The 56280-nt window shown below is 64.5% G+C and carries 53 protein-coding genes (1 of these 53 cut by a window edge); 27 read left to right on the top strand and 26 right to left on the bottom strand.

Going from position 1 to position 56280, the window contains the following annotated elements; genetic code table 11:
* On the top strand, positions 1–564 hold the 3' portion of the coding sequence (locus tag SO180_RS09815) for a DUF47 domain-containing protein (protein WP_449378600.1). Its footprint begins 81 nt before the window's first position; the window shows 564 of its 645 coding nt (coding positions 82–645); its start codon lies off the left edge, out of view; its stop codon occupies positions 562–564.
* Between the two features lie 99 nt (positions 565–663).
* The gene (locus tag SO180_RS09810) at positions 664–1668 is read left to right on the top strand and encodes an inorganic phosphate transporter (protein WP_449378599.1); all 1005 of its coding nucleotides are present in this window, start codon (positions 664–666) and stop codon (positions 1666–1668) included.
* Here SO180_RS09810 and sugE read toward each other — a convergent pair.
* Positions 1661–1975, bottom strand: a complete 315-nt coding sequence (gene sugE / locus SO180_RS09805; RefSeq protein ID WP_449378598.1) for a quaternary ammonium compound efflux SMR transporter SugE — start codon at positions 1973–1975, stop codon at positions 1661–1663. The genes SO180_RS09810 and sugE overlap by 8 nt on opposite strands.
* A gap of 156 nt (positions 1976–2131) precedes the next feature.
* Here sugE and SO180_RS09800 point away from each other — a divergent pair, with 156 nt between their 5' ends.
* The 8 genes from SO180_RS09800 (at position 2132) to SO180_RS09765 (ending at position 10879) form a co-directional block, all read left to right on the top strand.
* Positions 2132–3751, top strand: a complete 1620-nt coding sequence (locus SO180_RS09800; protein ID WP_449378597.1) for a peptide chain release factor 3 — start codon at positions 2132–2134, stop codon at positions 3749–3751.
* A gap of 119 nt (positions 3752–3870) precedes the next feature.
* Complete coding sequence (locus SO180_RS09795; RefSeq protein WP_449378596.1) at positions 3871–4443, top strand: hypothetical protein; 573 nt, start codon at positions 3871–3873, stop codon at positions 4441–4443.
* 74 nt (positions 4444–4517) lie between these two features.
* Positions 4518–5102: an NnrU family protein gene (locus tag SO180_RS09790; RefSeq protein ID WP_449378595.1), complete on the top strand. Its 585-nt coding sequence runs from the start codon at positions 4518–4520 to the stop codon at positions 5100–5102.
* A 78-nt stretch (positions 5103–5180) separates the two neighbouring features.
* Complete coding sequence (locus SO180_RS09785; protein WP_449378594.1) at positions 5181–6776, top strand: class I adenylate-forming enzyme family protein; 1596 nt, start codon at positions 5181–5183, stop codon at positions 6774–6776.
* A 169-nt stretch (positions 6777–6945) separates the two neighbouring features.
* Positions 6946–7599: a tetratricopeptide repeat protein gene (locus SO180_RS09780; protein ID WP_449378593.1), complete on the top strand. Its 654-nt coding sequence runs from the start codon at positions 6946–6948 to the stop codon at positions 7597–7599.
* 42 nt (positions 7600–7641) lie between these two features.
* Complete coding sequence (locus SO180_RS09775; protein WP_449378592.1) at positions 7642–8193, top strand: hypothetical protein; 552 nt, start codon at positions 7642–7644, stop codon at positions 8191–8193.
* A gap of 50 nt (positions 8194–8243) precedes the next feature.
* Positions 8244–9626, top strand: coding sequence for a ribosome biogenesis GTPase Der (der, locus tag SO180_RS09770; RefSeq protein WP_449378591.1), 1383 nt, complete (start codon positions 8244–8246; stop codon positions 9624–9626).
* Positions 9623–10879 (top strand): TCR/Tet family MFS transporter, encoded by a 1257-nt coding sequence (locus SO180_RS09765; protein WP_449378590.1) that lies wholly within the window; start codon positions 9623–9625, stop codon positions 10877–10879. Before der ends, SO180_RS09765 begins: the two co-directional genes overlap by 4 nt.
* Positions 10880–11012: 133 nt before the next feature.
* On the opposite strand, the gene SO180_RS09760 is transcribed toward SO180_RS09765, so the two are convergent.
* From SO180_RS09760 to SO180_RS09735, 6 genes are all read right to left on the bottom strand, one after another.
* Entirely contained in the window at positions 11013–12239 is a 1227-nt protein-coding gene (locus tag SO180_RS09760; RefSeq protein ID WP_449378589.1) for an ABC transporter substrate-binding protein, read from the bottom strand.
* A gap of 223 nt (positions 12240–12462) precedes the next feature.
* Positions 12463–13203, bottom strand: a complete 741-nt coding sequence (locus SO180_RS09755; protein ID WP_449378588.1) for an SDR family NAD(P)-dependent oxidoreductase — start codon at positions 13201–13203, stop codon at positions 12463–12465.
* 157 nt (positions 13204–13360) lie between these two features.
* A complete protein-coding gene (gene purF, locus SO180_RS09750; protein WP_449378632.1) occupies positions 13361–14872 on the bottom strand; it encodes an amidophosphoribosyltransferase in 1512 nt (503 codons plus the stop codon).
* A 31-nt stretch (positions 14873–14903) separates the two neighbouring features.
* A complete protein-coding gene (locus SO180_RS09745) occupies positions 14904–15533 on the bottom strand; it encodes a CvpA family protein (RefSeq protein ID WP_449378587.1) in 630 nt (209 codons plus the stop codon).
* A gap of 165 nt (positions 15534–15698) precedes the next feature.
* Positions 15699–17144 carry a DNA repair protein RadA gene (gene radA, locus SO180_RS09740; RefSeq protein WP_449378586.1) on the bottom strand — a complete coding sequence of 482 codons (1446 nt, stop codon included), beginning with the start codon at positions 17142–17144 and terminating at the stop codon, positions 15699–15701.
* 19 nt (positions 17145–17163) lie between these two features.
* Entirely contained in the window at positions 17164–17892 is a 729-nt protein-coding gene (locus tag SO180_RS09735) for a sulfite exporter TauE/SafE family protein (protein ID WP_449378585.1), read from the bottom strand.
* Positions 17893–18165: 273 nt separating this feature from the next.
* Here SO180_RS09735 and SO180_RS09730 point away from each other — a divergent pair, with 273 nt between their 5' ends.
* Positions 18166–18534 (top strand): GFA family protein, encoded by a 369-nt coding sequence (locus SO180_RS09730; protein ID WP_449378584.1) that lies wholly within the window; start codon positions 18166–18168, stop codon positions 18532–18534.
* Between the two features lie 312 nt (positions 18535–18846).
* Here SO180_RS09730 and SO180_RS09725 read toward each other — a convergent pair whose 3' ends face one another.
* On the bottom strand, positions 18847–19089 hold the full coding sequence (locus SO180_RS09725) for a DUF1127 domain-containing protein (RefSeq protein ID WP_449378583.1): 243 nt from the start codon (positions 19087–19089) through the stop codon (positions 18847–18849).
* A gap of 154 nt (positions 19090–19243) precedes the next feature.
* On the opposite strand from SO180_RS09725, the gene SO180_RS09720 reads away from it, so the two are divergent.
* Complete coding sequence (locus SO180_RS09720) at positions 19244–20809, top strand: winged helix-turn-helix domain-containing protein (RefSeq protein WP_449378582.1); 1566 nt, start codon at positions 19244–19246, stop codon at positions 20807–20809.
* Positions 20810–20836: 27 nt separating this feature from the next.
* On the opposite strand, the gene SO180_RS09715 is transcribed toward SO180_RS09720, so the two are convergent.
* Positions 20837–21607, bottom strand: coding sequence for an exodeoxyribonuclease III (locus tag SO180_RS09715; RefSeq protein ID WP_449378581.1), 771 nt, complete (start codon positions 21605–21607; stop codon positions 20837–20839).
* A gap of 40 nt (positions 21608–21647) precedes the next feature.
* Between SO180_RS09715 and SO180_RS09710 the strand changes: the two genes are divergently transcribed.
* The gene (locus SO180_RS09710) at positions 21648–21866 is read left to right on the top strand and encodes a cysteine rich repeat-containing protein (RefSeq protein ID WP_449378580.1); all 219 of its coding nucleotides are present in this window, start codon (positions 21648–21650) and stop codon (positions 21864–21866) included.
* Between the two features lie 168 nt (positions 21867–22034).
* Here SO180_RS09710 and alr read toward each other — a convergent pair whose 3' ends face one another.
* From alr to SO180_RS09695, 3 genes are all read right to left on the bottom strand, one after another.
* Positions 22035–23318: an alanine racemase gene (gene alr / locus SO180_RS09705; protein ID WP_449378631.1), complete on the bottom strand. Its 1284-nt coding sequence runs from the start codon at positions 23316–23318 to the stop codon at positions 22035–22037.
* A gap of 46 nt (positions 23319–23364) precedes the next feature.
* A complete protein-coding gene (locus SO180_RS09700) occupies positions 23365–24876 on the bottom strand; it encodes a replicative DNA helicase (RefSeq protein ID WP_449378579.1) in 1512 nt (503 codons plus the stop codon).
* Positions 24877–25633: 757 nt separating this feature from the next.
* Complete coding sequence (locus SO180_RS09695) at positions 25634–26884, bottom strand: class I SAM-dependent methyltransferase (RefSeq protein ID WP_449378578.1); 1251 nt, start codon at positions 26882–26884, stop codon at positions 25634–25636.
* Positions 26885–27159: 275 nt separating this feature from the next.
* Here SO180_RS09695 and SO180_RS09690 point away from each other — a divergent pair, with 275 nt between their 5' ends.
* A complete protein-coding gene (locus SO180_RS09690; RefSeq protein WP_449378577.1) occupies positions 27160–28215 on the top strand; it encodes a hypothetical protein in 1056 nt (351 codons plus the stop codon).
* A gap of 185 nt (positions 28216–28400) precedes the next feature.
* On the opposite strand, the gene rplI is transcribed toward SO180_RS09690, so the two are convergent.
* The 4 genes from rplI to rpsF form a co-directional block, all read right to left on the bottom strand.
* Positions 28401–29006 carry a 50S ribosomal protein L9 gene (gene rplI / locus SO180_RS09685; protein WP_449378576.1) on the bottom strand — a complete coding sequence of 202 codons (606 nt, stop codon included), beginning with the start codon at positions 29004–29006 and terminating at the stop codon, positions 28401–28403.
* 47 nt (positions 29007–29053) lie between these two features.
* Positions 29054–30028, bottom strand: a complete 975-nt coding sequence (locus SO180_RS09680) for a YybS family protein (protein ID WP_449378575.1) — start codon at positions 30026–30028, stop codon at positions 29054–29056.
* A gap of 128 nt (positions 30029–30156) precedes the next feature.
* A complete protein-coding gene (gene rpsR, locus SO180_RS09675; RefSeq protein ID WP_007592020.1) occupies positions 30157–30396 on the bottom strand; it encodes a 30S ribosomal protein S18 in 240 nt (79 codons plus the stop codon).
* Between the two features lie 5 nt (positions 30397–30401).
* Positions 30402–30869, bottom strand: a complete 468-nt coding sequence (rpsF, locus tag SO180_RS09670) for a 30S ribosomal protein S6 (protein ID WP_449378574.1) — start codon at positions 30867–30869, stop codon at positions 30402–30404.
* A gap of 493 nt (positions 30870–31362) precedes the next feature.
* Between rpsF and SO180_RS09665 the strand changes: the two genes are divergently transcribed.
* Together SO180_RS09665 and SO180_RS09660 are read left to right on the top strand one after the other, a co-directional pair.
* A complete protein-coding gene (locus SO180_RS09665) occupies positions 31363–32067 on the top strand; it encodes a TetR/AcrR family transcriptional regulator C-terminal domain-containing protein (protein WP_449378573.1) in 705 nt (234 codons plus the stop codon).
* A 3-nt stretch (positions 32068–32070) separates the two neighbouring features.
* Positions 32071–33096, top strand: coding sequence for a fatty acid desaturase family protein (locus SO180_RS09660; RefSeq protein ID WP_449378572.1), 1026 nt, complete (start codon positions 32071–32073; stop codon positions 33094–33096).
* Here SO180_RS09660 and SO180_RS09655 read toward each other — a convergent pair.
* Positions 33093–34346 carry a diguanylate cyclase domain-containing protein gene (locus SO180_RS09655; protein WP_449378571.1) on the bottom strand — a complete coding sequence of 418 codons (1254 nt, stop codon included), beginning with the start codon at positions 34344–34346 and terminating at the stop codon, positions 33093–33095. The genes SO180_RS09660 and SO180_RS09655 overlap by 4 nt on opposite strands.
* 300 nt (positions 34347–34646) lie before the next feature.
* On the opposite strand from SO180_RS09655, the gene fabD reads away from it, so the two are divergent.
* The 7 genes from fabD (at position 34647) to gmk (ending at position 41463) form a co-directional block, all read left to right on the top strand.
* Positions 34647–35606 carry an ACP S-malonyltransferase gene (gene fabD, locus SO180_RS09650; protein ID WP_449378570.1) on the top strand — a complete coding sequence of 320 codons (960 nt, stop codon included), beginning with the start codon at positions 34647–34649 and terminating at the stop codon, positions 35604–35606.
* A gap of 10 nt (positions 35607–35616) precedes the next feature.
* A complete protein-coding gene (gene fabG, locus SO180_RS09645; RefSeq protein WP_027522575.1) occupies positions 35617–36354 on the top strand; it encodes a 3-oxoacyl-[acyl-carrier-protein] reductase in 738 nt (245 codons plus the stop codon).
* A gap of 310 nt (positions 36355–36664) precedes the next feature.
* On the top strand, positions 36665–36904 hold the full coding sequence (locus tag SO180_RS09640) for an acyl carrier protein (RefSeq protein WP_027522576.1): 240 nt from the start codon (positions 36665–36667) through the stop codon (positions 36902–36904).
* Between the two features lie 105 nt (positions 36905–37009).
* On the top strand, positions 37010–38275 hold the full coding sequence (gene fabF / locus SO180_RS09635; protein WP_449378569.1) for a beta-ketoacyl-ACP synthase II: 1266 nt from the start codon (positions 37010–37012) through the stop codon (positions 38273–38275).
* 124 nt (positions 38276–38399) lie between these two features.
* Entirely contained in the window at positions 38400–39677 is a 1278-nt protein-coding gene (mltG, locus tag SO180_RS09630; protein ID WP_449378568.1) for an endolytic transglycosylase MltG, read from the top strand.
* A 235-nt stretch (positions 39678–39912) separates the two neighbouring features.
* Positions 39913–40800: a YicC/YloC family endoribonuclease gene (locus SO180_RS09625; protein WP_449378567.1), complete on the top strand. Its 888-nt coding sequence runs from the start codon at positions 39913–39915 to the stop codon at positions 40798–40800.
* Between the two features lie 3 nt (positions 40801–40803).
* Positions 40804–41463 carry a guanylate kinase gene (gene gmk, locus SO180_RS09620; RefSeq protein WP_449378566.1) on the top strand — a complete coding sequence of 220 codons (660 nt, stop codon included), beginning with the start codon at positions 40804–40806 and terminating at the stop codon, positions 41461–41463.
* Here the strand turns inward: gmk and SO180_RS09615 are convergent.
* The gene (locus SO180_RS09615) at positions 41396–42691 is read right to left on the bottom strand and encodes a hypothetical protein (protein ID WP_449378565.1); all 1296 of its coding nucleotides are present in this window, start codon (positions 42689–42691) and stop codon (positions 41396–41398) included. The genes gmk and SO180_RS09615 overlap by 68 nt on opposite strands.
* Positions 42692–42993: 302 nt before the next feature.
* On the opposite strand from SO180_RS09615, the gene SO180_RS09610 reads away from it, so the two are divergent.
* Together SO180_RS09610 and SO180_RS09605 are read left to right on the top strand one after the other, a co-directional pair.
* Positions 42994–43482, top strand: coding sequence for a helix-turn-helix domain-containing protein (locus SO180_RS09610; RefSeq protein WP_449378564.1), 489 nt, complete (start codon positions 42994–42996; stop codon positions 43480–43482).
* A gap of 166 nt (positions 43483–43648) precedes the next feature.
* A complete protein-coding gene (locus tag SO180_RS09605) occupies positions 43649–44896 on the top strand; it encodes a sensor histidine kinase (protein WP_449378563.1) in 1248 nt (415 codons plus the stop codon).
* 16 nt (positions 44897–44912) lie between these two features.
* Here the strand turns inward: SO180_RS09605 and SO180_RS09600 are convergent, their stop codons facing one another.
* The gene (locus tag SO180_RS09600; RefSeq protein WP_449378562.1) at positions 44913–45818 is read right to left on the bottom strand and encodes a transglutaminase family protein; all 906 of its coding nucleotides are present in this window, start codon (positions 45816–45818) and stop codon (positions 44913–44915) included.
* Between the two features lie 153 nt (positions 45819–45971).
* On the opposite strand from SO180_RS09600, the gene SO180_RS09595 reads away from it, so the two are divergent.
* Entirely contained in the window at positions 45972–46235 is a 264-nt protein-coding gene (locus SO180_RS09595) for a GlsB/YeaQ/YmgE family stress response membrane protein (protein WP_449378561.1), read from the top strand.
* Positions 46236–46356: 121 nt separating this feature from the next.
* The gene (locus SO180_RS09590; protein WP_449378560.1) at positions 46357–47124 is read left to right on the top strand and encodes a hypothetical protein; all 768 of its coding nucleotides are present in this window, start codon (positions 46357–46359) and stop codon (positions 47122–47124) included.
* Positions 47125–47157: 33 nt separating this feature from the next.
* On the opposite strand, the gene SO180_RS09585 is transcribed toward SO180_RS09590, so the two are convergent.
* From SO180_RS09585 to lptF, 7 genes are all read right to left on the bottom strand, one after another.
* Positions 47158–48216 carry an alcohol dehydrogenase gene (locus SO180_RS09585; protein WP_449378559.1) on the bottom strand — a complete coding sequence of 353 codons (1059 nt, stop codon included), beginning with the start codon at positions 48214–48216 and terminating at the stop codon, positions 47158–47160.
* A gap of 148 nt (positions 48217–48364) precedes the next feature.
* Entirely contained in the window at positions 48365–49219 is an 855-nt protein-coding gene (rsmA, locus tag SO180_RS09580; protein ID WP_449378558.1) for a 16S rRNA (adenine(1518)-N(6)/adenine(1519)-N(6))-dimethyltransferase RsmA, read from the bottom strand.
* Positions 49216–50217: a 4-hydroxythreonine-4-phosphate dehydrogenase PdxA gene (gene pdxA / locus SO180_RS09575; RefSeq protein WP_449378557.1), complete on the bottom strand. Its 1002-nt coding sequence runs from the start codon at positions 50215–50217 to the stop codon at positions 49216–49218. Before pdxA ends, rsmA begins: the two co-directional genes overlap by 4 nt.
* The gene (locus tag SO180_RS09570) at positions 50217–51146 is read right to left on the bottom strand and encodes a SurA N-terminal domain-containing protein (RefSeq protein ID WP_449378556.1); all 930 of its coding nucleotides are present in this window, start codon (positions 51144–51146) and stop codon (positions 50217–50219) included. Before SO180_RS09570 ends, pdxA begins: the two co-directional genes overlap by 1 nt.
* A gap of 56 nt (positions 51147–51202) precedes the next feature.
* Entirely contained in the window at positions 51203–53689 is a 2487-nt protein-coding gene (locus SO180_RS09565) for an LPS-assembly protein LptD (RefSeq protein WP_449378555.1), read from the bottom strand.
* Positions 53689–54786: an LPS export ABC transporter permease LptG gene (gene lptG, locus SO180_RS09560; protein ID WP_449378630.1), complete on the bottom strand. Its 1098-nt coding sequence runs from the start codon at positions 54784–54786 to the stop codon at positions 53689–53691. Before lptG ends, SO180_RS09565 begins: the two co-directional genes overlap by 1 nt.
* Positions 54783–55952 (bottom strand): LPS export ABC transporter permease LptF, encoded by a 1170-nt coding sequence (gene lptF, locus SO180_RS09555; RefSeq protein WP_449378554.1) that lies wholly within the window; start codon positions 55950–55952, stop codon positions 54783–54785. Before lptF ends, lptG begins: the two co-directional genes overlap by 4 nt.
* Between the last annotated feature and the right edge of the window lie 328 nt (positions 55953–56280).

Raw genomic sequence — 56280 nt, 5'->3', positions numbered from 1 at the left:
CACGGCTCCATCGCGCTCCAGGGCATGCTGAACGGCGGCGAGGAGACGCCGGTCTATTGCCAGCGCGTCAACCAGTTCGAGAATGATGCCGACAACATCACGCGCGAAGTGCTGACCGCGGTGCGCCGCACCTTCATCACCCCGTTCGACCGCGGCGACATCAAGAACCTGATCACCTCGATGGACGACGCCATCGACCAGATGCAGCAGACCGCCAAGGCTGTGATGCTGTTCGAGGTCCGCGCCTTCGAGCCGCCGATGCGTGAGATCGGCGGGCTTTTGATCGAGTGCGCCAACCTGGTGGGCCGCGCGCTGCCGCTGCTTCAGGAGATCGGCAAGAACGTCGCCATGCTGACCGCCATTACGGAGGAACTGACCAAGCTGGAGGGGCGGGTCGACGATCTCCATGACATCGGGCTGAAGGAGCTGTTCTTGAAGCACCGCGACGGCAACGCGATGGATTTCATCGTGGGTGTCGAGATCTACGATCACCTCGAGAAAGTCGCGGACCGCTTCGACGACGTCGCGAACGAGATCAACAGCATCGTCATCGAACAGGTCTAGCGCATGATCCGGAAAAGTGTGCAGCGGTTTTCCCTCGCGACAAACGCGGAGCGCGTTTGCGCCGAGATCATGCGCAAATCTTAAAACAGGAACCGCGCCGTGGATGCCGTGTTGGGTCTTCCCATCCTGGTCGGACTGATCGCAGTCGCGCTGCTGTTCGATTTCCTGAACGGCCTGCACGACGCCGCCAATTCGATAGCCACCATCGTCTCGACCCGCGTGTTGCGGCCGCAATTCGCGGTGTTCTGGGCTGCGTTCTTCAATTTCGTCGCTTTCATGGTGTTCGGCCTGCACGTCGCCCAGACCATCGGCACGGGGATCATCGATCCCTCGATCGTCGACGCCCAGGTGATCTTTGCGGCTCTTGTCGGCGCTATCATCTGGAACATCGTCACGTGGGCGCTCGGCATTCCGTCGTCGTCGTCACATGCGTTGATCGGCGGCCTCGTCGGCGGCGGCATGGCCAAGGCCGGGATTTCGGCCGCGGTCTGGAGCGGGCTGACGAAGACCGTGCTGGCGATCGTGCTCTCGCCGCTGGTCGGCTTCCTTCTGGCGATGATGCTGGTTGCGATCGTCTCCTGGGCCTCGGTGCGCTCGACGCCGTTCGCCGTCGACCGCGCCTTCCGCATCCTGCAATTCGCCTCCGCCTCGCTCTATTCGCTCGGGCATGGCGGCAATGACGCCCAGAAGACCATGGGCATCATCGCCGTGCTGCTCTTCTCGCAGGGCCAACTGAGCGGTGAGTTTTACGTGCCGTTCTGGGTGGTGCTGTCGTGCCAGGCGGCGATGGCGATGGGCACCCTGATGGGCGGCTGGCGGATCGTGCGCACGATGGGCCTGCGCATCACCAAGCTCACGCCGATGCAGGGTTTTTGCGCCGAGACCGGCGGTGCGGCAACCCTGTTCATGGCGACCTTTCTCGGCGTGCCCGTGTCGACCACCCACACCATCACCGGCGCGATCGTCGGTGTCGGTGCCGCCCGCCGTGTCTCGGCGGTGCGCTGGAACGTGGCAAGCTCGATCGTCTATGCCTGGGTGATCACGATACCGGCGTCCGCGATCGTCGCGGGACTCTCCTGGTGGGCGGTGCAGTTTTTCAGGTAACGAGCTTCAACCCGACGATGCCGCCCACGATCAGCCCAATGCTGGCGAGGCGCAGCGCCGTGGCCGGCTCGCCGAACAGGATGATCCCCAGGGCTGCGGTGCCGACCGCGCCGATCCCGGTCCAGACCGCGTAAGCGGTTCCAATCGGCAGCCACTTCAGCGCCAATCCGAGCAGGATGACGCTGCCGGCCATGGCGGCGAGCGTGAGCACGGATGGAACGAGCCGCGAGAAACCATCTGTGTATTTGAGGCCGATCGCCCAGCCGACCTCCAAAAGACCGGCGACGAACAGGATAGTCCAGGCCATGACGCCCCTTCGTTCAAGGCAGGGTCGTCCCCGCGACTAATGTGCCGATTAAAGGAAGGTCGTCCTTCCCGGGGTGGATATGGGACTGGCCGAGGCGCCCCGCAATCACCAGATGACCCTTGATTAGGCCCGTTTTCCCTGCCAAACGCTCCCGCCATGTCCGACATCGCCATCACAGCCGAATCGCCGGCCCGTTCCCCGCTTGCTACCGAAGTGGCGCGGCGGCGGACCTTTGCGATCATCTCTCACCCGGACGCCGGCAAGACCACGCTGACGGAAAAGTTGCTGCTGTTCGGCGGCGCCATCAACCTTGCAGGCCAGGTCAAGGCCAAGGGCGAGCGGCGCAACACGCGCTCGGACTGGATGAAGATCGAGCGCGAGCGCGGCATCTCCGTCGTCACCTCGGTCATGACCTTCGAGTTCGAGGGCCTGGTGTTCAACCTCCTGGACACGCCCGGCCACGAGGACTTCTCGGAAGACACCTATCGCACGCTGACAGCCGTCGACTCCGCCGTCATGGTGATCGACGCTGCCAAGGGCATCGAGGCGCGAACCCGAAAGCTGTTCGAGGTGTGTCGTCTTCGAGATATCCCGATCATCACCTTCATCAACAAGATGGACCGCGAGAGCCGCGACGTTTTCGAGCTGCTCGACGAGATCGAGAAGACGCTGGCACTCGACACCACGCCGATGACCTGGCCGGTCGGCCGGGGCCGCGACTTCCTCGGCACCTATGACGTCGTCAATGGCGGCGTACGCCTGCTCGAGGGCGGCGGCGCCAAGACGGGTGCTGCGCAGCAGACCGAGATCGAGGAACTGACCAAGCTCAACGCCAATCTCGATGTTGCCGCCGTCAAGGACGAGCTCGAGCTCGTCACCGCGGCCTCCAAGCCATTCGATCTGGGGGCGTTTCGCGAAGGCCATCTGACGCCCGTTTACTTCGGCAGCGCGCTGCGCAATTTCGGCGTCGGCGACCTTCTGGAAGGCCTTGGCAAGTTCGCACCCGAGCCGCGCGCGCAGGAAAGCGACCAGCGCAAGGTCGAAGCAACCGACCCACGCATGAGCGCCTTCGTGTTCAAGATCCAGGCGAACATGGATCCGAACCATCGCGACCGCATCGCCTTCGCGCGGCTGTGCTCGGGCAAGCTCAGCCGCGGCATGAAGGCCAAGCTGGTTCGCACCGGCAAGAGCATGCCGCTGTCGAGCCCACAATTCTTTTTCGCGCAGGACCGCTCGGTCGCCGACGAAGCCTTCGCCGGCGACGTCGTCGGCATTCCCAATCACGGCACCTTGCGCATCGGTGACACGCTGACGGAAGGCGAGGATTTCACGTTCGTCGGCGTACCGAGTTTTGCTCCGGAAATCGTCCGCCGCGTCCGGCTTACCGATGCGATGAAGGCGAAGAAGCTGAAGGAAGCGCTTCAGCAGATGTCCGAAGAGGGCGTGGTGCAGGTGTTCCGCCCGCGCGACGGCGCGCCGGCGCTGGTGGGCGTCGTCGGCGCGCTGCAGCTCGACGTGCTGAAGGCGCGGCTCGAGGCGGAATATTCGTTGCCGGTTGAGTTCGAGGTGAGCGAGTTCCAGCTGGCCCGTTGGGTCTCCTCGGATGACCGCAAGAAGCTCGACACCTTCATCGCTGCCAACACGTCCAGCATCGCTGACGATGTCGATGGCGATCCCGTGTATCTGGCACGGAACGAATTCTATCTCGGCTATACCCGGGAGCGCGCCGAGGGTATCGAGTTCGCCAACGTCAAGGACGTGAAGAAGAAGGGGTAGGCGGAGCCCACTCTCCGCTGTCATGCCCGAACCGAACGCGCGCATGTGAACGCCGGTGGGCTTGACGCGTCGACGGCCGGTGCCACGTTTGAAGCATGTGGCATTGCGGTCTGGCGGTCATGTGGCGCTGCATCCTTATCCTGCTCTTGGTGACGGTAACACCGGTCTCTGCCGATGCACGGTACCGACACTTCCATTCGAGTCCCTACTTCAACGAGCCTTTCTCCTACGAGCCTTGCGGCGGTCCATTTCAGGGACCCTGTATCACCGAGATACCCTTTCCGTTCGGCGAGACGCTCCAGGTCACGGTCGAGACGGTTCCATCGCAGGCCGACAGCGCGAAGTACCAGAAGCCGGATCATGACCTCGACACGATCAGCGACCTGTTCGCGCAGTTGCGCTCGTGCTGGTCGCCTCCCTCGACCGACAATGCGCGGGAGGGCATGCAGATGTCGGTACGTTTCAGCCTCAACAGGTCGGGCAGGCTCATCGGCCCGCCGCACCTGACCTTTGCGACGGCGGGCGCGTCGGCGGACACGCGAACCACGTACCTAGATGCCATCAACGCGTCGTTGAATGCCTGCCTGCCGCTGAAGCTCACCGACGGTTTTGCCGGGGCGCTGGCCGGACGGCCGATCGCGATCCGCTATGTCGACAATCGCGAGTTGACGCCCCCCACGACAAAGCAATGACCGCGAATGACGCATTGCGGGCGATGGGCTTCAGGTGTTACCCGATAGACGGCGCTAGTTGAGGGGAGGACGTCATGGGTCTGCTGGTGATGATCCTGGGGCTCGCTTTGTTTTTCGCCGCCCACACGTTCACGACCAAGCGCGAGGCGCGCGCTCAGGCGATCGCGCGGCTGGGCGAGGGCACCTACAAGATCCTCTATGCGCTGGTCTCGCTGGCCGGCCTTGCGCTGATCGTCTGGGGTTTTTCCCATTATCGCGCGGCGGGCATGTGGAATGTTTGGGAGCCGCCAACTTTCCTGAAGCACATCACCGTCGCGCTGATGCTGCCGGCCGTGATCCTGGTGGTGGCGTCCTACATCCGCGGCCGCATCTATGCGACGCTGAAGCACCCGATGCTGGCCGGCATCAAGCTGTGGGCGGCGGCGCATCTCTTGGCCAATGGCGATCTCGGCTCCATCATCTTGTTCGGCTCGTTCCTCGGTTGGGCGGTGTATGACCGGATCTCGTTGAAGCATCGCAAGGATGCTGGCGGCCCGCCGATTCCGGTTGGCGGTGTCACCAACGATCTGATCGCCGTCGCCGTCGGTGTCGTCGCCTATCTGGCGCTCGCCTTTGCCTTCCATCCCGTCGTGATCGGCGTTCCCGTGATGGGAGGCTAGCGCCAGCCGATCAGCGCAAGACAAGAGCGGCTGTCCGTGCGGGAAAAGTGACGAGAATAGCAAGCCGGGAGCCGCCCGATGGACTGGTCGCAATCTCAGCTTCCCCCGATGCGGCTCGAGGCGCGCTTCGGAGATCGCATCGTGAGTACATTCTGCGAGCGGCCGGCAAGTCTCTGGGCGATGATCGCGGAAGCATCCGATCGCAATCCCGACGGTGAAGCGCTGATTTGCGGCAATGCCAGGCTGACCTGGCGGCAGGCCGTCGAGCAGTCGGCGCGGATCGCGGCCGGACTTCGCAGGCTCGGCCTGCAACGTGGCGACCGCGTCGCGCTCCTGCTCGGCAATCGCATCGAATTTCCATTGATCCTGTTTGCTGCTGCGCATGAGGGCCTCGTCACCGTACTGCTGAGCACGCGCCAGCAGAAACCCGAGATTGCCTATGTGCTCGCCGACTGCGGTGCCAAGGTCTTGATCCACGAGGCGGTGCTGGCCGACCGTCTCCCGGAGCCGCGCGATGTCCCCGATGTGGCGGATCGTATCGCGGTCGACGATGACGTGCGTTTGTCGCGCTTCTCCGATCTCAGCGATCACGCGCCTGCGGCTACGCCGGCGCACGTCGGCGAAGAGGATACCGCGATGATCCTCTACACCTCAGGCACCACCGGCAAGCCCAAGGGCGCGATGCTCGCCCATTGCAACATCATCCATTCCTCGATTGTCTTCGTATCTTGCCTAAAGCTCACGGCGGCGGATCGTTCGATCGCGGCGGTGCCGCTCGGCCACGTCACCGGCATCGTCGCCAACATCACGACGATGATCCGCTGCGCCGGTACGCTGATCATCATGCCGGAGTTCAGGGCGGCCGACTATCTCAAGCTCGCCGCGCGCGAGCGCGTCACCTACACGGTGATGGTGCCGGCAATGTATAATCTCTGTCTGCTCCAGCCGGACTTCGACAGCTATGATCTGTCGAGCTGGCGCATTGGCGGCTTCGGCGGTGCGCCGATGCCGATCGCGACCATCGAGAAGCTGGACGAAAAAATTCCCGGCCTGGAGCTGATGAACTGCTATGGCGCGACCGAGACCACGTCGCCGTCGACGATCATGCCGGGCGAGCTTACCGCACGCCACATCGACAGTGTCGGCTTGCCCTGTCCCGGCGCGCGGATCGTCGCGGTTGACGCAGAGGGGCGCGAACTGCCGCGCGGCGAGATCGGCGAGCTCTGGATCGGAAGCGCGTCCGTGATCAAGGGCTATTGGAATAATCCGAAGGCGACCGCCGAGAGCTTTACCGGCGGCTTCTGGCACTCCGGCGACCTCGGCTCGGTCAATGCCGACGGCTTCGTCCGCGTGTTCGACCGCCAGAAGGACATGATCAACCGCGGCGGCCTGAAGGTCTATTCCGCCGAGGTGGAATCAGTGCTGGCCGGACATCCGGCGGTGGTCGAGAGTGCGATCATCGCAAAACCGTGTCCGGTGCTCGGCGAGCGCGTCCATGCGGTGGTCGTCACGCGTGAAGCGGTCGCAGGCGAGGCGCTGCGTGCCTGGTGCGCCGAGCAGCTCTCCGACTACAAGGTGCCGGAGACGATCGTCCTCACGGCCGAGCCGCTGCCGCGCAACGCCAATGGTAAGGTGCTCAAGCGGAAGCTGCGAGAGGCTCTGGCCGGATCATGAACCGCGCCGGAACCCGGTAGGGGCCACGGCGGAGGGTTAACGCCTTGATCCGGCTCGCTTTGCCTTGCCACCGCCATATCGATAGCGTATCGCAGCCGCGACGCGGGGACGGGATTCCTCACGCGAACGCTATGGCGCGCGCTCCCGGCCGGGCATGGGATTAGCATAAGTGTCTGAATTATTTGACGAAGTCGACGAGGAAGTACGTCGCGAACAGCTCAAGAAGCTGTGGGACAAGTATTCGATCTACTTCATCGCCCTGATGGTGCTGGTCGTGGCCGCCGTCGGTGGCTGGCGCGGCTACCAGTACCTGGAGGCCAAGAAGGCCGCCGAGGCCGGTGCCGCCTTCGAGAAGGCCGTGGAGCTGTCCGAGCAGAACAAGCATGCCGAGGCCGAGGCGGCCTTCACCGAGCTCGCGGCCAAGGCTCCCCGGGGCTATCGCACGCTGGCGCGCTTGCGCGCCGCGGCTGAGGCAGCTGCACGCGACCCCAAGGCTGCCGTGAAGATGTATGACGATATCGCAGCCGACAGCACTGCTGGCGCCGAGCAGCAAGCGCTCGCAAAACTCCGCGCCGCAGGGCTTCTGATCGACACCGCGGCCTATGCCGACATCCAGCAACGGCTGGAGGCATCCGCCGCGGCCGGCTCCACCTTCCGCCATAGCGCACGTGAACTGCTGGCCCTGTCGGCCTGGCGCAATGGCGACGCAGCCGCCGCACGCAAATGGCTGGATGCAATCGCCGAGGATGGTGAAACCCCGCAGGGCCTGCGCTCGCGCGCCGAGGCCTTGCAGGCTCTGCTGCCGCCGGTCGCCAAGAGCTGACGGCCCAAGAATAGTTGCGAGAACAGTTGAACGAGACTTGAGATGCGCCGTACGCAACGTTTGATCGCAGCCGCTGTTCTGATCGCCTTCTCGGGCCTCCTTGGCGGCTGCTCGAGCGGCGGGTTCGATCCGAGCGACCTCATGGACTGGCTCGACACCAAGAAGAAGCTGCCGGGCGATCGCAAGCCGGTCTTCCCCGAGGGCGTGCCCGGCCTGGAGCAGGGCGTGCCGAGAGACCTCTACAAGGGCGCACAGCAGCCACAGGACCAGCAGAATGCGGACGCCGCGGCTGCTGCTGCCGCAGCCCCGCCGCCCGAGCCGCCGAAATCCGCCAAGGCCGCGAAGTCGAAGAAGACCAAGCAGCCGGCGGCAGCCGCCGCAGCGCCGGCCGGCGAAGTCGACGGCGAGGCCCAACCCGAAGCAGCGCCCGCAGCGGCACCGCCACCGAAGCAGAAGATCGTGCGCAAGCGCACCACCGCGCCGCCGCAGGATCAGGATCAGACCACCCAGCCCGCGCAAGCGACGCAGACCACACAGCAGCAGTCGCAGGGAGCTTTCCCGGCGCCGATGCCGAGCGGCAGCTTTACGCGCTGACATTTTTCACTGCATTGACAGGCGCAGCCCCGGCAGCGCACGAATGACCAATGTCTTTTACGATCGCCATCATCGGCCGGCCCAATGTCGGAAAGTCAACGCTGTTCAACCGCCTGGTTGGACAGAAGCTCGCGCTCGTCGATGACCTGCCCGGGGTGACCCGTGACCGCCGCGAGGGCGATGCAAAGCTTGGCGATCTCGCATTCACCATCATCGACACGGCCGGTCTCGACGAAGGCGCCAAGGGGTCGCTGACCGCGCGGATGCAGGAGCAGACCGAGGCCGCGATCGCGCAAGCCGACGCACTGTTCTTCGTCATCGACGCGCGCGTCGGCCTCACGCCGACCGATCGCGCCTTTGCCGATTTCGCCCGCCGTGCCAACAAGCCGGTGCTGCTGGTTGCCAACAAGAGCGAGGGCAAGCACGGCGACGCCGGCGCGATGGAAGCCTTTGCGCTGGGCCTCGGCGATCCCATCCAGATTTCCGCCGAGCACGGCGAGGGCATGGGCGAGCTCTACGATGCCTTGAGCAGGCTGATGCCGGAGCCGCTCGATGAGGATGAGGGCGAGGACGAGGAGGAACTGTCCGAGGAGGAGGCCGCCAGGCGTCCGATCCGGGTTGCGATCGTCGGCCGCCCCAATGCCGGCAAGTCGACGTTGATCAACCATCTGCTCGGCGAGGAGCGCCTCTTGACCAGTCCGGAGGCGGGCACCACGCGCGACTCGATCGCGGTCGAGATCAACTGGAAGGGGCGCGATTTCCGAGTGTTCGATACCGCGGGCCTGCGCCGCCGCTCGCGCATCGAGGAGAAGCTGGAGAAGCTCTCGGTCGCCGATGCCTTGCGCGCCGTGCGCTTTGCCGAAGTCGTCGTGCTGATGATGGACGCGCAGCACCGCTTCGAGGAGCAGGATCTGCGCATCGCCGACCTGATCGAGCGTGAGGGCCGTGCCGTCGTGCTGGCGGTCAACAAATGGGACCTGATGGAGAGCAGGGGCGGCGGCGCGATCTCCAACCTGCGCCGCGATGCCGATCACTGGCTGCCGCAGGTCAAGGGCGTGCCGATCGTCGCCGTCTCCGGCCTGATGGGCGAAGGCATCGACCGCCTGATGCAGGCGATCCAGGATGCCTATGCGGTCTGGAACAGGCGCGTGCCGACCTCGGCCCTGAACCGCTGGTTCGAGCAGGCGATCCAGGCCAACCCGCCGCCGGCGGTTTCGGGGCGCAGGCTGAAGCTCAACTACATCACCCAGACCAAGGCGCGCCCGCCGAGCTTCGTGCTGTTCTGCTCGCGCGCCGATGCCGTCCCGCAGGCCTATTTGCGCTACCTCACCAACTCCATGCGTGATGCCTTCGAGTTGCCGGGCACGCCGGTACGGATCACGTTGCGCGAGAAGGCCAACCCGTTTGCGCACAAGCGCAAGCGGTTGTCGTGAGCGGCGAGGCGGGTGAGGCGATAGGCTCGGATGCCGCGCCGATCCGGCGCGGTGCGGTCGCCTTCATCTTCGTCACCATTCTCCTCGACATGCTCGCGCTTGGTGTGATCATGCCGATCCTGCCAAAGCTCATCGAGAGTTTCGTCGGCAACGACACCGCGCACGCGGCCCGCATCTTCGGCCTATTCGGCACCGCATGGGCGTTGATGCAGTTCGTGTTCTCGCCGGTGCTGGGTGCGCTGTCCGATCGCTTCGGCCGGCGGCCGGTGGTGCTTTTGTCGAACTTCGGCCTCGCCGCCGACTACGTGCTGATGGCCCTTGCGCCGTCCCTGATCTGGCTGTTCATCGGGCGCATCATCTCAGGGATCACATCGGCGAGCATCTCGACCGCCTTTGCCTATATCGCCGACCTGACACCGCCGGAGCGCCGCGCTGCGGTCTTCGGCAGGATCGGTGCGGCATTCGGTGCGGGGTTCATCTTTGGGCCGGCGCTGGGCGGTCTGCTCGGCGATATCGATCCGCGGCTGCCGTTCTGGGCTGCGGCGGCGTTGAGCTTCGCCAACGCGGTTTATGGCCTCCTGATCCTGCCGGAATCACTATCTGCGGATAGGCGCGCGCCGTTCCGCTGGCGTAGGGCAAATCCGCTCGGCGCGCTGCATCTGTTGCGCTCGAACGCGGTGCTCGCGGGCCTTTCCGTCGTCAATTTCACCGCGCAGGTGGCGCACGTCGTGCTGCCCTCGACCTTCGTCCTGTATGCGACCTATCGTTATGGCTGGGATTCCAAGACCGTCGGCCTCACGCTCGCGATGGTCGGCATCTGCGCCATGGTGGTGCAGGGGCTCGGCGTCGGCCCAATCGTGCGCGCGCTCGGCGAGCGCAACGCGCTGCTCCTGGGTTTGAGCTGCGGTGCCATCGGCTTTCTGATCTTTGGGAGTGCGCCGACCGGCCCCCTATTCTGGCTCGGCATTCCCGTGATGTCGCTGTGGGGCGTATCAGGCGCGGCCGCGCAATCGCTGATGACGCGGCTCGTCGCACCTGATCAGCAGGGACAATTGCAGGGCGCAACCACGAGCGTACAGAGTGTGTCGCAGCTCGTAGGGCCCTTCCTGTTCACGCTGACGTTTTCCTATTTCATCGGCGGCAGCGCGCTCTGGCATTTGCCCGGCGCGCCGTTCTTGCTTGCTGCGGTGCTGATGATCATAGCGGTGATGATCGCGATGCGGACGCTGGTCGCGACGAAGGCGGCTTCGTAGGGTGGGCAGAGCGACTTGTCCGCCGTAGCTCGAAGAGCGATGGCGGAAGCGTGCCCACCGCTTCTATCACAGCGATGGAGGAACGGTGGGCACGGCGCTTTCGCGCCTTTGCCCACCCTACGACAGTGTCGCTTTACTTCTTCACCAGCGGACACTCGCTCGCCTCGAGCGGCTTGGCAGCGTCTTCCGGTGCGATGGTGGCGACCAGCTTGTAATAGTCCCACGGGCCCTTCGACTCTTCCGGCTTCTTCACCTCGAACAGATAGGCCGGGATGAGGCGGCGGCCGTCGGCGCGCAGCGGGCCCTTGCCGAACAGCGGATCATCCGTCGGCAGTTCCTTCATCTTGGCAACGACCTTGGCGCCGTCATGCGGGTTGCTGCCGAGCGCGTCCATCGCCTTCAGATAATGCAGGATGCCGGCATAGAGACCGGCGACCGTCATCGACGGCATCGAGCCCTTCGGCGAGACCTTCTGGAATCGCTTCGACCATTCGCGCGTCTGGTCGTTGAGATCCCAGTAGAAGGACTCGGTGAAGGTCAGCCCCTGCGCGGTCTTGAGGCCGAGCGAGTGCACGTCGTTGATGAACAGCAGCAGCGCTGCGAGCTTCTGGCCGCCCGCCACGATGCCGAATTCCGATGCCTGCTTGATCGCGTTGGTGGTGTCGCCGCCGGCATTGGCGAGGCCGATGATCTTGGCCTTCGACGACTGCGCCTGCAGCAGGAAGGAGGAGAAGTCGGACGAATTGAGCGGATGCTTGACGCCGCCGAGCACCTTGCCGCCATTGGCGGTGACGACCGCGCTGGTGTCGCGCTCCAGCGCGTGGCCGAAGGCGTAGTCGGCGGTCAGGAAGAACCAGCTGTCGCCGCCGGCCTTGGTCAATGCCTTGCCGGTGCCGTTCGCCAGCATGTAGGTGTCGTAGGTGTAGGAGATCGTGTTCGGCGTGCAGGCCTTGCCGGTGAGATCGGCGGTGGCCGCGCCCGAATTGAGCAGCACCGAGTTCTTTTCCTTGACGAGGTTGTTCACCGCGAGCGCAACGCCCGAGCTCGGCGTGTCGGAGATGACGTCGACCTTGTCGTTGTCAATCCACTGCCTTGCGATGTTGACGCCGACGTCGGGCTTGTTCTGGTGATCGCCCGAGACGACATCGATCGTCCAGCCCTTGGCCTTCAGGCCGGAATCCTCGACTGCCATCTTCACGGCGGCAACCGAGTTCGGCCCGCCGATGTCGGCATAGAGGCTCGACATGTCGTTGAGCACGCCGATCTTGACGGTCTTGTCTTGGGCGGAAGCCGAGGTGGCGAAGCCGAGGCCGGCACAGGTCAACAGCGCGGCGTAGCGCCACGCGCGCAAGTTTTTCATTGTATTCCCTCCAACTGTTGATGCCGGGACGGCCCTCTTGGATGGGGCTTTTGACCATCGGCGTGATCGGTCACGATCTTGATGTGTCCGATAGCGTGTCCTGATGCTTGCGGCAATGCGCTAATCGTAGCGGTCCGGGCGATCGGTTAATCCGATCGTCTCTTGCTGACTTAAATTTCATCAATCCGTCGCGTGGCCGCGCGTCGGCCAGCATGCGCGGGCCTCAGGCTGGCGGCCGGAAGCTCATCAGCGTGCGCAACTTGTAGTCGTAGAATTTGCCGGTTTCCGCCCAGTCAGGCGCGCACATCGGCACGATGAACTCGGCCGCCTGCTCGGGCGTGTCGAGCGTCAAGGGATCCTCGCCCGGCATCAGGGTCGCGCGCATGCGGGTGCGGATCGGCCCGGGATTGAACAGGTTGACGCGCAGTTTCGTGCTCGCGGTCTCCTGCGCCCAGGCGCGCGCCAGCGTTTCCAGCGCAGCCTTGGAGGCCGCGTAGGGGCCGACATAAGCGGTCGCCTTGTTGGCTGCGCCCGAGGTGATGAACACCGCGCGGCCGGCGTCGGACTGTTTCAGCAGTGGCTCCATGCAGCGGATGAGCTGGAAATTCGCCGACACGTTGATCGCCATCACATCGGTGAAGGTCTTCAGCTCGATATGGCCGAGCGGCGAGGAGGGGCCGAGCACGCCGGCATTGCCGACGAGAATGTCGAGCTTGCCGTGGCGCTCATGCAGCGCGGCGCCGAGCCGCGCGATACCGTCGAAGTCGGTGAGGTTGAGTGGCACCAGTGTGGCGTTGCCGCCTGATTTCCGGATCTCGTCGTCGAGCTCTTCCAGCCCGCCCTGCGTGCGCGCGACCGCGACGATGTGCGCACCGGCTTTTGCCAGCGCGATCGCGGTGGCATAGCCGATGCCGCGCGAGGCGCCGGTGACGAGAGCGATGCGGTTGGCGAGGAGTTTTGTCATGGCGGGGTTTTACAGGCGTGGATGGCCGGGACAAGCCCCCGCTTGGTCGTCATTCCGGGGCGATGCGAAGCATCGAACCGGAATCCGGAGATTACGATACGAGATCGAGATTCCGGGTTCGCGTTACGCGCGCCCCGGAATGACTGCTGGGGACGGACTAACTCGCCTCCGCCAGTAGCGACAATTGGCGCGGCTGCTGTTCGGTCTGGGTCTGGTCGGTGAGATGCGTTGGATAGGCGCCGGTAAAACAGTGATCCGAAAACTTCGGATTGGCCGGGTCGCGTCCGGGCTCGCCCATCGCGCGGTACATGCCGTCGATCGACAGGAAGGCGAGCGAGTCCGCCCCGATGATCTCGCGCATCTCTTCCAGTGAATGCGTTGCCGCGAGCAGGCCACCGCGATCGGGCAGGTCGATGCCGTAGTAGTCGGGATAGAGGATCGGTGGCGAGGCGAGACGGAAGTGCACCTCGGTCGCGCCCGCATCGCGCATCATGCGCACGATCTTCTTCGAGGTGGTGCCACGCACCAGCGAGTCGTCGATCAGGATGATGCGCTTGCCTTCGATCGCGGCGCGGTTGGCCGAGTGCTTCATGCGCACGCCGGATTCGCGGATCGCCTGCGTCGGCTGGATGAAGGTGCGGCCGACATAGTGGTTGCGGATGATGCCGAGCTCGAACGGCACGCCGGAGAACTGGCTGTAGCCGACCGCGGCGGGCACGCCGGAATCGGGCACCGGCACCACCACGTCGACCGGCACGTGGCTCTCCCTGGCGAGCTGCGCGCCAAAGGCCTTGCGCACCTCGTAGACCGAGCGGCCATGGACGATGGAATCAGGCCGGGAGAAATAGATGTATTCGAAGATGCAGGGCCGCGGGGCCATCGGCGGGAACGGCTTGTGGACGTCCTGGCCGTTCTCGTCGAACACGATGACTTCGCCGGGCTCGATGTCGCGCACGAAGCGCGCGCCGATGATGTCGAGTGCGCAGGTCTCCGACGTCAGGATCGGGCAGCCGTCGAGCTCGCCGAGCACCAAGGGGCGAATGCCGCGCGGATCGCGCGCGCCGACCAGCTTCTTGTTGGTCACCGAGACCAGGGCATAGGCGCCTTCGATCTCGCGCAGCGCGTCGATGTAGCGTTCGATGAAGCGGTTGCGCTTGGACCGCGCCACCAAATGCAGGATCACCTCGGTGTCGGTGGTCGACTGCATCATCGCGCCGTTCTTGACGAGCTCGCGGCGCAGCGTCAGGCCGTTGGTAAGGTTGCCGTTATGAGCAACCGCCAGGCCGCCGGCATTCAGTTCGGCGAACAGCGGCTGCACGTTGCGCAGGATCGTGGCGCCGGTCGTGGAGTAGCGGACGTGGCCAACCGCGACACTGCCGGGCAGGCGGTCGATCACCTCGCGGCGGGAGAAGGTGTCGCCGACGAGGCCGAGGCGGCGCTCGGAATGGAAGCGGGAGCCGTCGTAGGAGACGATGCCGGCGGCCTCCTGGCCGCGGTGCTGCAGGGCGTGGAGGCCGAGGGCGGTAATGGCGGCGGCGTCGGGGTGACCGTAGATGCCGAATACGCCGCATTCCTCGCGTAGCGTATCCCCCTCGAGATCGTCCTGAAGCTCGAGCCCGGCCGGGGGGAGGTCGAGATCAAGCTGGGCGTTCCAGTCGGGGTTTTGCATCTCGTCCATCGCGCCTCTCTTCGGGCTCAATTCAACGCGCCGCGGGTTTCTCGATCAGCTTTTTAAGGCTGTCACGAGCCGGTTTACTGTAGCCGTCGCTGCCGCCCGCAGGCTGCTGCTCGGTATCAGCTTGATCATCATCTGGTTTGTTTTTCTTGAATCTCTTCAAGATGGTGTTCTCGGGGTCATCAGGCAAGAGCGACATCAGCCAATCCCCGGTTCCCTGCAAGACCACCCGGGACTTCGCTCCCGTGACCCAGTCCGGGCGCTGCTTGTCCGGGACCAGCCAGGTGAAGAACAGGAAGGCAACCACCACGATCAGGAGACCGCGCCCCAGGCCGAACAGGAAGCCCAAGGTGCGGTCCAGGGCGCCGATCCGGGAATCCAGGATCATGTCGGAGATCCGGACCGTGATCACGGAGACCACAATCAGCGTGCCCACGAACACGCCGGCCACGACCACGACGCTCGCGACCGTGTCGTTGTTGAAGTACGTCTTGGCGGTCGGCAGCAGCTTCGAGAATGAATAGAGCGTCACGATCGCCGCCGCGCCCCAGGCCGCGATCGACAGGATTTCGCGCATGAAGCCGCGGACCATGGCAAGCAGGCCTGAGATCAGCATCACACCGAGCAGGATCAGATCGAGGAGTGTAATCGGCATCGGCTGGTCTGGTCCGCTCGTACTCTCAAAGATGCTCGGCGAATCGGTGTTTTGGCCGCCGCCCTAAGTGAGGGGCAGACGGCGTTCCCGGCAAGTCCGGAACCACGCGATCCCGCCGCTTTGTGACGGCTGTATAGCGGCGGGGCCGGGGATCGTCACCTCCACCTAGCCCTCTCCACGGCGGAATCTGGCGGGTGTGGCATTTTTCTCGGGCTGACTTGTGGATTCGCCCCGGCGGGAGCCGCGGGCGGCGATCTCGGCGACCAGCGTGGTCAGGTTGTTCACGGCGTTGAGCGACAGCCCCGCGTCCCCGCCGGCTTCGCCTCGGGCCGATTCGGGGAGCACGGCGCGGCTGAAGCCGAGTTTTGCGGCCTCTTTCAGCCGCGCGGGGGTCTGGGCTACGGGCCGCACCACGCCGGAGAGCGAAATCTCGCCGAAATAGACCGCATCGGTGGGTAACTGCGCGTTAACCAGCGAGGATACCAGCGCCGCTGCCGCGGCGAGGTCGGCGGCCGGCTCGTGGATGCGCAGGCCGCCTGCGACGTTCAGATAGACGTCGTGGCCGGACAGCTTCACGCCGCAATGGGCTTCCAGCACCGCCAGCACCATCGAGAGCCGGCTCGGGTCCCAGCCGACCACGGCGCGGCGCGGGGTACCGAGCGAGGTCGGCGCCACCAGGGCCTGTAGCTCGACCAGCAGGGGGCGGGTGCCCTCGATCCCGGCGAACACGGCCGTGCCGGGGGTGCCGAGGTCGCGTTCGGACAGGAACAGCTCGGAAGGGTTGGTGACCTCACGAAGGCCAAGGCCGGTCATCTCGAAGACGCCGATCTCGTCGGTGGGGCCGAAGCGGTTTTTCACGGCGCGCAGGATACGGAATTGCTGCGAGCCTTCGCCCTCGAAGGACAGCACCGCGTCGACCATGTGCTCGACCACGCGGGGGCCGGCGATCTGGCCGTCCTTGGTGACGTGGCCGACCAGGATGATGGCGGCGCCCGTCTTCTTGGCGAAGCGGATCAGGGCCTGCGCGGAGGCGCGCACCTGCGTCACCGTGCCGGGCGCGGACTCCACCGTGTCGGTCCACATGGTCTGGATCGAGTCGATCACGATGAGGCGGGGGACCGCCCCTTCCGACAGCGTCGAGATGATGTCCTCGACCGAAGTCTCCGCGGCGAGCTGCACCGGCGCGTCCGACAGCCCGAGCCGTTCCGCGCGCAAGCGCACCTGAGCGATTGCCTCTTCGCCGGAGATATAGACGACGCGGTGGCCGGCACGGGCCAGCAAGCTCGTGGCCTGGGTCAGCAGCGTCGATTTGCCGATGCCGGGATCGCCGCCGACCAGCAGCACCGAGCCGCGCACGAAGCCGCCGCCGGTAACGCGGTCGAGCTCGGTCATCCCCGATGACAGTCGCGGGGCGTCGGGGCTTTTTCCCGCCAGGCTCTCCAGCGCGAAGGTGCGCCCCTTGCGCTTGGAGCGGATCGACACCGGCACGTTGCCGGTCGCGTCCTCCTCGGCCAGCGTGTTCCACTCGCCGCAGGCCTCGCACTTGCCCTGCCAGCGGTTATAGGCTGCGCCGCAGTTCTGGCAGACGAAGGAGAGCGTGGATTTGGCCATGGGGACTGGTGAATCGGTGTCAGGGGGATTGCGTGGCGTTCCATAGCATGGAGAGTCCCGCCGCGACCATGATGGCGTCCATCACCAGGCGGAACACGTCTGGTTTCATGTGCAGCACGAAGCGCTTGGCGATGAAGGCGCCGAACATCAGTGAGGAGCCTGCGATGAGGCCCTTGATCGCGACGTCGCCGGTCAGCGCCCCGAAGCGTTCGAATGTCACGGATTTCGACAGATAGAGGCCGAGCGAGGAAGCGGCCTCGGTCGCGAGGAACGCGCCCTTGGTCAAGCCATAGAACAGGAACAGCGGCACGCTGAGTGGTCCCGTCGAGACCACGATGCCGGTGAAATAGCCGATGATCGCGCCGCCGATCGCCAGATGCCAGAGGTTGGCTCTCAGGTCGTGCCGCGCCAACCAGTGCCGCGCCGGCACCATCGCGATCAGGAAGATGCCGATCGCAAGGTCAACCGCGTGCGAGGGCAGCGCCAGCAGCGTCCGCGCGCCGAGCGCTGCGGCGGGAATGCCTGTGATGGAATAGGCGGCACAGGCCTTCCAGTCGACCTCGCGCCACCAGGCGAGGATCCGCGACAAGTTCGCCATCACGGCCGCGACCGCCATGATCGGAACGGCTTCCTTTGGCCCGTATTCAAAGACCAGTACCGGCATCAGCATGATCGACGAGCCCGTGCCAACGATGCCGGAAATGGTGCCGGCGATCAGGCCGACGATGAGGACGAACAGGAAGGCCAAAAGGGAGAGCTCCGGGAATCGGGGGAGTGTAGCAATTCTCGCTCCAGATCGGACCGGCTCGCCTCGGTAACAAGAAATCTGGAAATCAACCCCATGCAAAGTAGCCAGGCTGGACTTCGCGCTCCGCGAAACTCTTCGGGGACACAGGCCGGTGTCGCCCGGCGGGGCGCTGCCTGCAAACCAGGCAGTGCGCCGCAGCACATGCTGACAGCATGTTGGCAGCAGGCCTCGGCTACGACCATCTCCTGACATTTTCGAGAGAGGGAGCGGGTCATGCCGGTCGAAGGGAGCTGCCATTGCGGTGAAACGGTGTTCGAGGTCACGGAGCCGCCGGCCAGCGTGACGCGCTGCACTTGCTCGCTCTGTGCCAAGCGCGGCGCGCTGTGGGCCTACTACACGCCGGCGCAGTTCCGCTTGCTCTCTCCGCAGGAGAACGTCGCGACCTATCAATGGGGTAGTCGCACCGTCAAACATCATTACTGTGCGAGCTGCGGCTGCGGCACCTATTCGGAGTCGCCGGACTGGTCGACCGGCAAGCCCGACTTCGACAATCCCAAGGTCGCGATCAACGCGCGCCTGTTCGACGACTACGATCTCGATGCGGTGCCCGTGAACGTGATCGACGGTAAGAATTTGTGGTGACGGCACGTATCGTTGGCTGATGGTACGGGCAGAATGCGCGGAGGATATTTTTGGGCTTCAATGACCAAAGTAGACGAAGAACATGGATACGATTGCTCCGTACAAGACCGAACGTAGAAGGACACTCGAACGGCGCCATCTTCCTTTAGTCGAGGCCATGTTCGGTCTAAGCCAATATTGCTCGTACCAATCAGGCTGAACGCGAAATGCGCGCATCGCGGTTTGTTCGAATTGACTTGGGTGAGACTCTCTCTGCTGCATGACACGCCTCTTTTGCGGCCCGTTCGTTTTGAACCGGGCGCGCGGTCTTCCTCACGGCGGGACGACGGCGCTGCGCGGGTCGGAGGCGCGATTGGAGGAGACGTAGTCGATCTCGCCACGCCCGATACCGAGATCGAGCAGCTCCCGGTCACTCAGACCGTCTAACCTCGCGCACAGCTTTGCGCGTGTGCGCCATTCGCAAAATGCATCGCGGCAATTGGCGAGGACAGCGAGGCCGAGCCGCACCGTCACAAAATTCCGCCGTGGCTCGAACGCGTTGAAGGCCGTTGTCATCGGGGTACCTCCCGGCGTCGTTTCGCACGGTCTAGGATGTCCGGACATGGCGGGGCACGCTTGACAGGCGGCTTACATTTTCCTTACCGGCGGCTTATTCTTTCGCGTCAGACCGTGCCGTGGCGACCTCGAAGGGCAACCGAGGGAATGTCCCTTGCGCTATTTGTTCGAGCACTACGCGTTCGACACCGACCGGCGCGAGCTCCGTCGCGGAGCTGATGTGGTGCCGACAGCGCCTCAAGTTTTCGATCTGCTCGATTACTTGATCTGCAACAGGGAGCGCGTGGTCAGCAAGGAGGACGTTGTCAACGCCATCTGGAAGGGACGTATCGTATCCGAGGCGGCGCTGACGACTCGCCTCAACGCTGCGAGAAGTGCGATCGGCGATACCGGCGAGGAGCAGCGCCTGATCAAGACGTTGCCACGAAAGGGCTTTCGTTTCGTCGGCACGGTTCGCGAAGAGAGCCAGCCTTCGGGCGCGGCAGGGATCTCAGTCCGTCCCATGGGATCGACGGAGGCTGTCCTTCCGCCCGACAGGCCCTCGATCGCGGTTTTGCCGTTCGAGAACATGAGCGGCGATACTGAGCAGGACCATTTCACGGATGGAATCGTCGAGGAGATCATCACTGGGCTGGCCGGCTTCCAGTGGCTGTCGGTAGTCGCCCGCAATTCGAGCTTCGCGTACCGGGGGCGTGCCATCGACGTGAGGCAGATCGGTCGCGAACTCGACGTCCGCTTTATCCTGGAAGGTAGCGTGCGCAAGACGGGGGATCGTATTCGCATAACCGGTCAGCTCATCGACACGGCGACGGGCACGCACGTCTGGGCCGATCACTTCGACGGCGGTCTGGAACATGCTTTCGATCTGCAGGACCAGGTGACGGCCAGCGTGGTCGGTGCGATAGAGCCCGCCGTCCTGCGGGTCGAGACCCGGCGCGCGACACGCAAGCCTGCGGCAACGGCGTGGGAGCGGTTGATGCACGGATTTGCAGTACAAAGACGATTGACCAGGGAGGCCAACGCGGAAGCGCTGCAAATCTTTCGGCGGGAAATACAGCTCGACCCGGAGTCAGCGGCGGGCTATGCGTTCGCCTCGCAGTGCTACACTTGGGCGAAGTCGTTCGGTTGGTTCAGCGATCACGCGGCCGAATCCGCTGAAGGTGCGCGACTTGCTCGACGCGCGCTCGACCTCGGGAGGGATGATCCGCTATTCCTGACTGCGGCCGGTTTTGGTCTGGCCTATCTTCAAGGTGATCTCGACGTTGCAACGGATGCGGTTGCGCGCGCGCGGGCGCTCAACCCGAACTCTCCCGCCGCTTTGGGTCTGCATGGATGGATTCACGTCTGGCGCGGCGAGCCCGAACTTGCGCTGGCCAACGTCGAACGCGCCCTGCAGTTGAGCCCTTCCGACGTTTTCTCCTTCGCATGGTGGTGCGTCGGTTCCTATGCGCATTTTGCCTGCGGCAGAAATGACGACGCACTCTCATGGGCGGAGCGGACGTCGCGGGAACATCCCAGCTACCTTCCGGCCGCAAGGATGATTGTCGCCAGCGCCGCGCTCGGCGGTCGGCCAGAGAGCCCTGAGATGTCGTTAGCCCGGCTGCGTCAGCTCGATCCGATGCTCCGTCTTTCGAATCTTGGGGAGCAAATGCCGTTTCGCCGCGCCGAGGATCTCGCCAGGTTGACGGATGGCCTGCGAATAGCAGGGCTGCCCGAGTAACGGCCCAGCGGATTTGCGAGCACGCACCTAACGTAGCGCGACCCATGCCGGCGCGTGGTCGCTCGCGCCGTCTTCGCCACGGATCTGCTTGTCGACGCCGGCCTTGGTCAGGCGCGGGGCCAGGGCAGGGCTGAGCAAGAGGTGATCGAGACGCAAGCCGGCGTCGCGTGGCCAGCGGTTTCGTTTGTAGTCCCAGAACGTGTAGATCCGCTTGTCCGGATGCAGCGTGCGGAGCGCATCGCACCAGCCTTGCGCAACGAGTGATTTGAACGCGGCGCGGCTCCTGGGCTGGATCAGGGCGTCCTTGTCCCAAGATCTCGTTGGATAGATGTCGAGCTCGGTCGGCGCGACGTTGTAATCGCCGGCGAGCACGACCGGCAGATCCTGCTTGAGCAAACTTTTTGCGTGGCGTTTCAGGCGCGCGAACCAGTCGAGCTTGTGGTCGAATTTCGGTCCGGGCTGCGGGTTGCCGTTCGGCAAATAGATGCTGGTGACGATGATGCCGCGCACGGCTGCCTCGATGTAGCGCGCCTCGAGGTCGTCAGCGTCGCCCGGCAAGCGGTCGCGGGTCAACACGGGCTCGGCGTTGCGCGCGAGAATGGCGACGCCATTCCACGTCTTTTGCCCGCGCCAGACCGCGCCGTAGCCGGCTTTCTCGATTGCAGCGGCCGGAAATTCGCCATCAGTGGCCTTCAATTCTTGCAGTGCGACGACGTCAGGATTCGCCCCGTGCAGCCAGCGCAGCAGGTTGGGCAGGCGACGGTTGATGTTGTTGATGTTGAATGTCGCAATCTTCATGTAGAGCTGATGGCTCCTCACGCCCCATACCGGAGAGACAATGTCCAAGTTGAACTTCGCCGTTATCGCATTCGCCGTCGCGCTCTCCGGGTCCGCGCTGGCACAATCGTCCGATCCGCGCGGCGCCTGCAAGGCGGATTATGACAAATTCTGCGCCGGCATTGCGCCTGGCGGCGGCCGCATCGTCGCATGCCTCAATGGCAAGCGTGACCAGCTCAGCGATACCTGCAAGAAGGCACTGGACAGCAGGAAGAAGTAAAGTCTCGTGTCCCAGACGCGGCGCAGCGCGCCTGGCGATGCGGAGCATCGTCCAGTGCGGTGCGCAGAGCGGGGGCCCATCTCACCACAAATGCTGACCCCGGCTCTGCAGGCGCACTAGCCGCGAAGAGCGGCGCATTGCGCTGCGTCCGGGGCACGAGACCGTTGGCTAGGTCGGCAGTGGCGGCGGGCTTGCCGGCTGCTCCACGAGTGGCGGCGGCGCAGCGACGGACGCCTCCGCGGGCGGGGCGAGAGCCGGCTGTTCAACCGGCGCGTGCACATTGCCGCCCTTGTAGACTCGGGCATACCGGTGGCCGAGGCTCGTCAGCACCTCATATCCGATGGTGCCGAAATGATGCGCGAGCTCGTCGACGGTGATGCCTTCGCCGAGCAGCGTCACCATGTGGCCGCGTCGCACGGCATTCGGTGGCAGATCGGTGATGTCGATCGCGATCAGATCCATGGAGACGCGGCCCGCGACCGGACAGCGCTTGCCGGCGACGATCACCTCGGCGCCGCGGGTGCCGTCATTGGAGCTGGCGGCGCGGAAATAGCCGTCGGCATAGCCAACCGCGATGATCGCGAGCTTCGTGGGGCGTCGCGCGCTCCAGGTGCCGCCATAGCCGACCGTCTCGCCGCGCTCGATGGTGCGGATCTGCACGATGCGGGCCTTGAGATCGACCACCGGCTGCATCGGATTGTCGGCCTCCGGCGTCGGGTTGACGCCGTAGAGCGCCGCGCCCGGCCGCACCAGGTCGAACTGGAACGGGGCGCCCAGGAAGATGCCGGAGGAATTGGCGAGCGCCGCGGGCACGCCCGCGAATTCGCTTGCGATGGTGCGGAAGGCTGCGAGTTGCTTGGCGTTCGCCGAACTGTTGAGCTGCTCGGCGGAGACCAGATGGCTCATCACCAGCGTGATGCCGTGATCGCCGGCATTGATGCGCGGGATGATCGCCTGCGCCTCCTGGAGCGTCAGCCCAAGCCGGTTCATGCCGGTGTCGATGTGGATGGCCGCGCCGCCGGTCCAGCCCGTGCGGCGGCAGAACACATCCCATTCGGCGAGCTCGTTGAGATCGCCGATCACGGGACGGCAATCGATCTTGGCGTAGTGCTCGCCGGTGTTCTGGAAATAGCCGCCGAGCACATAGATCGTCGCGGTCGGCACCGCCGCGCGGGCGATGCGCGCTTCCTCGATCGTTGCGACGAAGAAGGTCTTGCAACCCGCTCCGTGCAGCGCGCGCGCCACCGGCTCCGTGCCGCAGCCATAGGCGTCGGCCTTGATCACGGCGGCGCATTCGGCCGGCACCGCGGTCTTCTCGAGCTTGCGCCAGTTGGCGACGATCGCGTCGAGATCGACGGTGAGCACGCCGCCATACGCGGCAAGCGCCGCGGCCTGGTTGGCCTCCGTTGAGAGAAAGCCGTTTTGCGGAATCATGTTCGGGTCCGACGGGATTGTCACGGCGCCGTTTTACGCAAGAGGCTGGTTTGGTTCAAGGAACTCAGTAGTCGTTGTTGCTGCGCTCCGGCAGCTGACTGTCAGGGGCGAGGTCGCCGAACCGCGTGACCGAGGCCTCGAACGCCAGATCGACGGTGCCTGTCGGGCCGTGGCGCTGCTTGCCGATGATGACTTCGGCCTTTCCGTGCGCAAGACCCATGTCAAGCTGCCACTTCTCGTGTTCAGGTGTGCCCGGGCGTGGCTCCTTCATCGCGAGGTAATATTCCTCGCGATACACGAACAGCACGACGTCGGCGTCCTGCTCGATTGATCCGGATTCACGCAAGTCGGACAGCTGCGGCCGCTTGTCGTCGCGGGATTCGACCTGGCGCGAGAGCTGGGACAGCGCGATGACGGGAACGTTGAGCTCCTTGGCGAGCGCCTTCAGGCTGGTCGTGATCTCCGTGATTTCCTGCACGCGGCTGTCGCTGGCGCGCTTGCCCGAGCCCGACAGGAGCTGGATGTAGTCGATCACGAGGAGATCGAGGCCCTTCTGGCGCTTCAGCCGGCGCGCGCGCGCCATGAGCTGCGCGATCGACAGGCCGCCGGTTGCGTCGACATAGAACGGCAACGACTGCAGCTCGATCGAGACCTCCCGGATCTTGTCGAAATCGGCTTCCGAGATGCCGCCGCGGCGGATGTGGGAGGAGGGAACGCCGGTGCGCTCGGCCACGATACGCGTGGCAAGCTGGTCGGCCGACATTTCGCAGGAGAAGAAGCCGATTACGCCGCCATTGGCGGCCTTCATGGTGCCGTCGGCCTGGAGTTCCGGAACGTAGGCTCGTGCGACATTGTAGGCGATGTTGGTCGCAAGCGACGTCTTGCCCATGCCCGGGCGTCCGGCCACGATGATGAGGTCGGAGTGCTGGAGGCCGCCCATCTTGGTGTCGAGGTCGCGCATGCCCGTGGAAATGCCGGACAGCTTTCCGTCGCGCTGGAATGCCTTTGCCGCGAGATCGACGGCGACCGCCAACGCCTGCGAGAACTTCTGGAAGCCGCCATCATAGCGGCCGGATTCGGCGAGCTCGTAGAGGCGCCGCTCGGCATCCTCGATCTGCGCCCGCGGTGCGAAGTCGACCGGCGCGTCATAGGCCACATTGACCATGTCCTCGCCGATGCCGATCAGGTCGCGCCGCAACGACAGATCGTAGACGGTGCGGCCATAGTCCTGGGCGTTGATAATCGTGGTCGCTTCCGCAGCGAGGCGAGCCAGATATTGCCCGATGGTCATGCCGCCGACGTCGGTATCGGCGGGCAGGAATGTCTTCAGCGTCACCGGGGTCGCGATCTTGCCCATCCGGATCAGGCTGCCGGCGGTCTCGAAGATGGTCTGGTGCAGGGGTTCGAAAAAGTGCTTTGGCTCGAGGAAGTCGGAGACGCGGTAGAAGGCGTCGTTGTTGACCAGAATCGCGCCCAGAAGGCTCTGTTCCGCCTCGATATTGTGCGGCGCGCTCCGGTAGGCTGGGGTTCCGGCCTCGGGCGCGAGTTTCAGGACGGTCGAATCAGTCAGGGCCATGGTTGGAGGTGCTTAGCAACTTTTCCGGCGAGATGCGGGGCGGCGATAAAGCGCCGACAACACGCAAAGCGGAAGCGAAAGCTGGTCGCTATCAACCGGTCTTTAAAATGGTGGATGATTAGCAGCCGCAGCATGCGCGATGCTTGACTGATGTTTTGCGGAATTGGCCTCGGCACCTTGATCTCGCTCAGGCCGGCCCGCGGAAAAATCCGGATAATGTGAACCTTATACGGCGGCGCGCAGACCTATTTTGCAGGCGCGTATCGTGCGGCGCGTTGGCCGGCCGACTGTTCAGACGATCAGGAGGTAGACCAGCGCAACCAGAGCGGCGGCAACGCCGGTGGCGATCAAGGCATAGTCGGTGCGGAGATCGTCCTGCACGTCGAAGGAGGTTTGGATCTTCTTGCTCATGGGGGACGGTCTAGGACAATTCCGACCGCCACTTTGTGAAGCAGATCACAGACCCCCGGATTCTTTCGGGCAAGGGCCGGAACCGGTCGGCGGGTAAGGAATTGGTCCGGTCCGCGACCGTCAGGAGACGAGGCGACAATGCGGCAGGAGCTGCAGACTTGGCAGAGCGAGGCGGGCAGTCGGATCTGGCTGTCGGCGCTGATTGCTGCCATGGAGGACGCCTCCCGCCCCGAATCCGAGAGGTCCAAGCTGCCGGCCGAGACGTTGGCGCAGTTCCGAGCGCAGCTCGCGCTCCCGGCTACGCTTTGTCCAGCCTCACGGCTGCGCCACTAGCCCTTATTGTTCATTATTCGCCCGCCAGCTTCAGCCTCGGCTTGCTGGCGCCTTCAACGCCGCGTAGCCGGGCCTCTTCATGCCCGATATAGTCGCGGGTCACCGGGACCACGCCCTGGCGTCTGGTGAGCTGGATCTGGAAGTTCATCATGCCCTGCTTGCGGAAGGTCATCTCGCAGGCGGCCAGATAAAATTCCCACATCAGCGCAAAGCGCTCGTCGTAGAGCTGCACCGCTTCCTCTCGCCGCGCCATGAAGCGTTCGCGCCAGGCCCTCAGCGTCTCCGCATAGTGGAGGCGGAGGATCTCGATGTCGCAGACGAGGAGCCCTGCGCGCTCGATTGCGGGCAGCACCTCGGACAGCGCCGGGATATAGCCACCGGGGAAGATGTATTTGGCGATCCAGGGATTGGTGGAGTCCGGCCCCTGCGAACGGCCGATCGAATGCAGCAGCATGACGCCTTCCTCGGCGAGGAGCTCGGCGCAGCGCTCGAAATAGGTATCGTAGAACTTGACGCCGACATGCTCGAACATGCCGACCGAAACGATGCGGTCGAACGGACCGTCGATGTCGCGATAGTCCTGGAGCAGGAACCGGGCCGACCGGGTCAGGCTCTTCTCGGCAGCGCGGGCATTCGCAACCTGCAACTGCTCGGTCGAGAGCGTGATGCCGGTGACGTCGGCGCCTGCGATCTCGGCGAGGTAGAGGCCGAGCCCGCCCCAGCCAGAGCCAATATCGAGCACGCGCTGACCGCGTTTGATGACGAGCTTTGCCGCGAGATGCCGCTTCTTGGCGAGCTGGGCGTCGTCGAGCGAGGTGTCCGGCGTCTCGAAATAGGCGCAGCTATATTGCTTGTCGGCGTCGAGGAAGAGCGAATAGAGCCGGCCGTCCAGATCGTAGTGATGGGCGACATTGGTCCTGGCACGGGTGCGCAGGTTGAACTGCTTCAAATGCCGCGTCAGGTAGCGCAGGTGCCACTGGGGTTTGGCCCACTGCGGCAATATTTCGGGTTGATCCAGGAGGATCGCCAGGGCATCAGCAATCGTGCCTTGCTCGACGACGAACTCGCCGTCCATATAAGCCTCGCCGAGCCCGAGCTCGGGATTGAGCAGGATCTTGCGCTGCGCCTCCGTCGTCGCGAAGCGGACTGCCACATGTTGGCCGGAGCCGTCGCCGCATGTGAATTTTGCGCCACTTGCGGTCGTCACCGTCATCGATCCGTGGCGGATGAACTTCGTCAGGAAGCTGCGCAACAAACGGTCCATAGAACCACCCTGTCGAGCGAACCCGAAAAGATGCGACTAACCCCCGTCGTCACACCGACGCATCGGAACTGCATTGGTTCCTATGCATTTGCATGGGAACGTAATCAGCACGTTCCCGACCTGCTATTGCGTTGTGTTCAAAGCCGATGTTCGCAAAACGCGCGATCACATCCTTGCGTCACGAGCGTGCTTCCAATTGCAGCGCAATCGGCTAAAAGGTGACCCGCCGCCGGCGCCGGCTGGCCTTCTTGCGTATTTTCAATGGAGATGACGGGATGTCGAGCCGAGCGCTCAACCTCGCGACGGTGTTGCTTCTGATTGGCCTTGGCGCTCCAGAGGCTGCGTTTGCGCAGGCGACGAATCTCGAGGCCGGTAAGAGTCCGTCCCAGATCTTCGCCCAGACCTGTAACGCCTGTCATAAGTCGCCGCGGGGACTGCTCAAGTCGGTGCCGGCGGGCTCGCTGCCGGGCTTCTTGCGCCAGCATTACACCACGAGTTCCGACATGGCGGGCGTCCTGTCCTCCTACCTCGTCTCCAACGGTGCGACCGACACGCGCTACCAGTCCAAGGACGGCAAGGACAAGAAGGACGGCGGCAAGGAGAAAGAAGCCAATTCCAGCGCCACGCAACAGCCCGAGCATCCCAGCCGGCGTCAGCATCAGGACGCGGCGAAACCGGAGGGCGAGGGCGCTCCCGTGTCCGAGACCGGACGTGCCGGTTCGAGGCGGATGGCGCGGCCGAGCGAAGAGGGGGCCAAGGATGGTACGAAGGATGGTGCCAGGCCCGATGGCCAGGCGACCAATGAGCGCGGTCCCGAGGGGCGCAAGTCCAAGCAGCGCATGAGCAAGCGCGGCAAGCCCGAGCCCGAGGAAGCCCCGAAGGCCGAGACGCCCAAGGGCGAAACGCCCAAGGAAATGCCTGCCGCCGCCGAATCGCCGACCACGGACAAGAAGAGCGAACCCAAGAACGATTCCAAGAACGATACCAAGAACGACAGCGCCAAGGTCGATACCGAAGCCAAGCCCGACAGCGCCAAGGACAAACCGGCGGAGAAGCCGGCCGATAAGCCTGAGAGCGCCAAGGTCGAACCTTCGACCAGCCAGACTCCCGCGCTGCGGCCCGATCCCGTGCCGGAGGTGACGCCGGCTCCGCTCTCCGCTGCAAAACCGGCCGAGGCTGCGCCTGAGCAGAAGCCGGCGGACACCGCGGCGAAGCCCGCCGATGCCTCTTCAAACGGCAACGGCGCCTCTGCGCCGGCGGCGGCCAAGCCGCAGGATGCGCCGGCTGCGGCCGAGCCCTCCGGCTCGCCGGTCCCGCCGATCTCCCGCTAAAGAGACTTTCATCTCGTCATCGCATCGGAGGCTGCTCATTGCGGCCTCCGCGTCGTCCTGACTGAGAAGCGCATACCGCGACCGCGCTGGCCTCGATCGCGAAGCTGAGCGCGGACGTTGCCGCCGAAACGAAAAGCCCGGCCGCATAGGCAGCCGGGCTTCCGTCTGTCGTGTGAGCGCGAGGCTTACTGCTCGGTCGCTTCCGCGGCCGGTGCCGGCGCGACATCGTCGTGCTGGGCTTCCGGATCGAAGAACTCGCCGGCGGCGGCGATCGCCTCGGCGGCCGCGTCGCGATCCTCGTTGCGGGTCGAGATGTCCTCGCCGCGGTTGATGCGCTCGGCTTCTTCCTGGCTGCGCGCAACCGTCACGGTGACCTCGATCTCGACCTCCGGGTGGACGGCGATGGTGATGGTGTGCTTGCCGATGGTCTTGATCGGCGCGTCGAGCTGAACCTGCGGGCGGGCGAGCGAGATGCCGTCCGCTTCGAACGCCAGCACGATGTCGCGCACGGTGACCGAGCCGAACAGCTGGCCGGCTTCGGAGGCCTGACGGATCACGGTGATGTTCTTGCCTTCGATCTTCTCGGCGACCTTGGACGCCTCGCCCTTGGCCTTGAGATTGCGCGCCTCGAGCTCGGCTTTCATGCCGTCATACTTGGCGCGGTTGTCGTTGGTGGCGCGCAGCGCCTTGCCGCGCTTGAGCAGGAAATTGCGGGCATAGCCGTCGCGAACCTTCACGACTTCGCCCATCTGGCCGAGCTTGGCCACGCGTTCCAGCAAAATGACTTCCATAATCGTTCTCCTTTTGAAGTGATGTGAGTTGGATCTTCGGGTTGAACTTAAGGGGTCGGCAGTGGCGGTGGCCGGTTGCGCAGGAAGCGCTCGCGGAAACCGAAGACGGCATCGGCAAGCCCGAGTACGATCATCGCGATCACGGGCCATCCGAGCACAACGACGACGGCGTAAGTCGAGCCGAGCCAGAAGGCGCGGCTCTTCAGCGCAAGCGTCAGCGTGTGCAGCACGGCGAACCCGGTCAGCGCGTAGGCCATCATCAGGGCCGCCGTGATGATCTGCGCGGCGAGTGCGATCAGCCCGCCGGCGAAGCAGAAGGCGATGGCGATGCACAGTACGGCGAGCGTCATCGACGGCAGCTCGGCGGTCATCAGCGCGGGCCAGGGACGGCGCAGCCGTCCCGACGTCGCGGTCACCTTGGCCGAGAGCCAGAGGTTGAGGGTGAGCGTCATCATCGACACGATGGTGGCAACGGCCGGTGCGACGGTCGCCAGCGCATCGATGAACTGGTCGGTATCGCCGGAGACTTGCGGATCGGCCGAGCGGAGGATGCGCATCAAGCCGCGGCGCAGCGAGGTCGCGATGCCCTCGGCATCGCTGCCGAGCGTGAGCAGCGCCGCGATCGTGATCAGCGCGGCAAAGCCCGCAATCCAGAGCAGGATGCGCCCGACCGGGTACCATTCGATCTCAGGTTCGGCCGGCGGCTCTGCGCCCGCGGTGATCACGGCAGGCGTAGTATGACGGCCGAGCAGCACGAGATGGCCGAGCCACCAGGCCGGCAGCGCGACCGTGACGACGAAGGCGAGGCAGTACGGCAGGCCGAAAATCGCGCCGAGGCCGGTCGCGGCGGCGATGCCGCCAAGGCTCGCACAAAGCGGTCCCCAGCCGATCGCGGCAACCATCAGCGGCAAAGGCGAGAGGTAGAACAGGACGAGCGAGATCAGCGCGCCCGAGACGATCGAGGCGAACATCAGGGCCGACGCAGCGCCGGCGATCAGGGCAATGAGTACGAGTGCCATCATCAGCTGTCCCGCTCCCTTCGAGCGGTTAGAGGCATTTCGCCCCAACCATCGGCGACCGGACGACCCGGAAGCCTTATGAGTTTGAATGATACGACCGGCGGCCTTAGGGCCGCCGGTCGAAACGTCGTTTAGCGGATCACGTAGGGCAAGAGGCCGAGGAACCGCGCGCGCTTGATGGCGCGGGCGAGCTCACGCTGCTTCTTGGCGGACACGGCCGTGATGCGGCTCGGCACGATCTTGCCGCGCTCGGAGACGTAACGCATCAGCAGCTTGGAATCCTTGTAGTCGATCTTCGGCGCGTTGGCCCCCGTGAACGGGCAGCTCTTGCGGCGACGGAAAAACGGACGGCGTGCACCAGCTTCAGCCATTGTTCTTACTCCCCATCCGTCGTTTCAGCTTCGTCGCGCGGACGGCGCGGGCCGCGGTCACCACGGAAGCCGCCTTCGCGGTCGCCGCGGAAGCCGCCTTCACGCTCGCCGCGGAATCCACCACCGCGGTCATCGCGCTCGCGATCACGGTCAGCCTTGCGCATCATCGCGGAGGGACCTTCCTCCAGCTCCTCGACGCGGACGCTGAGATAGCGGATCACGTCTTCGCTGATGCGCTCCTGGCGCTCGATCTCGGCGATCGCCGCGGACGGCGCGTCGATGTTGAGCAGCACGAAGTGCGCCTTGCGATTCTTGTTCATGCGGTAGGTGAGGGAGCGCACGCCCCAGTTCTCGGTCTTGGTGACCTTGCCGCCGAGACCCTCGACGATCCCGGTCATCTGGGTCGTCAACTCTTCAACCTGCTGCGGGCTCGCGTCCTGACGCGCGAGAAAAACATGCTCGTAAAGAGGCATGGAAGTCCTTTCCTCATGTTGGCGCTTCACCCGGCGTCAAGCCCTTAAGAGGCCTTCGGAAAGGACTCTGGGATTAAGCTCAGAAGGCGGAAACACGGGACGACGGGCCGACTGGCCCTGCCACATCAAAATCAACAAGTGAATTTGCTGAGACCGTCCGTTCAGCTCCCGGCCGGGGTCTGCGGATGGCGCGCTTTATACGGATTTTGGCCGGCTTGGCAAGGTTTGGCACGCAGGTTTTGGAGACGCGCGTAGCCAACACGATTGTAGCGGTTCCGGGGCGGGAACACCGCGCTTGTACGGAATCCACAGATTTTATGGAAAGTTGTAGGCTTCTAATTGCCGGGGCTGAATTTCATCTCGAAACCATTTTTACCGGCAAGGGGCCGCTCAGGAGCGGCCCCTTTCGATTCCAGGGCATTCCAAAGCTGCACCTTCCTCTGGCTTGATTTATTTGTTTGTATAGCATACAAATAAATGACGAGAGGAGCCGATGGCCAAATCCGTCAAAGGTCCGGTGGAAGCGCCTCGGGGCGACCCAAAGCATGCTGTCCGGGCCACCCGTTCTGCGGGGCGCAAGATGCGCTCGCTGCTCCTCGATGCGGCCAGTCCGTTGTTTAGGGAGCAGGGGCTTTCCGGGACATCGATTTCCGACATCGCGACGGCCGCGAACGCGTTTCCGAGCCAGATCACCTATTACTTCCGCACCAAGGAGGCGCTGTTCGTCGAATGCGCCTGCCGCGATCTCCTATATCTGGCGCGCGCCACCGAGCAGGCGGCACTGAAGGCGCACACGCCAGAGGCCTACACGCGTGCGCTCGCGCAGACGGTCACGGCGACCGATTCGGTGGCCTTCTTCGCCGAAGCGCTGACGTTGACACGGCGGCGACAGGATCTCGCGCCGCTGGTCGAGCGCACCATCGAACGCCTGCACACCGAGGGCGCGCGCGCCTATGGCGCCCAGGTCGCGCGCCATGGCTGGCGGACGTTGCGCGCGCCCGACGAGAGCTCGCGCAGGTTCTGGGCGGTGGCGATTGGCGTCATCGTGGAAGGCTACGCGATGGGCCGCTCGCCTGATGAGCTGTGCGCAGAGATGCTGCGCGTGCTGGGCGAGCAGGCGAAATCGGCAGGCGATGCGGCGCGCCTGCGGCTCGTCGGGGATCGCGGCGCATCAACACCATCGGACGGGGAGGGTTAGGCCATGACCGCGCTTCGCATGCGTGCCCGCGATTTCCTGACCGAGGACCAGCTCGTCAACGTGCGCGAGCGCGTCACCTGGAAGGGCGTGGCACTGATCGCGCACGCCTGGGCGCTGATCGCGGGTGCGATCGCACTGGTGGCGTGGTGGCCGAATCCGCTGACCTATGTTCTCGCGGTCGGCATCATCGGCTCGCGTCAGCTGGGCCTCGCGATCCTCATGCATGACGGCGCGCATGGCTGCCTGTCGCCGGATGAAAAGACCAATCTGGCGCTGAGCCAGTGGTTCTGCGCCTATCCGGTCTTCGCCGAGACGCGCAGCTATCGGCGCTATCATTTGCAGCACCATGCGCGCACGCAACAAGAGGATGATCCCGATCTCGTGCTGTCGGCGCCGTTCCCGATCACCAGGCTGAGTTACCGCCGCAAGTTCATCCGTGATCTCACCGGACAGACCGGCTACCAGCAGCGTAAGGCACAACTGCTCAATGCGCTCGGTTCGAAGGATTGGCCGTGGTCGCAGCGCGCGGCGCATTTCTCGGAGAAGCTCGGGCCGCAATGCGTCACGAATGCGCTTCTGTTTGCAGTGCTCGCGGCCGCCGGCGTGTGGTGGGCCTATCCGCTGCTATGGCTGGTGCCGCTTTTGACCTGGCAGATGGTCATCACCCGCATCCGTAACATCGCCGAGCATGCGGTCGTTCCCGACAGCCACGATCCCTTGCGCAACACGCGCACCACGCATGCCAATTTTCTCGAGCGCCTGTTCATCGCGCCCTATTACGTGAACTATCATCTCGAGCATCACCTCTTGTTCTACGTGCCCTGCTACAATTTGCCCAAGGTGCATCGCCTGCTGAGCGAGAGCCGGCATGCTGACCGCATGGAGGTGCAGCCGAACTATCTCGCCGTGTTGCGATTGGCCACCGCCAAGCCAAACCGCGATGATCGTCCCGGGCAATTGGTCAGCAGCGTTCGCCGCGCACGGGCGGGTGCCGAAGTCGGCGCGGATCAGAAGGCCGGCGGGTTCTAGTCGGCCAGCGCGACGCTTTGCACCGCGGGGACAAGCGGCACCTCTTCGGTGATTTCTTCGACGCCGGAGGCGTGGATCACGAAATCGCCCTTGCCGCGACGCTTGGCCTCGTACATCGCGCGGTCGGCCGCGCTCAGCAATTCGTCCGCGGTCACGCCGTCGCGCGGCGCGGATGCCAGGCCGATGCTGGCTCCGACACGCGCAGTGGGCGCAAACTCGAACGGCTCCGAGACCCGCGCGATGATCCGCCGGGCAATGTCGGCGGCCTCGGTGTCCGTGATGTCGGGCAGCAGGATCACGAATTCGTCGCCACCAACGCGGCACACGACATCGGCCTCACGCACGCTGGCGCGCAGGCGATCTGCGACGGCGACGAGGACGGCGTCGCCGGCCGCATGTCCGAGCCGGTCATTGACGCCCTTGAAGTTGTCGAGATCGACGCAAAACACGGTGAGCTTCGCGGCTGATCGTGACGCGACCTCCGGCCATGGGCCGTCAAGCAGTTTCGAAAACAGCTTCCGGTTCAGGGCGCGATTGGGAAGACCGGTGAGCAGGTCGTGGTGCGCCATCTGACGATTGTTGCGCTCGGAGCGATGCAGGTTGAGCAGGATCTTGTGATTTTCAAGCAGCAGGAAAATCATCCCCGCAGTATAGACCGGCGTTTGCAGGCCGACGATGAACAGGAAGGGGATCGGCGACAGCATCGTGGCCACCGCAAAGGGCAGCGTCAGGATGCAGATCATGAGGATTCCATAACGCGGCGTCCCGGCGTTGCCCGAGGCAATTCCACCGGTCAGGTTGGCGAGGCCGACGCCCGCAGTCAGGACCAGCGGCAGCTGTCCCGATGCGACGCATTGATAGCAGCCCGCGGAAATTGCGATCACCGATAGCAGGCCGACCCAGACCGGAGTGCCGCTCGCGGCGCCTGGCCCGTTGGCTTTTGCCCGCGCGGAGGCCTTCGTCATCAGGCAGATTCGGGTGCAGCCCAGGACGATTTCCGCCAGTACCCAGGCATAAGCCCATGCAGCGCCGGTCAGAGCCGCGGCGAGCGATGCGACCAGCAGGGACGCCAGGACCGCCACCAGGAGCGTCTTGGTCTTTTTCGTCCTCTGCTGAAGAAACTCGTTCCGGATGTCGTCGAACTGAGAGGTCGGGCCGCTGAGCAACCAGTCGACGCAGCTGTGCCACCACAGCCGAACTCGTGCGGCAGCGGAGGAAGCTGTCGATATCAGTGTAGCGACGGATGCCATGGCCGCAATTTCGGCAGTGGGTATTTAAAGGGACTTAAAATGCACCGTCGAGTTCCCGACAGCGTAAACGTTTTGCCTGCATGGGCAGCCCACGACCGCGTGGCGGGCCGGGAGGGACTTGACCCGGCCGGTGGGCGTAATCTGTCAGCGATCCCCATCCAGGACGTCGTCGCGGCTTGACATTTCGGCCCCGGTCAGTGTCTACGGCCCCCTTTGGAGCATGATCGGGAACAACGGCCCACGCCCCGGCGTAGAATGGCCGCCCGATCCTGACGAGGCTCAGCAAGCCAGGGAGCGCCGATGACGGCAGCATTCACATTTCCGGGGCAGGGGTCCCAGGCGGTCGGTATGGGCAAGGCCCTGGCGGAAGCCTTTCCTGCGGCCCGCGCCGTGTTCGACGAGGTCGACGCCGCGCTTGGGGAAAAGCTCACTGCGACCATCTGGGATGGCCCGGCGGAGACCCTCCAACTCACCGAAAACGCCCAGCCTGCCTTGATGGCGGTCTCGCTCGCCACCTTGCGTGTGCTGGAGGCCGAGGCCGGATTTTCCGTGGGGCGGGATGCGGCGTTCGTCGCCGGGCACTCGCTCGGCGAATATTCGGCGCTGGCTGCGGCCGGAAGCCTGACGATTTCCGATACCGCGCGGCTGCTGCGCACCCGCGGTTTGGCAATGCAAAAGGCCGTCCCGGTCGGCGCTGGCGCGATGGCCGCGCTGCTCGGCCTCGACTACGAGGCGGCCATGGAGGTCGCCCAAGAGGCGGCGCAGGGGCAGGTCTGTCAGGCTGCCAATGACAATGGCGGCGGTCAGGTGGTGGTCTCCGGCGACAAGGCGGCGGTCGATCGCGCCGTCGAGATCGCCAAGGGCAAGGGCGCCAAGCGCGCGATGCTGCTGCCGGTATCCGCGCCGTTCCATTGCAAGCTGATGCAGCCGGCCGCCGATGCCATGGCCGAAGCGCTGTCCAAGGTCACGATCAAGGCGCCCGCAGCGCCCCTGGTCTCCAACGTGCTGGCGAGCGCCATCACCGATCCCGACGAGATCCGCCGCCGTCTGGTCGAGCAGGTCACCGGCACGGTGCGCTGGCGTGAGTCGGTTTCCTATATGGCTGGTCAGGGCGTGACGCGTTTCTTCGAGATCGGCGCAGGCAAGGTGCTGACGGGTCTCGTCAAGCGCATCGCCGACGGGGCCGTCGGTTTGGCCGTCGGCGGGCCGAACGATATTGCCGCGGCCAAAGACGCCTTGGCTGCCGCGAAGCAGGGGTGAGGAGCTATCGATGTTCGATCTGACTGGCAGGAAGGCGCTCGTCACCGGCGCGACCGGGGGCATCGGCGGCGCGATCGCGCTGGCGCTGCATGCGCAGGGCGCCACGGTTGCGATTTCGGGGACGCGGAAAGAGGTGCTGGACGAGCTCGCCGGCAAGCTCGGCGAGCGCGTGCACGTGCTGCCGTGCAATCTCTCCAAGGCTGACGAGGTCGAGGCGCTGGTGCCCGCCGCGGAAGCTGCGATGGGCCAGGTCGACATCCTCGTCGCCAATGCCGGTATCACGCGCGACAATCTTTTCGTGCAGCTTCGCGACGAGGACTGGGAGGAGGTCATCAACGTCAACCTCACCGCGACCTTCCGCCTCGCGCGCGCCGCGACCAAGCTGATGATGCGCAAGCGGTTCGGCCGCATCATCGCGATCACCTCGGTGGTCGGCGTCACCGGCAATCCCGGCCAGGGCAATTACACCGCGTCGAAGGCGGGCCTGATCGGCATGATCAAGACGCTCGGCGCCGAATACGCCAAGCGCGGGGTGACCGCGAATTGCATCGCGCCGGGCTTCATCAAGACGCCGATGACCGATGCGCTCAACGACAAGCAGCGCGAGACGATTCTGACCAAGGTTCCGGCCGCCCGGCTGGGAACGCCGGAGGATATTGCTGCAGCTGCGGTCTATCTGAGCTCCAACGAAGCAGGCTACGTCACCGGCCAGACCATCCACGTCAACGGTGGCATGGCCATGATCTGAACGTAATCCGGCCGGCGGAAGGCCGGGCGGACCGGATGCGGCAAACGGCCGTTTCCGAAGCGAATTGAGGCTTGTAGTCAAGGCAATTGGAGTATGATAACCGGACCTTCAACGGATGGGCAAAGAACGCCATTGCAGGTTTTTGAAACCCTGTATATTGGCGATGCGGAGCCTTGGCCGTCGTTCGCCGGGCCCTGCATCGGCTAGGATGGGGCCAAATCAAGTTCGTACGCAAAGGCAGTAAAACGACCACGACGGCTCGTATCGTCCCGGGGGGTCGGGTCTACAGGGAACAACACGAGGTTAAGCAATGAGTGACATTGGCGAACGGGTTAAGAAGATCGTGGTCGAACACCTTGGTGTTGAGCCCGAGAAGGTTATCGACAGCGCGAGCTTCATTGATGACCTCGGCGCCGACAGTCTGGACACCGTCGAGCTGGTGATGGCGTTCGAGGAAGAGTTCGGTTGCGAGATTCCGGACGACGCCGCGGAAACGATTCTCACCGTCGGCGACGCGACCAAGTTTCTCGAGAAGAACGCGAAGAGCTAAGGCTCCAAAATCCGCGGTCGAACGACGAAACCGGACGGATCGTGCCAGCGGTCCACCGGTTTCTTGTTATCGGCCGCGATTCCTTGAGAACCGGAGTTTTGGGATATGAGACGAGTTGTCGTCACGGGCCTCGGCATGGTGTCGCCACTCGGCTGCGGTGTCGAGCCGACCTGGCAGCGTATCCTTAACGGCGAGAGCGGGGCGCGCAAGATCGAGACGTTCGACGTCTCCGATCTGCAGACCAAGATCGCCTGCGTCGTGCCGCGCGGCGACGGTTCGAACGGCACTTTCAATGCCGACCAGTGGATGGAGCCGAAGGACCAGCGCAAGGTCGACGATTTCATCATCTTTGCCGTGTCGGCGGCGACGCAGGCTCTCAATGATGCCAACTGGCATCCTGAGAGCGAAGAGGACAAGTGCGCGACCGGCACCCTGATCGGCTCCGGCATCGGCGGCCTCAACGGCATCGCGGAGACTGCAATCCTGCTGAAGGAGCGCGGGCCGCGCCGGGTCTCGCCGTTCTTCATTCCAGGCCGGCTGATCAATCTCACCTCCGGCTATGTCTCGATCGAGCATGGGCTGAAAGGGCCGAACCATTCCGTGGTCACGGCCTGTTCGACCGGCGCGCATGCGATCGGTGATGCCGCCCGTCTGATCGCACTGGGCGATGCCGACGTGATGGTCGCCGGCGGCGCGGAATCGCCGATCAGCCGCATCGGCATCGCCGGCTTCAACGCGGCGCGTGCGTTGTCCACCGGATTCAACGAGACACCCGAGAAGGCCTCGCGCCCCTATGACAAGGATCGCGATGGCTTCGTGATGGGCGAAGGCGCTGGCGTCGTGATCCTCGAAGAGCTCGAGCATGCGAGGGGCCGCGGCGCGAAGATCTACGCCGAGGTGATCGGCTACGGCCTGTCCGGCGATGCCTATCACATCACCTCCCCATCTCCGGACGGAGACGGCGGCTTCCGCAGCATGTCGGCCGCGTTGAAGCGCGCCGGGCTGACGCCGGCCGATCTCGACTACATCAACGCGCATGGCACCTCGACGCCGCTCGGCGACGAGATCGAGCTCGGCGCGGTGGAGCGGCTGCTCGGCAACGCGGCGTCCAAGGTCGCGATGTCCTCGACCAAATCCTCGACCGGGCATCTCCTCGGTGCGGCGGGTGCGATCGAGGCGATTTTCGCCATGCTCGCGATTCGCGATAACATCGCGCCGCCCACCATCAACCTCGAGCACCCGTCGGTCGAGACCGCGATCGATCTCGTGCCTCAGGCGGCGAAGAAGCGCGAGATCAACGTGGCGTTGTCGAATTCTTTCGGTTTTGGCGGTACCAACGCATCGGTGATCGTCAGGCGGCTGGCCGATTAGCTTGGGTTTCAGACGAATTCACCGTTTTGCCGTATTCGGCGATAAGTCATAGTTGCGGGCGTGTGCTATTAGCCGGGCAGACGATCGTCAGGCTGCGATTGAACCGGCAGGATTCAGGTTTTCGATGAGTGAAAGGCCGCCCATTTCGCCCCGAAGCCCGCGCGCTGCGCTGGAGCCTGAACAGGTGCCGCCGCCGCCGAAGCGGTCGGACCGCGCGCGCAATCCCTTCGTGGTGGTCGGCAACGCCATCATCACCATCCTCCTGATCGCGATGCTCGGGGCAGGCGCGGTCTACTATTACGGCCGGCAGGTTCTTGAGGCGGCCGGGCCGCTCCAGGAAGACAAGATCGTCAATATCCCCTCGCGCGCGGGCAAGCGCGATATTGCCGACGTCCTGAACAGGGAAGGCGTCACCGACGTCAATCCCTGGGTCTTCATCGCCAGCGTCTTTGCGCTGAAGGCGAGCTCGGACCTGAAGCCCGGCGAATATTCTTTCCAGAAGAACGCTTCGTTGCGCGACGTCATCGCCACCATCGTCGAAGGCAAGGTGGTGCAGCATGCGGTGACGATTCCCGAAGGCCTGACCTCCGAGCAGATCGTGGCGCGGCTGTCGGACAACGACATCTTCACCGGCAGCGTGCGCGAATTGCCGCGTGAGGGCACGCTGCTGCCGGAGACCTATAAATTCCCGCGCGGCACCACGCGCGAGCAGGTGGTCCAGCGCATGCAACAGGCGCACAAGCGCGTGCTCGCCGAGATCTGGGAGCGCCGCAGCCAGGACATTCCGATCAAGACGCCCGAGCAACTGGTGACGCTCGCCTCGATCGTCGAGAAGGAGACCGGCAAGCCCGACGAGCGCAGCCGAGTCGCGGCCGTGTTCGTCAATCGTTTGAAGCAGAAGATCAAGCTGCAGTCCGATCCGACCATCATCTACGGTCTCGTCGGCGGCAAGGGCACGCTGGGCCGCCCGATCAAGCGCAGCGAGATCACCCAGCCCTCGCCCTATAACACCTATGTCATCGACGGGCTGCCGCCGGGGCCGATCTCCAACCCCGGCCGCGCCTCGCTGGAGGCTGCCGCCAATCCCGCCCGCACCCGCGACCTCTATTTTGTCGCCGATGGCACCGGCGGCCACGCCTTCACCGAAACCTACGACGCGCACCAGAAGAACGTCGCCAAGCTCCGGGCGATGGAGAAGCAGATCCAGAACGACACCGTCGAGCCTGCCGACGATGCCCAGGCACCGGCTGCCGCCGCGCCTGCCGGCGTCGACACGGCGCCGACCGCAACCACGCCGCCCAAGCCGGCCCAGCAGAAGAAGCCGCCGGCGCCGCGCCCGGCCAATCCTGCGCCGGCCCGCCAGGGGGCGGTGCAACCCTCGCCGCAGGTTATCCAGCGCTAGAGCATGATCCGGACCCGAAGGGCCGCGTTAGCGCAAAGTGTGGAACGGTTTTCCGAAAAGATCATGCTCAAACAACAACCTAAGGCGCGATGACGATTCATCCTGATCTCATCACGCTTTAGGCCGCAACCCCGACCTGCGGTGGTTACGGATTCCACTTTGCGGCAAAATGGTCTTAAGATTCGCGTGCCTTGATGGCCTTTGCGAATCTCATCTGTGCGGAGAAGTTCACTCGATGGCGCTGTCGTCCATGACCGGCTTTGCCCGAAGCCACGGTGCAAGCGGGCCGTATACGTTCGAATGGGAATTGAAGTCGGTCAATGCCAAGGGCTTTGACCTGCGCGTGCGGCTGCCGCAGGGCTTTGACGAGCTCGAGGCCCACGCCAAGAAACGCGCCGGGGAGGTTTTGTCGCGCGGCACGGTCTACGCCAATCTCAACGTCAAGCGCGCGAACGCCGTGGCGACCGTGCGGATCAATGAGGACGTGCTCTCGGCCGTGCTGAAGGCGGCCTCGCAGATCGCCGGCAAGGTCGACGCGGTGGCGCCGAGCATCGACGGCCTTTTGGCCATCAAGGGCGTCATCGAGGTCGCCGAGCCAGAAGGCAACGAGGAAGAGGACAAGGCGGCGCGCACCGCCGCGGCCGAAGCCTTCGACAAGGCGCTCGCCGAGCTCGTCGACATGCGCAAGCGCGAGGGCACCTCGCTTGGCCAGATCCTGACACAGCGCGTGGACGAGATCGAAGCGCTCGCGAAGAAGGCGGAAGCCGCGCCCGGCCGCAAGCCGGAGGCGATCAAGGCAAAACTCGCCGAGCAGATCGCGACGCTGCTCGACACCTCCGATCGCTTCGATTCCGATCGTTTGATGCAGGAAGCGATCCTGATCGCAACCAAGGCCGACATCCGCGAGGAGCTCGACCGCATCGCCTCCCACATCGCACAGGCGCGCGAGTTGATCGGCAAGGGCGGCCCGATCGGGCGCAAGCTGGATTTCCTGGCGCAGGAGTTTCACCGCGAGGTCAATACCTGCTGCTCGAAGTCGAACGACATCGAGCTGACCAACACGGGGCTCGCCTTGAAGAATGTGGTCGAACAGTTCCGCGAGCAGGTCCAGAATCTGGAGTGATCGATGACGACGGGCGGTCACGGAACTGATGGTGTCGAGCGGCGCGGACTGATGTTCGTGTTGTCCTCACCCTCCGGCGCGGGCAAGACGACGCTGTCGCGCCTGTTGATCGAGCGGATGCCTGGACTGAAGATGTCAGTCTCCGCGACCACGCGCGCGAAGCGGCCCGGCGAGGTCGATGGCCGTGACTACCTGTTCGTCGACAAGCCGAGCTTCGAGGCGATGGTGAAGGGCGACGAGCTCTTGGAATGGGCAACCGTGTTCGACAACCGCTACGGCACGCCGCGCGCACCGGTCGAGGCGGCGCTGTCGGCGGGGCAGGACGTGCTGTTCGACATCGACTGGCAGGGCACGCAGCAATTACGTGAGAAGGCGCGCGCCGACGTCGTCAGCGTCTTCATCCTGCCGCCGTCGGCCGCCGATCTGGAGAAGCGCCTGCGCTCGCGCGCGCAGGATTCCGACGAGGTGATCCGCAAGCGGATGAGCCGCGCCAGCCACGAGATGAGCCACTGGGCCGAGTACGATTACATCGTCATCAACCACGACGTCGATGAGGCCTTCTCCGAGGTGCAGTCGATCCTGAAGGCCGAGCGCCTCAAGCGCGAGCGGCGGATTGGCGTCGTTGGCTTTGTACGAGGTCTGCAAGGTCAGCTTCAGGGCTAGACGGCGCCAGCCGCGGACCTTCCTTCGCCAAACGTTCCAGGATCGCGGTGATCGCATCGATATCGACCGCGTCGGCATCGCTGTTGTCGCTGTCATCCGCATCTGCATCGACGGCTGGGACATGCGGCTCGGCGGTTTCCGCCGCCGGTGCGATGTGCAGGTCCTTGCGGTCCAGGTCCTCAGGGACCAGCTCTTCGAACTCGGTCGTTGCATCCTCGAGAGGTTGCTCCACGTGCGGTGTGGACGCGCCGTAGGTCTTGCCATTGGCGGTCTTGCCATTGGCGTTGGCCGCCGTGGCCAGCGCGGCGCCGAAATCTACAGGGCGCGGCCGCTGCACGCGTGGGGCGGCAGTTGCGGTCGCATCGATCCACGGCGCGCGGCTCCTGTCGTCGTGCGCGGGCTCCCAGTTGACACGGCGGCGTCCGCCTTCAGGCTGGACGCGCCTGCGCGAGCCGGCGAAGCGATAGATGACGCTGCCGGTGATGCCGGCGAGCGCCAGCGCGCCGCCGATGACGAGCAGCAGAGTCTGGAGCGAACCAGTCGGCTTCTCGGCCGGGGCATCGGCCGAGGCGAGCGTCATCGTGCCGGCTGGAGGCGAAACCTGCGGTTTGGGCGCGGGCCGCGCATCGGCGAGTTTCGGCGCGGGCGCGGCTTGCGGAGCAGGCGGGGGGGCCGCGCTCGGGTCGGGCCAGCGCGCATCGACGGTCGGCTGGCCTGCACCGGCATCGGCCACCGTGACCGGACGCTGAAGCGTTGTGGGCGGGGTGCTGGGTGCGCTCGGCGCCGGGATCGATGCGGTCGTGTCGGGTGTTGCAGCAGCAGCGGTCTGTGCCGTGAGTTCGGCGTGCGCGTCCTGCACCGAGCGCGGCGCGGGTTTGTCGGCCTTCTGCGCAGGTGAGGTCGCCGGTGCGGCCGGCGCGCTCTGCGTCGCCGGCGCGCTTTGCGTCGCCTGCGCGCTCTGGGCCGTTTTCGCGCCTTCCTCGCGCAGATACCAGCACTGCCGCTTGGTGCCGCGTTCGACGCGATAGTACCAGTGCTGCCCCTCGGGCGCTGAGCCCTTCGGGGCGCGAAGGCAATCGTCGGTGGCGTTTGAAGAATTTTGCGACGCATCCTGCGCGTCTGCCGCGGCCGGGGCGCTCGTCGCGTTCTGCGATTCCGCACTCAAAGGTATGCCGGCGAGTACGCTCGCAAACAGAGCAGATATGAATTTCGCGGTTCGGTTGCCCATCCTGGTCTCCCGGCTACGCCTTACGCAACGCGTCACTGTCCTCCTTCTCGTCAAAGAGTTGGGTGGCAATGAGCCGCAAATCCGGAGAGGATGAGGCTTAAATCGGGCCTGCGCAGCGTTCGTTCCGCCGCGAAAATGAACGATTCTCGGGACTATTGTTTGATCGGGGTCTGCGTCCCAGAGCATCCAGCCGCCCGGGTTCACGCTCTCGAAGTTCGGGTTCCCTGACGCAAATTTGCCTATCCGAGCGAGCCGCCAAGGCGATAAGCTTGGTCCGGGGTGTCGTTTGATGGATCACGGCCATGGCCCTTTTCCACGACCATTCCGACAAGAGCAGTTCCGCCGAAAAGTGGTCGGTCGCGGGCGAGGAGTTCGTCCTGCTCGACACCGTCCAGCCGCCGGCCCGCATCGCGATGGCGCGGGAGCGCATGCTGCTGAGCCGGCTCTATCTCGGCCTGATCCGCAGTCTCAACGACGACTACGGCGCCGACTTCGTCAGGCAGAACGACAGCGCCACCTTCCGCACGATCGGCATCTACCTGTTCCTGCGGACCGCGATGTGCTCGCCAGTGCGGGCGAGCATGGTAGCGGCCGCGCTGAAGCTGCCACGCGCAACCGTGCTGCGCAGGCTCGAGGAGATGATCAAGCAGGGGTACGTGGAGCGCATCGGCAATGCCTACCGTGTCACCGACAAGGTCAACATCCCCGACTTGCAGCAGCGGATCGACATGATCCTGGAGACGGCGCGCGAGTTGGCGCGGCTGACGGGCAGGGACGGACACGCGCATTGAGGCGATACGGCCGCAAATCTCAATTTTGCAGAATTTCGATAGTATGCCGCGGTTTTGCCGAAGCCGAAGAGACGCTGTGTGTCGTCCTGGGACGGTATCAGCGAGGGGGCCCGGCTCAGCCAAAGAGGATGCGACTCGAACCTACAAAAACAATGTCGAGGCGGTCATGGTACAGGCGTCAAAATCAGCGCTCGCATCCGAGGTGTTGCTGTTTCCGGAGCAGCCAGGCCTGAAATCGATCTACGACACTGCACCGATTGGACTTGCCTGCCTCTCCCCGGATTGCCGTTACCTGCAAATCAACCAGCGGCTCACCGAGATCTGCGGCATCTCGGTCGAAAACCATCTCGGCCGCTTCGTGCGGGATTGCGTTCCGGCCTTGGCGGATTCCGTCGCGGAGATCGTCCGCTCGATCATGGAAACCGGAGAGCCGGTGGTCGGCATAGAGGTCGCCGGCCAGCGCGCCGATCAGGCCGAGGAGCGCTACTGGGTGACCTATTGGCATCCCTTGCGCGCGCCGAACGGCGAGATCATCGCCGTCAACGTCGCGGCCGAGGAAATCACAGAACGCAAGCGTGCCGAGGCGGAGGTGCGCAAGGCGAAAGATGCTGCTGAAACCGCGTTGCGTCATTTGCGCGAGACCCAGCAGTCGCTGGTGGAGGCCGAAAAGCTCGCGGCGCTCGGTCGGATGGTTGCCGGCGTGGCGCATGAGATCAACGGTCCCGTGGGCAGCAGCCTGACGATCGCCTCGACGCTTCAGCGCAAGTCCGAGGCCTTCGCCTCGGAAGTTGCGGGCGGCAAGGTGCGACGCTCGAGCCTCAACGAGTTCATCAGCCTCGCCGGCGATGCGTCCACCCAGCTCATCACCAACCTGTCGCGTGCGGCGGAGCGGATCCAGTCCTTCAAGCAGGTCGCGCTCGATCCAAGTCAATCAGCGCTGCGCCGCTTCGACGCTGCCGAGTTGTCGGAGCAACTGCTGTCGCATCTCGATCGCGAATGTCATCGCCGCGGTATCGCGCTTGATCTGCGGCTCGCACGAGCTCTCGAAATGGACAGCTATCCCGGTCCCTTCGGGCAGGTTCTGACCCATCTGGTCATGAATGCGATGACCCATGCATGGCCGGATGGCGCCGGAGGTCGGATCCGCGTCGATCTGAGATCTGCGGGTGACGATCAGGTCGAGCTCATCGTGTCCGACGACGGTTGCGGAATGCCGCCGGACGTCAAGCTCTCCGCTTTCGATCCGTTCTTCACCACGCGACGTCACCATGGGGCGACGGGGCTCGGACTGCACGTCGTCCATGGCGTCGTCACCGAACGCCTTGGCGGCCGCATCACGCTGGACAGCGAGCTGGGGGCAGGGACGTATGTGCGGCTGATCCTTCCGAGAAATGCGCCACGGTCCGACGACTGATCAGCTCCAGGCCCGCTCAACTCTCGGAGGGATCGCGGATCTCGCCGATCTTGTGAACCGCGACCTTGATGCACATGCCCTGATAGTCCGTTGCATCTCCGAACCAGGACCCCTCCAGCGGTATGGCCTGGCCAGGATGCCGGGCGACAGCGACCGGGATGAGATCGAAGCCGGCATTGATCTGGTTGGTCGGGTCGTAGTCCAGCCATCCGGCGCCGGGGAGAAACACCTGGAGCCACGCATGCGTGGCGCCGGAGCCAGTCATTCCGACGGCGCCGCCATCCAGCGCCTGGTCGTAAAGGTAGCCGCTGACGAAGCGCGAGGCGAGGCCGAGGCGGCGCAGCACCTCGATCATCAGCCAGGCGTAGTCCCGGCATGTGCCGGATTTCGTACGCAGTGTCTCGCTCGGGGATTGCGTGCCTTGCGTTTCTCGGGCGCGGTAGCTGAACCCCTCACGAAACGTGCGCAAGATCCGGTGCAAAACGTCTGTCGTCTGGTCCTGATCGCCGGCGACGAAGGCCTTCGTCCACGCTGCAACGATGCCGTCGAGGTCGTCGGCGTGGGGACGCAGGTAACCGGCGAGGTCGGTCCACTCGTCGGGCGAATACTGCACGGGGATTTCATCGGCCCGCGGCTCCAGTGGAAAGGATTCAATGCCCTTGATGCCGAAGAACACGCCGCGCACCTGGAAAGTGAAGGTCAGCTCGCTGCTCGGCTCTGCGAACTCCATCACCGTAACGGTGTTGGAGCGGGAATCGGTAATCCAGTGGATCTTCGAAACCGGGCTGGTTTTCGCCGACCAACCGAGCAGGCGGGCAGATGCACCGCGCCTCGGCAAGAACATCGCCCGATGCGTCCCGAACGTAACGGGCTTTGCATATTTGTAGGTGGTGGTGTGGGTGATCTCGCCCAGCATTGCCATGCTGACCTCCCTCGCGCGACCCAATGACGGTCTTGTGCAATCAGGGCGGCCCGAGAACGCCGCCCTATGTTGATCTATGTCAAAGGCGCTCCCGTATGATCTCTTTCAGGATGGCGGTCGCCGCGCGTGCCGGCTCATGACAGGAGCAACGAGATGGGGATCCTTTGGACTATCATCATTGGCTTTATCGTCGGCGTGATCGCCAAATTCATCATGCCGGGCGGCAATGAGCCGAAGGGCTTCATCCTGACCACGATCCTGGGAGTCGTCGGCGCGTTCGTCGCGACGTTCCTAGGCCAGTCGGTGGGCTGGTACCGGGCGGGCGAATCGGCGGGCTTCATCGGCGCCATCGTCGGCGCAGTGATCCTGCTCTTCCTCTATGGCCTCTTCATGGGGCGCCAGGGGCGAACGAGCTGAACCCGGCGCGTCCGAGTTCTGCGGCGCGGTCGCCTGGAGGTCTGCATGCGCGCCCGCGCGCACCGATGGCCTTTGCGCTCCCTGGCTGAACCGATCGATCGTTTGCCCCGACCAAACGGGAATGCGCTGGCTTATTCCTGTTGTGCAATTGCTCGTTGCCTCGGCGAGCCTCTTCAACGTGATCCGTTTCCGGCTCGACAATCTCTTGATCGAGAGGGGGGCTGAGTTCGATCGTCTTGCACTCGCGGCGCTGGCCGTGGTTGTTGTGTCAACGGCCGCCGTGCTCGTTCTCTGCTGGCGCGCGACTGCGCTCACGTCGCCGCGTGCGGGACTTGCGCTACTTCTGGTCGGGTTGACGGCTTTTTCCGGTTTCGCGCCCGAGATCATTGAATCCCGCGTCCGGGCCACAGAGCACGAAACGCGCAAAGCCGAGCAACAGCAACGGGATGACGCGTTCGCGCGCGATCTCATTCAGTGGACCGCCGATGTGGATAGACGCGCGGCCCAGTCTCAGCCGCTCGAACCCGAGCAAGCCTGGGCATTTCTCGATTGCATCGGCAGTGCAGGTTATCGGGACGAGGGGGCCAATCCTCCGAGCGCGCAGGCGCTCGAACTCCTTCGCAGGGCGCTCGCGGCGGGGCTGATCGACGTCAATGCGGTGGTGCCGGGTCACCACCGCAAGCAGCCGGTGGCGCGGCCGCTGTTCCTCCAATTCTACAAGGAGCGCGTCGAGCCGCTGCGAAACGCGCTTGCGCGGCAGGATTGGGAGATCATGCGTCTGCTCGCGGCTGGTGGCGCCGACCTCGCGTTGCCCGACGCGGCGCCGCTCGTCGTCGACCTCGCGAAGACCATGGTCGCGGGACCGTCGCGCTTCGTCAGCTTGAAATAGCGTGGGCCGCGCGCGGCCTCAACGCCGGCGCAATCAATTCTTCAGCACGATGCGCCCCACGACCTTGCCGGCGCGCAGGCTGTCGATCCACTTCTGAGCATCGGCCATCGGCTCTTCCTGCATCGGCGTCGGCCTGATCTTGCCGGCGCGGGCGAGCGCCATCAGCTCGTGGGCCTCAGCGAGCGTACCCACCATGAAGCCTTCGATGGTCATGCGCTTGTACACCCATTGCACCATCGGCAGCGTGAACTGGCCGCCCATCAGGCCGGAGACCACGACCTTGCCGCCGCGCGCGAGCACGGAGACGGCGAACGCCATCGACTTCTCGTTGCCGGCGAAATCGACGACCTCGTCGAAACCGCCCTCGGTCTCTTTCAGGATGCGCCTGATAACCTCCGGCTCGGCCGGATCGTAGGCGGTCGCCGCGCCATTCTTCAGCGCGGTCTCGCGCGCCGCTGGGCTGAGATCGGCAACCGCGATCGGCTGCTTGAACATGGCCTGCGCGAACGAAAGGCCCATCATGCCGACGCCGCCGAGACCAATGAGCAAGAGGTTGCGCTGGCGCGGACGGTCGACGAGGCGCTTGAGCGCGCCGTAGGCGGTGACGCCCGAGCACATCAATGTCGCGGCCTGGTTGACCGGCAGGGGATCGTAGTCGAGCAGGTACTTCGCATCGGGCACCAGCACGTGGCTGGCAAAGCCGCCGTCGATGGAGACGCCGAGGAAGCGCTGCTTGGCGCAGAGATTCTCATCGCCATTGGCGCAGTCGCGGCACTGGCCGCAGCCGATCCATGGGAAGACCGCCTTCTTGGCGCCGATGAGGCCAGCCGGCACGTCACCGCCGACCTCGTCCACAACGCCTGCGATCTCGTGGCCGAGCGTGAACGGCAGCGTCATGCCGCGCGTGGTGTCGAGTTTCTTGCCGCCGCCGAGATCAGCATAGCCGTCCTGGATGTGCAGGTCGGAATGGCACAAGCCGCAGCGCTCGATGCGCACCAGCACCTCGCGTCCTTGCGGCTTGGGCGTGTCGATGATGGTCTCGCACAGCGGCGCATCGAACTTCACGAGGGACTGTCGACGCATCAACGCCATTTTCCTTCCTCCGAAATTTTCGCTGAAGCGCGATGAGATCAGGATGAATCGTCATCGCGCTTCGGGTTGTTGTTTGAGCATGATCTTTCGGAAAACCGCTTCACACTTTTCCGGATCATGCTCTAAAGCGCGATCATCGGATCGTGCTTTAGGTTTGGCTTCGTATATCGGCCAATTCACGCGCCATGGCAACAAAGCCCGCGACCGGAATGGTCTCGGCGCGCCGCGTCGCATCGACGCCGGCGGCCGAGGCGAGGCGTGCCGGATCGGCCTGAATTGATTTCAGGCTCTGGCGCAGCATCTTGCGGCGCTGGCCGAAGGCGGCGGCGGCGACCTGTTCGAGCAGCCGTCGGTCGCAAGGCAGAGGCGCCACGCGCGGCACGAGGCGCACGACGGAGGAGGTGACCTTCGGCGGTGGCACGAAGGCGGAAGGCGAGATGTCGAACAGGATCTTGGTCTCGGTACGCCAGTTGGCGAGCACGCCGAGCCGGCCATAGGCCTCTTCGTTCTCGCGCGCCACGATCCGCTCGGCGACTTCGCGCTGGAACATCAGCACCATCATCTCGTACCACGGCGGCCATGGCTCGCTGGTAAGCCATCCGATCAGGAGCTGGGTAGCTATGTTGTAGGGCAGGTTGGCGACGATCTTTGCTGCGTGACCCGCGAGCAGCGGCCTCGGATCGAAGGTCATGGCATCGCCATGCACGATCTCGAGCCGCCCCGGATAGCGCGCTGAAATATCCTGCAAGGCAGGGATCGCGCGCTCGTCATGCTCGATCGCGATGACGCGCGCAGCACCAAGCGCGAGCAGGGCACGGGTCAATCCGCCGGGGCCCGGACCGATCTCGACGATCGTCGAAGTCTCGAGCGGCGCGGCGGCACGCGCGATGCGCGCCGTCAGGTTGAGGTCGAGGAGGAAGTTCTGGCCCAGCGACTTGCGGGCCGATAGCGAATGCTGTCGAATGACCTCGCGAAGCGGCGGGAGGTCGTCGATCGCGCTCATGCCGGTTGCGCGGCCATGCGGCTTGCGAGCTGCAGCGCCGCGATCAGGCTTGCTGGATTGGCCTTGCCGGTGCCTGCGATATCGAACGCCGTGCCATGATCCGGTGATGTCCGGATGAAGGGCAGGCCGAGCGTGACGTTGACCGCGTCGTCGAAGGCGAGCGTTTTGATCGGGATCAGCGCCTGGTCGTGATACATGCAGACCGCGCAGTCGTAGGTTTCTCGCGCGGCGTCGTGGAACATGGTGTCGGCGGGCAGGGGGCCTCTGGCCTCGATGCCGTCGTTGCGCAAGATCTTGATCGCCGGCGTGACGATGGTCTGCTCCTCGTGGCCGAGCGAGCCGTCCTCGCCGGCATGCGGATTGAGACCGGAGATCGCGATGCGCGGCCGGCTGATGCCGAAACGGGATTTCAGCTCGGCCGCGACGATGCGCACTGTCGAGACGATGAGCTCGGGCGAGAGCTGCGCCAGCGCATCGCGCAGCGAAAGATGAATGGTCACCGGCACCACCGCAAGTCGCGGCGACCACAGCATCATCACCGGCTGCGGCACGCGTCCGTCCTGTTCGGCGAGCTCGGCGAGAAATTCGGTGTGACCGGGATGGCGGAAACCCGCGCGGTAGAGCACGCTCTTGGCGATCGGGTTGGTGACGATGGCGCCGGCGCGGCCTGCGCGGACGTCGGCAACGGCCTGGCGAATGGAGGCGAGCGCTGCGGGCGCGCTGCCCTCATCGGGCCGGCCCGGCTCGGCCGTTGCGATCTCTCCGGTAACAGCCACCGGCAGCGCGTCGGGGAAGGCGGCGACCGCCTCCTCGGCTCGAACACGCGCGATCTTGATATCGATGCCGAGTGCCTTGGCGCGGCGCGCGATCAGCGCGTCATCGCCGAGCAGGTAGAACGCGGGGAGCCCGAGCTCGTTGCGGCGCAGCCAGGTCGCGATCGTGATGTCGGGGCCGATGCCGGCAGGCTCGCCCAGGGTCAGTGCGAGGGGCCTTGCCATCAACGATATTCGATCATCGCCGCTTTGCGGATTTCTGCCAGATAACGCTTCGAGGTCTTCTCGTACTTCTCGACGTACATCTTCTCGCGGACCTCGCGCCGCTTCGGCGTGTCGATCATGGTCGGATTGCGCGCGCACAGCACGACCATTTCGATCCCCTGCTTGGTGGTCTCCGGCGGGGTGAGGTGGCCAACCGGCGTGTCGTCGAGCACCTTGCGAAGCGCCTCGGGGAGATCAGCGGTGGTCTTGGTGACGCTGTCGCGGATCGCCGCGTTGGGCGTCGAGCGGAACAGCGAATTGGCTTCATCGCAGCTCGTGATCCGGCTGCGGTACATTTCGGCTTCCTTGTGCCGTGCCTCGGTCGCTGCCTGCGACGAGCCGCGCGGCACGATGAGGACGATCGGCTGCATCTTGTATTCGAAACCCTCGACCTGCAGCTTTTCGCCATTCTGGGCCTGCACGGCGGCCGCGACGTCGCGCTCGCCGACCTGCAGCTGTTCCTTGAAGCGACCGCGAACGAGGCTGGTCCAGACCATTTCGGCACGCATGCGGTTCTTCAACGTTTCCGGCCGCACGCCCTTCACCTCGAGTGATTTCGCGAGCTGGTCCGTCGTGATGCGCATGCGCTGCGCCATGCCGGAGAAGGACTGGTCGATATCGGAGCTGGTAGGCTCGACGCCGTATTTCTTGCCTTCCTTGATCTTCACCTTCTCGTCGATCAGCTCGTTGAGGACTTCCTGCCGGCTCGGTGTCTTCTGGGTCGTCAGCAGGTCGAGCTTGCTGCGCTGTTCGACGTCGAAATCGGTGATGGGCTCGCCATTGACCATGACGACGACGGTCTGCGCCCGCGACGGGGCCGCGCCGCCGATCAGTAGCAGGGACGTGCCGAGTGCGATGAGAAGGCGATGAACTCGCAAAGTGATCGTCATGGATGTCGTCGCTCGCATACTTGCGATCCGAACAAGCCCCGCAGCGTCAAATCTGTCTACTGCAAGCCGGCGGAGCTGCTGGTTCCCGAGGAGTTCGCCAGCGTTCGCAGGCCGATCTGGAACATGAACGCGTGGCTCAGAACAGGCGGGGTGCTGCCCGCCGAGTAGCTATAGGACGTTACATAGTTAGCCGCCAGCACGAAGCAATCGTCGACATAGCCGGCGCCGACCACGTATTGATTGAGCTTGTTGGCCTCGAGGTCCCAGCGCGCCGAGCCCTGGACCACCCAATTGGCTGCGACCTTCACCGAGGCGGAGGTGAGGATGCCCTCGCGGCGGGTCAGGTAACCCAGTTCCGGCTGCGGCGCGTAGTTGCCGTAGATCATGCTGACCGACCAGCGGTCGAAATTGGCGCGGCCCTCAGCCTCGAAGCGCTGCACGTTCCAGGTCTGCTCGTCGAACCGGCCGCGGACGCTGAACGTGTAGGTCCGGTTCGGCGAATAGCCGACGCTCGCGACATAGTCGGATCGCGGCTTGTCGAGACCTGAATCCAGACCGGTATTGGTGGAATCCTGGACAGCGAAGGAGTTCATGCCGAACAGCTGGTAGGACTGCCCGAACAGCACCTTGACGGCGCCGCCCCTGTCGAACTGGGTGGTGGCCTGCACGCCGACATTGGCGCGGCCGCCGCCCTCGACGCGATCGTAGCCCGAGAACTTGTCGACGCTGAACAAATTGCTCGCATCGAACACCATGCTCTGCGCGTCCTCGTTGGGGAGCTTGCCGGCATAGGTCTCGTTCGGCCGGATGATGACCTGCGCGATCGGCTCGACAACCGTCGAGCCCCACGGCTGAACGTTGATGAAGGGATAGCGGTACTCGAGGCCGACCGTCGGCATCAGGCGGAGCGCCTGGGTGTCGCCAACCGGCAGGTAGTTCGACACGCCCGGCTGATTCGAGACCGAGGAGTTGATCGCATCCGCGCGCAGGATGGCGAACGGGGTCCAGATCTCACCGAAGGGATCGGTGAAGGACTTCCGCCACTGCGCTTCAGCAGTCAGGCGCGTGTAGGTGCCGGGGAAGCCGCGCAACAGACATTGCGAAGGCGTGCGCGCGGCGGTATCGGCCGAGGTCGAGGTGCAGAGGCCGTTGGTGTTGGCGACCGTGGTGATCGGATCGAACACGGCGTCGTTACGCGTCAGGTTGATGAAATTGGTCTTGTAGGAGACCTCACCGCCGAAGATCGGATAGTTGAGCACATTCGAGTAGTCGATCACGGGGTAGACGACTGGCACCTGGCCCTGGTTGCCCGAGAAGCTCAGGAAATACATCGTGCGCGCGTCGAAGTAGCTGCGATTGCCGACACCCGTCAGATAGAGCTGGGAGATCGCTTCCGTCGGCAGGCTCAGGAACGAGGAGAAGGGATCGCGGTACTGCGCCAGCCGGTAGTCCGACATGAAGTAGTAGTCGGAGAGCAGGACGCCGTCCCAGCCCCAGACCCATTTGTCGTTCAGCGCGAACTGGCCCTTGGTCTCGACGCCGCCGCGGAACTGGCGGTCACCCGGCTGGCCGGCGAAATTGCTGGGGTTGAGCTGATCGATGCCGTAAACGCGGATCTGGTAGGCGCCGTCGATCAGGCGCTGGCGGAATTCGGCCTGGAACAGCACGCCCTGCTTGGAGGTGACGCGCGGGCTGAAGGTCGCATCCATGTCGGGCGCGATCGCCCAGTAGAACGGGATCTCCAGGCCGTAGCCGAACGCGGTGTAGGAGGTGAAGCCCGGCATCAGGAAGCCGGTCTTGCGCTTCACCGTCGGGTCGGGCGTCGAGAAGTACGGCATGTAGGCGAGCGGCACGCCGAAGAATTCGAGCTGCGCCGTCTCGAAGTACAGCATTTTCTCCTGCTGGTCGTGGATGATGCGGGCACCCTTGACCTGCCACAGCGGCGGCTTCTTCGGATCGTCCTTGCACGGCGCACAGGCGGTGTAGACGCCGTTCTCGAACACGGTGTAGTTGCCGCTGGAGCGGTCGGCGCGGCTCGCGGCCATGCGGGTCTGGTCGGCGGTGTCCACACGCAACGAATCGACGAAGCCGTCGCGGTAGTCGTCCGACAGATCCATGATCTCGGCATAGGTGATCTTGCCGTCGGCATCCGTCATGCGGATGTTGCCTTCGGCATGAAGGCGCTTGGTCTTCTGGTCGTAGATGACCTTGTCGGCCTCGACGCTGGTGCCGTTGTAGAACAGCTGGACGTTGCCGACCGCCGAGACGCGCGAATTGTTGTAGTCGTAATCGACCTCGGTCGCCTGCACGAGCATCTGGTTGTCGTTGGCGGCCTTCGGCGGCTTCGGACGTGGCGGCAGCTGGTTGTAGTTGAAGCTCTGCGCGGCCGCGGGCACGGTCGCTGCAAGATCGAGCAATCCACCCAGCGCGAGCGCGGCAATGAAGGCGATCAGGAGGCTGCGGGCAGGCAAGCCGAATGCGTTCGCGCGCACCACGGTGCGTCGCGCGACACGAGACACATGCCCTCGGCGGACGGCAGTCACTATCCGTCCTCCTGATAAAGCAAGGCCAAAAAGCCGGTGAGGCCGCCCACCACAACGGGCAGCCACGCCGCAGCGATCGGATGCATCAACTCAGCCTTGCTCAAATCCTCAGTAACTTTGGACAGCACGTAGAGCAGAAAGCCTGCGCCCACGCCACTCAAAACCATCTTCTGCACGCCGCCCATCCGGAAGAAGCGCAACGATACGGAAGCCGCCAGCATCACCATTGCTGCAAGCAGAAACGGCTGCGCCAGAAGCTTATGGTACTGGAGTCGATATCCGGCTGTCGCGAAGCCCGAGCTTTCCGACGAACGGATGTAACTCGGTAGTTGCCAAAAGGACACAGTTTCGGGTGTGGAAAAGCTGTTGCGAACCTGCGCTTCGGTCAGCGTCGTGGGAATCTCCAACCGGTCCTGGTCGATGGGGGGCGCATCCAGGGAGAAACGGCGCACGGTCCTGAACACCCAGCGGCCATCCTCGAGCGTTGCCTCGCGCGCTTCGATGCGCTCCTTGAAGTGATACTCCGTATCAAAACGGAACAGCGTCAGACCGGTCAGCCGGATGCCTTGCTGTTCGCTGCGCGCTGCGTTGATGATGACCTGGCCTTCGCTGGTGACCTGGTTGAGCCAGAAGCCGGAGGCGTCCTGGATGCCGCCGCCAGGGGCCGAGCCAAACAGCTCCGCTTCCATACGCTTGGAAAGCTCGCGCAGGTTCGCCGACATCGGATTGTAGGCAACCGTCGCGATCACACCGATCAGCAGCGCGCTGCCGAGGGCGGGGGAGATGAACTGCCAGGCGGAAATGCCCGCGGCGCGTGCTACGACGAGCTCGAGCCGGCGGGACAGGGCGAGGTAGCAGGTCATGGCGCCGATCAGCATGCAGAATGGCGTCAGCTTCTCCAGAAGCTGCGGTACGCGAAACAGCGAGGTCTCGGCCACCATGATCGCGGAGGCGGACGCAAGGCCAGAGGTCTTGCGCACCATTTCGATATAGTCGACCAGCACCAGCAGCAGGAAAATGCTCGCGAACACGCCGAGCGCCGCGACGACGAAGCGGCCGGCGAAATAGCGTCCGAGGGTGTTGGTGAGCATGCTCATGCGGCGACCGGACGTCGGAATAGCCGCGCAATACGCGCATTGGATCTGTTGATGGCTTCCAGCAGCGCAGGCGGCGCTTCGACCACCACGCCGCCGACGATCATCCACAGGCCGAGGCCGATGGCGGCCGCCAGCATGGCATATTGCACGAGGGGCGCTACCGGCGACTTCACCGCCATCACCGAGCAGGCAAAGCCAGCCATGCGCAGGCCGAACACGGCGAGGATCGAGCTGCCGATCGAGAAGTTGCGGCTCTGACGGGTGGTGCGCGGCGCGCCGAGGAAGGCGAATGTCAGCGCCGCAAAGGCGAAGGGGTACATCGGCGCCATGATGCGGTCATGCAGCTCCGAGCGGAATTGGCCGGGCACCGCCATGTAGACGGGGTCGTCCTCGGGCGGGGACAACAGCTCCCAGAGATAGCGTTCGCGAATCCCGAGCGTGACGTCGCGCCCCTGGTTGGAGAATTTCGACATGTCGAAGCCGTGGCGGGCGAAGGTGACGAGCGCGGGATCGCGCTTGCCGGCCTCGAAGCGTTGCAGGTTGCCGTCCTCCAGCACCAAGATGGTTTCGCCGCCGCTCTTCACCACCGTGCCGCGCTCGGCGACGATCGAGTTGCGCTCCTTCGGATCGCGGCGGTCGTCAATGAAGATGCCGGCCATGATGCCGCCGGGCTGGCGCTCGCGAATCCGGATCGTGAGGTTCTGGTCGAGCTGAGCGAAGCGGCCGGGCTGGAGAATGTTGGTGAGGACGTCGGCGGTGATCTCGGCGTCCCATTGCTTGATCCGCCGCATGCCGTCGGGGGCGAGATAGGCGGCGATGAAGGCGACCAGCAGAGCCACCACGCAGGTGGCGTAGAAGAACGGATAGAACAGCCGGAACGGTGAGAAGCCGGCAGCATTCATCACGATGATCTCGGAATCGGTCGCGAGCTTGTTCAGCGTGTGCGAGATCGCGATCATCAGCGCGATCGGCGAGATGATCAGCACCAGCGCCGGAATCACCAGGCTGGTGATGCCGAGGAAGGTCAGGATGGTCTGGCCCTGACTCGTCATCAGGTCGATGCCGCGCAACGCCTGCGTAATCCAGATCACGCCGGTGAGGCTGACCAGGACCAGCGCAAACGACGCCAGCGTCGTGCGGAAAATATACCTGTCGATCGACCCCATGCGCTACCGCACGATCCCCACCAGGCCCCTTCTGGGTCCCAAACTCCGGACGTCCCGACCCATCCCGAAAGGGGTCCCCAAGGGTCGTTCTGCCACGTCTTTCACCAGTTCACACTCTCACTACCATCCCTTTGATCCGTCAACAAAATGGCTGCCCCGTGGCACCCTCATCATATGGTTAATATTTCCTTCTTGTGGCCCGCCGGCCACGGCCGGCGCTTGGCATGCGCGGTGCGGACGGGTCATAGTGCGTGCCGGATCAGTGAATCGCGGTTCAGCCGGTACTCTCAGGGGGTGCCTGAGGAGCGGCAAAAGTCCCGTCTTTTGG

The organism is Bradyrhizobium sp. UFLA05-112, assembly GCF_053572325.1.
Note: the sequence above shows the minus strand (reverse complement) of the source record. Positions and strands in the feature narration are given on the sequence as shown.

What these genes read in the sequence shown, in the direction of transcription:
- purF (WP_449378632.1), bottom strand. Translation starts at nt 14,872, where the DNA reads ATGCAAAACCCCGACTGGAACGCCCAGCTTGATCTCGACCTCCCCCCG.
- SO180_RS09800 (WP_449378597.1), top strand. Translation starts at nt 2,132, where the DNA reads ATGTCCGACATCGCCATCACAGCCGAATCGCCGGCCCGTTCCCCGCTT.
- SO180_RS09745 (WP_449378587.1), bottom strand. Translation starts at nt 15,533, where the DNA reads ATGCCGATTACACTCCTCGATCTGATCCTGCTCGGTGTGATGCTGATC.
- SO180_RS09785 (WP_449378594.1), top strand. Translation starts at nt 5,181, where the DNA reads ATGGACTGGTCGCAATCTCAGCTTCCCCCGATGCGGCTCGAGGCGCGC.
- SO180_RS09655 (WP_449378571.1), bottom strand. Translation starts at nt 34,346, where the DNA reads ATGGCATCCGTCGCTACACTGATATCGACAGCTTCCTCCGCTGCCGCA.
- SO180_RS09760 (WP_449378589.1), bottom strand. Translation starts at nt 12,239, where the DNA reads ATGAAAAACTTGCGCGCGTGGCGCTACGCCGCGCTGTTGACCTGTGCC.
- SO180_RS09695 (WP_449378578.1), bottom strand. Translation starts at nt 26,884, where the DNA reads ATGGACCGTTTGTTGCGCAGCTTCCTGACGAAGTTCATCCGCCACGGA.
- SO180_RS09590 (WP_449378560.1), top strand. Translation starts at nt 46,357, where the DNA reads ATGCGCTGGCTTATTCCTGTTGTGCAATTGCTCGTTGCCTCGGCGAGC.
- SO180_RS09795 (WP_449378596.1), top strand. Translation starts at nt 3,871, where the DNA reads ATGTGGCGCTGCATCCTTATCCTGCTCTTGGTGACGGTAACACCGGTC.
- rpsF (WP_449378574.1), bottom strand. Translation starts at nt 30,869, where the DNA reads ATGCCTCTTTACGAGCATGTTTTTCTCGCGCGTCAGGACGCGAGCCCG.
- SO180_RS09715 (WP_449378581.1), bottom strand. Translation starts at nt 21,607, where the DNA reads ATGAAGATTGCGACATTCAACATCAACAACATCAACCGTCGCCTGCCC.
- lptG (WP_449378630.1), bottom strand. Translation starts at nt 54,786, where the DNA reads ATGAGCATGCTCACCAACACCCTCGGACGCTATTTCGCCGGCCGCTTC.
- SO180_RS09700 (WP_449378579.1), bottom strand. Translation starts at nt 24,876, where the DNA reads ATGGCCCTGACTGATTCGACCGTCCTGAAACTCGCGCCCGAGGCCGGA.
- SO180_RS09600 (WP_449378562.1), bottom strand. Translation starts at nt 45,818, where the DNA reads ATGGCAATGCTGGGCGAGATCACCCACACCACCACCTACAAATATGCA.
- SO180_RS09615 (WP_449378565.1), bottom strand. Translation starts at nt 42,691, where the DNA reads ATGGGCAACCGAACCGCGAAATTCATATCTGCTCTGTTTGCGAGCGTA.
- der (WP_449378591.1), top strand. Translation starts at nt 8,244, where the DNA reads ATGTCTTTTACGATCGCCATCATCGGCCGGCCCAATGTCGGAAAGTCA.
- fabF (WP_449378569.1), top strand. Translation starts at nt 37,010, where the DNA reads ATGAGACGAGTTGTCGTCACGGGCCTCGGCATGGTGTCGCCACTCGGC.
- SO180_RS09790 (WP_449378595.1), top strand. Translation starts at nt 4,518, where the DNA reads ATGGGTCTGCTGGTGATGATCCTGGGGCTCGCTTTGTTTTTCGCCGCC.
- SO180_RS09660 (WP_449378572.1), top strand. Translation starts at nt 32,071, where the DNA reads ATGACCGCGCTTCGCATGCGTGCCCGCGATTTCCTGACCGAGGACCAG.
- SO180_RS09605 (WP_449378563.1), top strand. Translation starts at nt 43,649, where the DNA reads ATGGTACAGGCGTCAAAATCAGCGCTCGCATCCGAGGTGTTGCTGTTT.
- radA (WP_449378586.1), bottom strand. Translation starts at nt 17,144, where the DNA reads ATGGCCAAATCCACGCTCTCCTTCGTCTGCCAGAACTGCGGCGCAGCC.
- SO180_RS09775 (WP_449378592.1), top strand. Translation starts at nt 7,642, where the DNA reads ATGCGCCGTACGCAACGTTTGATCGCAGCCGCTGTTCTGATCGCCTTC.
- fabG (WP_027522575.1), top strand. Translation starts at nt 35,617, where the DNA reads ATGTTCGATCTGACTGGCAGGAAGGCGCTCGTCACCGGCGCGACCGGG.
- SO180_RS09680 (WP_449378575.1), bottom strand. Translation starts at nt 30,028, where the DNA reads ATGATGGCACTCGTACTCATTGCCCTGATCGCCGGCGCTGCGTCGGCC.
- rsmA (WP_449378558.1), bottom strand. Translation starts at nt 49,219, where the DNA reads ATGAGCGCGATCGACGACCTCCCGCCGCTTCGCGAGGTCATTCGACAG.
- fabD (WP_449378570.1), top strand. Translation starts at nt 34,647, where the DNA reads ATGACGGCAGCATTCACATTTCCGGGGCAGGGGTCCCAGGCGGTCGGT.
- SO180_RS09640 (WP_027522576.1), top strand. Translation starts at nt 36,665, where the DNA reads ATGAGTGACATTGGCGAACGGGTTAAGAAGATCGTGGTCGAACACCTT.
- lptF (WP_449378554.1), bottom strand. Translation starts at nt 55,952, where the DNA reads ATGGGGTCGATCGACAGGTATATTTTCCGCACGACGCTGGCGTCGTTT.
- gmk (WP_449378566.1), top strand. Translation starts at nt 40,804, where the DNA reads ATGACGACGGGCGGTCACGGAACTGATGGTGTCGAGCGGCGCGGACTG.
- pdxA (WP_449378557.1), bottom strand. Translation starts at nt 50,217, where the DNA reads ATGGCAAGGCCCCTCGCACTGACCCTGGGCGAGCCTGCCGGCATCGGC.
- rplI (WP_449378576.1), bottom strand. Translation starts at nt 29,006, where the DNA reads ATGGAAGTCATTTTGCTGGAACGCGTGGCCAAGCTCGGCCAGATGGGC.
- SO180_RS09730 (WP_449378584.1), top strand. Translation starts at nt 18,166, where the DNA reads ATGCCGGTCGAAGGGAGCTGCCATTGCGGTGAAACGGTGTTCGAGGTC.
- SO180_RS09585 (WP_449378559.1), bottom strand. Translation starts at nt 48,216, where the DNA reads ATGGCGTTGATGCGTCGACAGTCCCTCGTGAAGTTCGATGCGCCGCTG.
- rpsR (WP_007592020.1), bottom strand. Translation starts at nt 30,396, where the DNA reads ATGGCTGAAGCTGGTGCACGCCGTCCGTTTTTCCGTCGCCGCAAGAGC.
- SO180_RS09610 (WP_449378564.1), top strand. Translation starts at nt 42,994, where the DNA reads ATGGCCCTTTTCCACGACCATTCCGACAAGAGCAGTTCCGCCGAAAAG.
- SO180_RS09570 (WP_449378556.1), bottom strand. Translation starts at nt 51,146, where the DNA reads ATGACGATCACTTTGCGAGTTCATCGCCTTCTCATCGCACTCGGCACG.
- SO180_RS09595 (WP_449378561.1), top strand. Translation starts at nt 45,972, where the DNA reads ATGGGGATCCTTTGGACTATCATCATTGGCTTTATCGTCGGCGTGATC.
- SO180_RS09710 (WP_449378580.1), top strand. Translation starts at nt 21,648, where the DNA reads ATGTCCAAGTTGAACTTCGCCGTTATCGCATTCGCCGTCGCGCTCTCC.
- SO180_RS09725 (WP_449378583.1), bottom strand. Translation starts at nt 19,089, where the DNA reads ATGACAACGGCCTTCAACGCGTTCGAGCCACGGCGGAATTTTGTGACG.
- SO180_RS09690 (WP_449378577.1), top strand. Translation starts at nt 27,160, where the DNA reads ATGTCGAGCCGAGCGCTCAACCTCGCGACGGTGTTGCTTCTGATTGGC.
- SO180_RS09665 (WP_449378573.1), top strand. Translation starts at nt 31,363, where the DNA reads ATGGCCAAATCCGTCAAAGGTCCGGTGGAAGCGCCTCGGGGCGACCCA.
- SO180_RS09625 (WP_449378567.1), top strand. Translation starts at nt 39,913, where the DNA reads ATGGCGCTGTCGTCCATGACCGGCTTTGCCCGAAGCCACGGTGCAAGC.
- SO180_RS09755 (WP_449378588.1), bottom strand. Translation starts at nt 13,203, where the DNA reads ATGACAAAACTCCTCGCCAACCGCATCGCTCTCGTCACCGGCGCCTCG.
- sugE (WP_449378598.1), bottom strand. Translation starts at nt 1,975, where the DNA reads ATGGCCTGGACTATCCTGTTCGTCGCCGGTCTTTTGGAGGTCGGCTGG.
- mltG (WP_449378568.1), top strand. Translation starts at nt 38,400, where the DNA reads ATGAGTGAAAGGCCGCCCATTTCGCCCCGAAGCCCGCGCGCTGCGCTG.